General features: G+C 49.8%; 57 protein-coding genes, 2 pseudogenes and 1 riboswitch (2 of these 60 cut by a window edge). Of the genes and pseudogenes, 9 read left to right on the top strand and 50 right to left on the bottom strand.

The genetic code is table 11. The features are described 5' to 3' along the window. The 3 genes from JG50_RS0103395 to JG50_RS0103385 form a co-directional block, all read left to right on the top strand. A protein-coding gene (locus tag JG50_RS0103395) for a LysR family transcriptional regulator (protein WP_033099700.1) crosses the window boundary here: on the top strand, positions 1-478 show its 3' portion. The gene continues 410 nt to the left of window position 1, outside the view; the window shows 478 of its 888 coding nt (coding positions 411-888); the start codon falls outside the window, past its left edge; the stop codon is at positions 476-478. 124 nt (positions 479-602) lie between these two features. Beyond that, positions 603-971 (top strand): CidA/LrgA family protein, encoded by a 369-nt coding sequence (locus tag JG50_RS0103390; RefSeq protein WP_033099699.1) that lies wholly within the window; start codon positions 603-605, stop codon positions 969-971. Then, on the top strand, positions 971-1,666 hold the full coding sequence (locus JG50_RS0103385) for an LrgB family protein (RefSeq protein ID WP_033099698.1): 696 nt from the start codon (positions 971-973) through the stop codon (positions 1,664-1,666). The genes JG50_RS0103390 and JG50_RS0103385 overlap by 1 nt, the downstream gene beginning before the upstream one ends. Before the next feature lie 50 nt (positions 1,667-1,716). On the opposite strand, the gene JG50_RS0103380 is transcribed toward JG50_RS0103385, so the two are convergent. The 20 genes and pseudogenes from JG50_RS0103380 to miaB all read right to left on the bottom strand — a co-directional run bounded on the left by JG50_RS0103380 (position 1,717) and on the right by miaB (position 20,521). Continuing rightward, entirely contained in the window at positions 1,717-2,505 is a 789-nt protein-coding gene (locus JG50_RS0103380; RefSeq protein WP_033099697.1) for a class I SAM-dependent methyltransferase, read from the bottom strand. 128 nt (positions 2,506-2,633) lie between these two features. Further along, a complete protein-coding gene (glnA, locus tag JG50_RS0103375) occupies positions 2,634-3,968 on the bottom strand; it encodes a type I glutamate--ammonia ligase (protein WP_033099696.1) in 1,335 nt (444 codons plus the stop codon). Positions 3,969-4,022: 54 nt separating this feature from the next. Then, positions 4,023-4,427 (bottom strand): MerR family transcriptional regulator, encoded by a 405-nt coding sequence (locus JG50_RS0103370; protein ID WP_033099695.1) that lies wholly within the window; start codon positions 4,425-4,427, stop codon positions 4,023-4,025. Positions 4,428-4,606: 179 nt separating this feature from the next. Continuing rightward, entirely contained in the window at positions 4,607-5,089 is a 483-nt protein-coding gene (locus JG50_RS0103365; RefSeq protein ID WP_235281598.1) for a DUF456 domain-containing protein, read from the bottom strand. Positions 5,090-5,110: 21 nt separating this feature from the next. After that, a complete protein-coding gene (locus tag JG50_RS0103360; protein ID WP_033099732.1) occupies positions 5,111-6,394 on the bottom strand; it encodes a methionine gamma-lyase family protein in 1,284 nt (427 codons plus the stop codon). Positions 6,395-6,413: 19 nt separating this feature from the next. Next, positions 6,414-7,677 (bottom strand): annotated as a pseudogene (gene hflX, locus JG50_RS18050) (GTPase HflX). A gap of 24 nt (positions 7,678-7,701) precedes the next feature. Then, complete coding sequence (spoVK, locus tag JG50_RS0103350) at positions 7,702-8,709, bottom strand: stage V sporulation protein K (RefSeq protein ID WP_052153954.1); 1,008 nt, start codon at positions 8,707-8,709, stop codon at positions 7,702-7,704. A 131-nt stretch (positions 8,710-8,840) separates the two neighbouring features. After that, on the bottom strand, positions 8,841-9,083 hold the full coding sequence (gene hfq, locus JG50_RS0103345) for an RNA chaperone Hfq (protein WP_033099693.1): 243 nt from the start codon (positions 9,081-9,083) through the stop codon (positions 8,841-8,843). Between the two features lie 43 nt (positions 9,084-9,126). Next, the gene (miaA, locus tag JG50_RS0103340) at positions 9,127-10,056 is read right to left on the bottom strand and encodes a tRNA (adenosine(37)-N6)-dimethylallyltransferase MiaA (RefSeq protein WP_033099692.1); all 930 of its coding nucleotides are present in this window, start codon (positions 10,054-10,056) and stop codon (positions 9,127-9,129) included. Beyond that, positions 10,053-10,784 (bottom strand): class I SAM-dependent methyltransferase, encoded by a 732-nt coding sequence (locus JG50_RS0103335; RefSeq protein ID WP_052153953.1) that lies wholly within the window; start codon positions 10,782-10,784, stop codon positions 10,053-10,055. Before JG50_RS0103335 ends, miaA begins: the two co-directional genes overlap by 4 nt. Positions 10,785-10,839: 55 nt before the next feature. Further along, positions 10,840-12,765 carry a DNA mismatch repair endonuclease MutL gene (gene mutL / locus JG50_RS0103330; RefSeq protein WP_033099690.1) on the bottom strand — a complete coding sequence of 642 codons (1,926 nt, stop codon included), beginning with the start codon at positions 12,763-12,765 and terminating at the stop codon, positions 10,840-10,842. Between the two features lie 25 nt (positions 12,766-12,790). After that, positions 12,791-15,301: a DNA mismatch repair protein MutS gene (gene mutS / locus JG50_RS0103325; protein WP_052153952.1), complete on the bottom strand. Its 2,511-nt coding sequence runs from the start codon at positions 15,299-15,301 to the stop codon at positions 12,791-12,793. Beyond that, positions 15,286-15,468: a hypothetical protein gene (locus JG50_RS19655; protein WP_152568467.1), complete on the bottom strand. Its 183-nt coding sequence runs from the start codon at positions 15,466-15,468 to the stop codon at positions 15,286-15,288. The genes mutS and JG50_RS19655 overlap by 16 nt, the downstream gene beginning before the upstream one ends. A 68-nt stretch (positions 15,469-15,536) precedes the next feature. Continuing rightward, the gene (locus tag JG50_RS19935) at positions 15,537-15,707 is read right to left on the bottom strand and encodes a hypothetical protein (RefSeq protein WP_160173797.1); all 171 of its coding nucleotides are present in this window, start codon (positions 15,705-15,707) and stop codon (positions 15,537-15,539) included. A gap of 421 nt (positions 15,708-16,128) precedes the next feature. Next, positions 16,129-16,230, bottom strand: a pseudogene (locus tag JG50_RS19215) (MutS N-terminal domain-containing protein); the annotation flags it as partial. Positions 16,231-16,295: 65 nt separating this feature from the next. After that, complete coding sequence (locus JG50_RS0103315; RefSeq protein WP_052153951.1) at positions 16,296-17,690, bottom strand: putative amidoligase domain-containing protein; 1,395 nt, start codon at positions 17,688-17,690, stop codon at positions 16,296-16,298. Positions 17,691-17,789: 99 nt separating this feature from the next. Further along, positions 17,790-17,933: a hypothetical protein gene (locus JG50_RS19930; protein WP_160173796.1), complete on the bottom strand. Its 144-nt coding sequence runs from the start codon at positions 17,931-17,933 to the stop codon at positions 17,790-17,792. Between the two features lie 2 nt (positions 17,934-17,935). Next, positions 17,936-18,514: an outer spore coat protein CotE gene (cotE, locus tag JG50_RS0103310; RefSeq protein ID WP_033099688.1), complete on the bottom strand. Its 579-nt coding sequence runs from the start codon at positions 18,512-18,514 to the stop codon at positions 17,936-17,938. A gap of 104 nt (positions 18,515-18,618) precedes the next feature. Then, the gene (locus tag JG50_RS0103305; RefSeq protein ID WP_220184938.1) at positions 18,619-19,059 is read right to left on the bottom strand and encodes a RicAFT regulatory complex protein RicA family protein; all 441 of its coding nucleotides are present in this window, start codon (positions 19,057-19,059) and stop codon (positions 18,619-18,621) included. Further along, entirely contained in the window at positions 19,040-20,521 is a 1,482-nt protein-coding gene (gene miaB, locus JG50_RS0103300; RefSeq protein WP_033099687.1) for a tRNA (N6-isopentenyl adenosine(37)-C2)-methylthiotransferase MiaB, read from the bottom strand. The genes JG50_RS0103305 and miaB overlap by 20 nt, the downstream gene beginning before the upstream one ends. Positions 20,522-21,102: 581 nt before the next feature. Between miaB and JG50_RS0103295 the strand changes: the two genes are divergently transcribed. From JG50_RS0103295 to JG50_RS0103280, 4 genes are all read left to right on the top strand, one after another. Continuing rightward, entirely contained in the window at positions 21,103-21,783 is a 681-nt protein-coding gene (locus tag JG50_RS0103295; RefSeq protein ID WP_033099686.1) for an ABC transporter ATP-binding protein, read from the top strand. After that, a complete protein-coding gene (locus JG50_RS0103290; RefSeq protein WP_033099685.1) occupies positions 21,780-22,547 on the top strand; it encodes an ABC transporter permease in 768 nt (255 codons plus the stop codon). Before JG50_RS0103295 ends, JG50_RS0103290 begins: the two co-directional genes overlap by 4 nt. 167 nt (positions 22,548-22,714) lie before the next feature. Beyond that, positions 22,715-23,341, top strand: a complete 627-nt coding sequence (locus tag JG50_RS0103285; protein ID WP_033099684.1) for a PadR family transcriptional regulator — start codon at positions 22,715-22,717, stop codon at positions 23,339-23,341. A 41-nt stretch (positions 23,342-23,382) separates the two neighbouring features. After that, the gene (locus tag JG50_RS0103280; RefSeq protein WP_033099683.1) at positions 23,383-24,066 is read left to right on the top strand and encodes a class I SAM-dependent methyltransferase; all 684 of its coding nucleotides are present in this window, start codon (positions 23,383-23,385) and stop codon (positions 24,064-24,066) included. A 123-nt stretch (positions 24,067-24,189) separates the two neighbouring features. Here the strand turns inward: JG50_RS0103280 and JG50_RS0103275 are convergent, their stop codons facing one another. From JG50_RS0103275 to recA, 14 genes are all read right to left on the bottom strand, one after another. Beyond that, positions 24,190-24,774 (bottom strand): xanthine phosphoribosyltransferase, encoded by a 585-nt coding sequence (locus JG50_RS0103275; protein ID WP_033099682.1) that lies wholly within the window; start codon positions 24,772-24,774, stop codon positions 24,190-24,192. A gap of 246 nt (positions 24,775-25,020) precedes the next feature. Further along, positions 25,021-25,122: riboswitch (purine riboswitch) on the bottom strand. A gap of 141 nt (positions 25,123-25,263) precedes the next feature. Continuing rightward, positions 25,264-26,004 (bottom strand): MBL fold metallo-hydrolase, encoded by a 741-nt coding sequence (locus JG50_RS0103270; RefSeq protein ID WP_033099681.1) that lies wholly within the window; start codon positions 26,002-26,004, stop codon positions 25,264-25,266. A 68-nt stretch (positions 26,005-26,072) separates the two neighbouring features. After that, positions 26,073-26,939, bottom strand: a complete 867-nt coding sequence (locus tag JG50_RS0103265) for a 2-oxoacid:ferredoxin oxidoreductase subunit beta (RefSeq protein ID WP_033099680.1) — start codon at positions 26,937-26,939, stop codon at positions 26,073-26,075. Further along, positions 26,926-28,686 carry a 2-oxoacid:acceptor oxidoreductase subunit alpha gene (locus JG50_RS0103260; RefSeq protein WP_033099679.1) on the bottom strand — a complete coding sequence of 587 codons (1,761 nt, stop codon included), beginning with the start codon at positions 28,684-28,686 and terminating at the stop codon, positions 26,926-26,928. The genes JG50_RS0103265 and JG50_RS0103260 overlap by 14 nt, the downstream gene beginning before the upstream one ends. A gap of 254 nt (positions 28,687-28,940) precedes the next feature. Then, the gene (locus JG50_RS0103255) at positions 28,941-29,888 is read right to left on the bottom strand and encodes a dipeptidase (RefSeq protein ID WP_033099678.1); all 948 of its coding nucleotides are present in this window, start codon (positions 29,886-29,888) and stop codon (positions 28,941-28,943) included. Between the two features lie 77 nt (positions 29,889-29,965). Continuing rightward, positions 29,966-30,226, bottom strand: a complete 261-nt coding sequence (locus JG50_RS0103250; protein ID WP_022737614.1) for a stage V sporulation protein S — start codon at positions 30,224-30,226, stop codon at positions 29,966-29,968. A gap of 121 nt (positions 30,227-30,347) precedes the next feature. Then, positions 30,348-31,139, bottom strand: a complete 792-nt coding sequence (locus JG50_RS0103245) for a TIGR00282 family metallophosphoesterase (protein ID WP_033099677.1) — start codon at positions 31,137-31,139, stop codon at positions 30,348-30,350. A gap of 60 nt (positions 31,140-31,199) precedes the next feature. Continuing rightward, positions 31,200-32,744, bottom strand: coding sequence for a ribonuclease Y (gene rny / locus JG50_RS0103240; RefSeq protein WP_033099676.1), 1,545 nt, complete (start codon positions 32,742-32,744; stop codon positions 31,200-31,202). Positions 32,745-33,139: 395 nt separating this feature from the next. After that, complete coding sequence (locus tag JG50_RS0103235) at positions 33,140-33,808, bottom strand: ATPase (protein WP_033099675.1); 669 nt, start codon at positions 33,806-33,808, stop codon at positions 33,140-33,142. A 1-nt stretch (position 33,809) separates the two neighbouring features. Further along, positions 33,810-34,055: a hypothetical protein gene (locus tag JG50_RS0103230; protein WP_152568466.1), complete on the bottom strand. Its 246-nt coding sequence runs from the start codon at positions 34,053-34,055 to the stop codon at positions 33,810-33,812. After that, positions 33,994-35,508 (bottom strand): AAA family ATPase, encoded by a 1,515-nt coding sequence (locus tag JG50_RS18610; protein ID WP_052153950.1) that lies wholly within the window; start codon positions 35,506-35,508, stop codon positions 33,994-33,996. The genes JG50_RS0103230 and JG50_RS18610 overlap by 62 nt, the downstream gene beginning before the upstream one ends. Beyond that, positions 35,505-36,488 (bottom strand): metallophosphoesterase family protein, encoded by a 984-nt coding sequence (locus JG50_RS0103220; protein WP_033099673.1) that lies wholly within the window; start codon positions 36,486-36,488, stop codon positions 35,505-35,507. The genes JG50_RS18610 and JG50_RS0103220 overlap by 4 nt, the downstream gene beginning before the upstream one ends. Then, complete coding sequence (locus JG50_RS0103215; protein WP_160173795.1) at positions 36,488-37,138, bottom strand: RecX family transcriptional regulator; 651 nt, start codon at positions 37,136-37,138, stop codon at positions 36,488-36,490. Before JG50_RS0103215 ends, JG50_RS0103220 begins: the two co-directional genes overlap by 1 nt. 34 nt (positions 37,139-37,172) lie before the next feature. Then, positions 37,173-38,258, bottom strand: a complete 1,086-nt coding sequence (gene recA / locus JG50_RS0103210; protein WP_033099671.1) for a recombinase RecA — start codon at positions 38,256-38,258, stop codon at positions 37,173-37,175. Between the two features lie 210 nt (positions 38,259-38,468). Here recA and JG50_RS0103205 point away from each other — a divergent pair, with 210 nt between their 5' ends. Together JG50_RS0103205 and JG50_RS20420 are read left to right on the top strand one after the other, a co-directional pair. Continuing rightward, on the top strand, positions 38,469-38,783 hold the full coding sequence (locus JG50_RS0103205; RefSeq protein ID WP_033099670.1) for a metal-sulfur cluster assembly factor: 315 nt from the start codon (positions 38,469-38,471) through the stop codon (positions 38,781-38,783). Beyond that, positions 38,752-39,066, top strand: a complete 315-nt coding sequence (locus JG50_RS20420; RefSeq protein WP_181735402.1) for a hypothetical protein — start codon at positions 38,752-38,754, stop codon at positions 39,064-39,066. Before JG50_RS0103205 ends, JG50_RS20420 begins: the two co-directional genes overlap by 32 nt. 88 nt (positions 39,067-39,154) lie before the next feature. On the opposite strand, the gene JG50_RS0103195 is transcribed toward JG50_RS20420, so the two are convergent. From JG50_RS0103195 to JG50_RS0103120, 16 genes are all read right to left on the bottom strand, one after another. Continuing rightward, positions 39,155-40,732 (bottom strand): DEAD/DEAH box helicase, encoded by a 1,578-nt coding sequence (locus tag JG50_RS0103195; protein WP_033099668.1) that lies wholly within the window; start codon positions 40,730-40,732, stop codon positions 39,155-39,157. Next, positions 40,729-41,982, bottom strand: coding sequence for a competence/damage-inducible protein A (locus JG50_RS0103190; protein ID WP_033099667.1), 1,254 nt, complete (start codon positions 41,980-41,982; stop codon positions 40,729-40,731). Before JG50_RS0103190 ends, JG50_RS0103195 begins: the two co-directional genes overlap by 4 nt. A gap of 31 nt (positions 41,983-42,013) precedes the next feature. Further along, positions 42,014-42,598, bottom strand: coding sequence for a CDP-diacylglycerol--glycerol-3-phosphate 3-phosphatidyltransferase (pgsA, locus tag JG50_RS0103185; RefSeq protein WP_033099666.1), 585 nt, complete (start codon positions 42,596-42,598; stop codon positions 42,014-42,016). Between the two features lie 278 nt (positions 42,599-42,876). After that, positions 42,877-43,788, bottom strand: a complete 912-nt coding sequence (locus JG50_RS0103180; RefSeq protein ID WP_160173794.1) for a helix-turn-helix domain-containing protein — start codon at positions 43,786-43,788, stop codon at positions 42,877-42,879. A 127-nt stretch (positions 43,789-43,915) separates the two neighbouring features. Continuing rightward, positions 43,916-45,349: a helix-turn-helix domain-containing protein gene (locus JG50_RS0103175; RefSeq protein WP_033099664.1), complete on the bottom strand. Its 1,434-nt coding sequence runs from the start codon at positions 45,347-45,349 to the stop codon at positions 43,916-43,918. A gap of 379 nt (positions 45,350-45,728) precedes the next feature. After that, positions 45,729-46,853, bottom strand: a complete 1,125-nt coding sequence (locus tag JG50_RS0103170; protein WP_033099663.1) for a helix-turn-helix domain-containing protein — start codon at positions 46,851-46,853, stop codon at positions 45,729-45,731. A 34-nt stretch (positions 46,854-46,887) separates the two neighbouring features. Then, positions 46,888-47,943 (bottom strand): helix-turn-helix domain-containing protein, encoded by a 1,056-nt coding sequence (locus JG50_RS0103165; RefSeq protein WP_033099662.1) that lies wholly within the window; start codon positions 47,941-47,943, stop codon positions 46,888-46,890. Positions 47,944-47,988: 45 nt separating this feature from the next. After that, entirely contained in the window at positions 47,989-48,753 is a 765-nt protein-coding gene (locus JG50_RS0103160; protein WP_033099661.1) for a DUF3388 domain-containing protein, read from the bottom strand. Between the two features lie 158 nt (positions 48,754-48,911). Further along, complete coding sequence (locus JG50_RS0103155; protein WP_033099660.1) at positions 48,912-49,166, bottom strand: DUF3243 domain-containing protein; 255 nt, start codon at positions 49,164-49,166, stop codon at positions 48,912-48,914. Positions 49,167-49,252: 86 nt separating this feature from the next. Beyond that, entirely contained in the window at positions 49,253-50,002 is a 750-nt protein-coding gene (gene ymfI / locus JG50_RS0103150; protein ID WP_033099659.1) for an elongation factor P 5-aminopentanone reductase, read from the bottom strand. 107 nt (positions 50,003-50,109) lie between these two features. Beyond that, positions 50,110-51,402 carry an EF-P 5-aminopentanol modification-associated protein YfmH gene (yfmH, locus tag JG50_RS0103145; RefSeq protein WP_033099658.1) on the bottom strand — a complete coding sequence of 431 codons (1,293 nt, stop codon included), beginning with the start codon at positions 51,400-51,402 and terminating at the stop codon, positions 50,110-50,112. After that, complete coding sequence (gene yfmF / locus JG50_RS0103140; protein WP_033099657.1) at positions 51,389-52,693, bottom strand: EF-P 5-aminopentanol modification-associated protein YfmF; 1,305 nt, start codon at positions 52,691-52,693, stop codon at positions 51,389-51,391. Before yfmF ends, yfmH begins: the two co-directional genes overlap by 14 nt. A 149-nt stretch (positions 52,694-52,842) precedes the next feature. Further along, positions 52,843-54,240 carry a peptide MFS transporter gene (locus JG50_RS0103135; protein ID WP_033099656.1) on the bottom strand — a complete coding sequence of 466 codons (1,398 nt, stop codon included), beginning with the start codon at positions 54,238-54,240 and terminating at the stop codon, positions 52,843-52,845. Between the two features lie 509 nt (positions 54,241-54,749). Next, positions 54,750-55,685: an ABC transporter permease gene (locus JG50_RS0103130; protein ID WP_033099655.1), complete on the bottom strand. Its 936-nt coding sequence runs from the start codon at positions 55,683-55,685 to the stop codon at positions 54,750-54,752. After that, positions 55,678-56,727 carry an ABC transporter permease gene (locus JG50_RS0103125; RefSeq protein ID WP_033099726.1) on the bottom strand — a complete coding sequence of 350 codons (1,050 nt, stop codon included), beginning with the start codon at positions 56,725-56,727 and terminating at the stop codon, positions 55,678-55,680. The genes JG50_RS0103130 and JG50_RS0103125 overlap by 8 nt, the downstream gene beginning before the upstream one ends. 23 nt (positions 56,728-56,750) lie before the next feature. Next, positions 56,751-57,671, bottom strand: the 3' portion of a protein-coding gene (locus JG50_RS0103120) for an ABC transporter ATP-binding protein (protein WP_033099725.1). The gene runs 582 nt beyond the window's last position; only the last 921 of its 1,503 coding nucleotides appear in the window; its start codon lies beyond the right edge, outside the window; it ends in the stop codon at positions 56,751-56,753.

The following is a 57,671-nucleotide window of genomic DNA, read 5'->3' as shown; positions in this document are numbered from 1 at the left end:
AAGCGGAATCCTCGATGTGGGCATCGCCATGCTTCCGGTTGATTCCTGTAAATTCGATGTGATTCCTTTCGTCTCCGAGGAAATGAGGCTGATTACTCACCGCCGGCATCCTCTTGCCGGCAAGTCCGTCGTCTCTTTGTCCGAGCTCAAAGACGAATCCTTTATTTTTCTCAGCGAAGAATTCGCCCTGTACGAGCGGATCTGGCACGAATGCACCAAAGCCGGTTTCAAGCCAAAAATCACCTACAAGAGTTCGCAATGGGACTTCATCGCCGAACTGGTTGCCACCGGCCTGGGAATCGCGATTTTCCCGCAATCGCTGTGTGCCAAATTACCAACGGAACGGCTCCGCATCATCCCCATAAATCCGGCCATCCCGTGGAACCTGGGGATCATCGTCAAAAAACACCGCTATATCTCCTATGCGGCGCAAACCCTAATCAACCTGATCAAAAATCATCGTTTCAATCATAACTAAAAGGCATAGTTATAATAAAAGATGTATTCTTTACGAATAGATTTATTCTCGTTACCTTATAAGTATGATCTTTCCACAGGAGCTGACTCAGCTCCTTTTCTTATGCATCAGAAAGGTGAAGATTATGAGAATATGGATTGTCTTAGGCCAGATCTTGCTGATCAATCTCGTTTATCTGTGCGGGGAAGGCATTGCGCATTTGCTCAGACTGGAAAAACTGCCCGGCAGCATAATCGGTTTGGCTCTTCTGTTTCTCCTGCTCAAACTTCGCATCATTCGCCTGGAATGGGTCGAAGAAGGCGCAAAATGGCTGTTGGCCGAACTGCTGCTCTTTTTCATTCCTCCCACGGTCGGCATTATCCAGTTTCCGCAGATCATGGGTGTGGAAGGGCTCAGGATGGCCGGCGCGGTCTGGATCAGTTTAATCGCGGTCATGTGCATTACCGGCCTAGTCGCCGAATTTTTGCAAAAGCGGAAGAAGGGAAAAGCCTGATGAATGAAATTTTGCTGAAGATATTTTTACTCGTCCTCACCATCTCGATTTTCGTGGCAAGCCAAAAAATCAGCTCCAAGCTCACATTCGTCCTGTTTTCACCGGTGATTGTCACACCGCTCATCCTGATCATCATCCTGGAGACTTTCCATATTTCCTACTCCACCTACGCTTCGGGAACCTGGATCTTGACCTACATGCTCGGCCCCTCCACGGTCGCTTTCGCCGTTCCCATGTATAAATACCAGGATCTGCTCAGGAAATATTTAAAAGAGATTTTGATCAGCTTGAGCATTGGCTCATTTTTGGCTGTCATCACCTCAATCTTGTTCGCCATCCTGTTCCAGCTGAGCAAAGTGATGGTGATCAGTATCATCCCCCGTTCAGTAACGACACCGATCGCAATGGAATACGCCAAATCCTTGCACGGCAATCCTTCCCTGACTGCCGTCTTTGTCATGATCACCGGCTTGTCCGGGGTGGTTCTGGGCCCGCTGCTAATTCGTCTGCTCTCCTTAAAATCCCCGATTGCCAAGGGGTTGTTGATGGGAATGGGCGCACACGGCACCGGCACCTCCAAAGCATTTGAATTCGGAGAGCTGGAAGGAACTTTCTCCAGTTTGGGCATGATCATAGGGGCCTTCATCACCCTGGTGTGGGTGTTGTTATTGCCGAGTCTGACCCCGCTGCTCTGATACCCGGGAAAACAGGGGCCAAACCTCCGTTTTCCCTTTTTTATCCGGTGTTAAAGGTATTTTAAGACCGCCACCGAACAGACATGCGGAACGCTGATCGGTTCATCGGGATAACGGATCGCCAGCAATTCTTGCAACCTGTCTGAAATCTCCCGTTTTTGCGCTTCCGATAACAGCGTGTACCAAGAGAGAGTACGGATTCTCCCCAACCAGTATTCATGCGAAAAGGCGATGGAATATTCCCACTCCCAGCCCGCCGTCAGCCGGAGACCCGCTTTTTCCCATTCACTGAACCAACTGAGCGGAAACCCGAGAAGCCTTTTCTTCTCTTCTTTGCGGGATCCCGGTTTATCGACTGCATCTTTTGGCAAGAACGATTTTGCCATCACAAAAGTATCCCGGAGCAAGGGATTTTGCTTGGACAGATCAAAACGCGAATCCATCACGATGAAAAGTCCGCCTTCCTTTAATATGCGTTTCACCTCCTTGATCGCCTGCGGCCGGTTAAACCAATGCCATGCCCGCAATACTGTGACCATCTCATATTGAGCAGACGGAAGAGTGCTGTTTTCCGCGGTCGCGCAGATATAGCAGATCCGGCTTCCCTCCTCCCCCTTTCGCGCTTCAGCCAGCAGTTCAGGGGAAGGGTCAACACCGGTAACCTGCGCTCCTCTTTTCACCAGTTCCCGGCTGAGTACCCCGGTTCCGCATCCGAGATCCGCTATCTTTCTCCCCTCCCACCGCACGCCAAAACTTTCCAGCTGCTTAAATACTTCAACAGGAAAATCATTGCGCCATCTGGCATAATCCTTTGCCACTGAACCAAACTTGACCTCCATCATATCCCCCGAAAAAAATTTTTTATTAAGATTGTCCCCTTAATAATTATATATAATATTCTGATATATCCAACCAAAAATAAAGCAGAGATCGAATAAATTTCGACCTCTGCCGTACACTTTTCCGTTTAGTACAGGGACATATACTGCTCGCGTTCCCACGGATGAACAGTGGTGCGGAACAGATCCCACTCGATTTCTTTCGCTTCCACAAAATGAGCCAAGGCGTGTTCGCCGAGCGCTTCAACCATAACCGGGTCGTTTTGCAATTCCACCAAGGCTTCTTGCAAGTTGGCCGGCAGATTGTCAATTCCTGCATCGCGGCGCTCTTGCTCATCCATCACATAGATGTTGCGATCCGTTTGTTGCGGTAACGGAAGTTGTTGCTTAATGCCGTCCAAACCTGCTTTGAGCAGAACCGCCAAAGTCAGGTACGGGTTGGCTGATGGGTCGGGAGAACGAACTTCGATCCGGGTGCTGAGTCCGCGGGAAGCCGGAACCCGAACCAGCGGACTGCGGTTTTTCGGCGACCAGGCAACATAACAGGGTGCTTCATAGCCCGGCACCAGACGTTTGTACGAGTTAATCAGCGGATTGGTGATGGCCGTAAAAGCACGGGCATGTTTCAAAACACCGGCAAGGAAATGACGTGCGGTTTTGCTTAAACCGAGCTCGTCAGATTCATCGTAGAAGGCGTTCACTTTCCCTTGGAAAAGGGACATATGGCAGTGCATCCCTGACCCGTTTACCCCAAAGAGCGGTTTCGGCATAAAGGTCGCATGCAAACCGTAACGACGGGCAACGTTTTTCACCACCAACTTAAAGATTTGGATATTGTCGGCAGTCGTTACCGCATTGGCATATTTGAAATCGATTTCGTGCTGACCCGGTGCCACTTCGTGGTGAGACGCTTCCACTTCAAATCCCATTTTGTCCAAAGTAAGCACGATATCGCGACGGCAGTTTTCCCCGAGATCCAGCGGTGCAAGGTCAAAGTAACCGCCTTTATCGTTCAATTCAAGGGAAGGTTCACCTTTTTCATCGGTTTTGAAGAGGAAGAACTCCGGTTCGGTGCCCACGTTAAACGCGGTGAAGCCCATTTCTTCCGCTTCTTTCAAGGCGCGTTTCAAAATTCCGCGGGGATCGCCCTCAAACGGTGTGCCGTCCGGATTGTAAATATCACAAATGAGTCCGGCAACTTTTCCGTGTTCATTTCCCCAGGGATAAATCACCCAAGTATCGAGATCGGGATACAGATACATATCCGATTCTTCAATGCGCACAAATCCTTCGATGGAAGATCCGTCAAACATCATTTTATTATCAAGCGCTTTTTCCAACTGGCTGCGGGGAATTTCCACGTTTTTGATTGTTCCCAGCAAATCGGTGAATGTCAAACGAATATACGAAACCTTTTCCTGATCGGCAATCCCAAGAATATCTTCTTTGGTGTATTTTGCCATTGTGTCGTTCTCCCTTCACAATTTATTTATGACACCGGAAGCAGGAGGGAAGCATTAATGGCGGAAAAAGCGCGACATCTCTCCATGTGTAAGAGGAATTTGCCCCGGGCGGTTCGGATGGATGATCTGCTGCTTCAACATCCGGCGCAGTTCCCGCTCGGTAAGTTCTTTTTTCACCCGCTCCACTTCTCTCTTCGCTTCCAGGACTTGCTGATTTTGTTTAAACATCTCTCTCACTCCGGCCAGATTAAGCCCCTTTTCCAGATAGGACTTAATCTGCAATAGCCGATCCACGTCATTAAATGAAAACAACCGCTGATTCCCTTTGGTTCGTTCCGGGCGAATCAATCCCTGCTGTTCGTAATAGCGAATCTGACGCGGGGAAAGTTCGGTCAGCTTTGTTACAATTCCAATGGGAAACAAAGGCATATTCCGCCTCAGCTCATCGCGTACACTCATCGACGGCCGCCTCCTTTCCTCAGGCTGCTTTCCATACTTTAATTGTATTCATGTCAGGTTTATTAGTCAAGCGATGTAATAAAAATTGACATGATTAAGTGCGCATATTGATGTGCTCATTTTGCCTCCTGCCGGACTTTTTTATAATAAAAAGAGCCCGGTTTCCCAGGCTCTTCATGTTATGAAATGCCGATGCGGACGAAAAACCAGATCAGCATCCCCGTCATCACCAAAAATTTGATAAACACTCCGCCGACAAAGCCGACAAAGGTGCCAAAGGCCACTTTAAAGGCTTCTCCCCAAGATTTTTTCAGGATGAACTCAAGCAAAAGCACCAGCACAAACGGTCCGACAATAATTCCGACCGGACCGATGATGAAGGGGAAAACGATGATCCCCACAATCGCAGCGATAACGGACCAGACGGAGCCCCCGTACTTTTTCACGGCGATACTGGTAGAAAGATAATCGACCAAAAACAGAAGAAGGGTAAGAATGATCACCGTGACCCAAAACGAAACTCCCAGTGGAGCCGCCGCGGGGATAAAGAAACTGTAGACGGCAAAGCCCGCCAATAGCAGCGGCGCATCCGGCAGGGCAGGAATAAACAAACCCGCAAAAGCGAGCAGGAACAATACAGCCACCACAATCCACAGAAGCACTTCCAACCCCGGTTCCTCCTTTTATCCACTTTGCTTGAGAATAGCCAATTTTCCAGTTTCCATCATAAATTCCAACGCCTGAACGATCGCGATTTTCACGTGCGAATAGGTTAATCCGCCTTGCATAAAGGCAATATAAGGCTCGCGCAAAGGGCCGTCCGCCGACAATTCAATGCTCGCCCCCTGTACAAAGGTTCCCGCCGCCATTATGACCGGATCTTCATACCCGGGCATATGATCAGGCACCGGCTTGATATGGGCATCGATCGGCGAGGAAGATTGAATCCCCTGGCAAAAGGCTATGAGCAACTCAGGACTGCCCAGGGAAATCTGCTGAATGATATCGGCTCTGGTTTCATCCCATGCCGGGGTCGTCCGAAATCCCAATTCCTGCAACAAGGCCGACGTAAACACCGCTCCTTTCAATGCTTCGCCGACAACATGAGGAGCGAGAAACAATCCTTGATAATAATCGCGCAAGTATCCATAAGTGGCGCCCCCTTCCACGCCGATTCCGGGAGCAACCAGACGGGAGGCGGCTTTGGCAACCAAATTCGCCCTGCCGGCAATGTATCCCCCCGATTTGGCCAGGCCACCGCCCGGATTTTTGATCAGGGAACCGGCGATCAGATCGGCACCCATATGAGGAGGTTCTTGTCCCTCCACGAATTCGCCGTAACAATTATCGACAAAGATAACGAGATCAGGCCGGATGGAGCGGATTTTCCTCACCATCTCTCCGATTTGCCCGACGGTAAACGACGGGCGATCGGCATATCCCCGCGACCGCTGAATCCCGATCATTTTGGTCTTGTCCGTCAACGCGGCAGCAAATGCTTCCCAGTCGATATTTCCGGCAGGGGTGAGCGGAATTTCTTTATAAGCAATACCATAATCGGCCAATGAACCCGAGCCGTCTCTATCTGAACCGATCACTTGCTGCAACGTGTCATACGGGCGCCCCGTCAGGTAGATCAGTTCATCCCCCGGACGCAGGATTCCATAAAGGCACGCGGAAATGGCATGGGTGCCCGAGATGATGTTCGGGCGCACCAAAGCTTGCTCCGCCCCCATCAATTCAGCAAATGCCTTTTCAAAAATCTCCCTTCCCATATCGTCATATCCATAGCCGGTCGAAGAGTGCAGGTGGAACTCGCTTACCCCGAGTTTCCGAAACACCTGAAGCACTTTCCATTGCATCTCATCGACGTGATGCGAGATTTTGGCGATCATTGGAGCGATCTTTTCTTCCACTTGCAAAACGTTTCGTTCAATCCATTCACCATGTTTTAACTCATTAAACACCAATCCATCATTCCCACATTTAAAATTCCTCGCTTAAACGGGCAAATTGAAGCAAGGCGGGCGGCAGTTTCCCGAGTTGTTTGCGCGAGAGGCGAAACTCGAACCGGATCTTTGTATCCATTGCCTTGCTTGAACATACCTCTGCCGCCTCATACAGGGCAGCAATCAAATCTCCGCGGTGGATCGGGATTTCCGCCGTACCGGTCACCGTCTCCGCACTCAACATTGCCGCGATTTTCTCTTTGAGCCGCATCAAATCATCGTCGCAAAAAGCCGAGATCGAAATCGCCTCTTTGCCCTGGAGATTGACGTTCAGCTCCGGTTGGAGATCGGCTTTATTGAGGACGATCAGAGTCGGGAGATGGGCTGCATCCAGTTCCTCCAACACTTTCTCCACCGCCTTCATCTGTTCCTCCGCCTCTTTATGCGATGCATCGACGACATGTAACAACAAATCGGCCTCTTTCACCTGTTCCAGCGTCGAGCGAAACGCCGCCACCAGATGATGGGGCAATTGGCGGATAAATCCGACGGTATCCGTGAGAATCACCTGTTCCCCGCCCGGCAACTTCAAACTGCGGGAAAGGGGATCAAGTGTCGCAAACAGTTTGTTCTCCGCCAAACTGTCCGCTCCGGTCAGACGGTTGAGCAAAGTGGATTTCCCGGCATTTGTGTAACCGACCAAAGCGATTTGGGTCACCCCGGTCTTTTTACGGCGCTGCCCCAGCAAACGGCGATGTTTTTTTATCTCTTCAAGCTGAGCGGTGAGAGCGCGGATTTGGCGACGGATGTGACGCCGGTCCGTTTCCAGTTTCTTTTCACCGGGACCGCGCGTGCCGATGCCTCCCCCCCAGACGGGAAAGCTCTTTCCCTCTCCCCTGAAGGCGCGGCAACAGATAATTAAGCTGCGCCAATTCCACCTGAATCCGCCCCTCCCTGGTTTGGGCCCGACCGGCAAATATATCCAAAATCAGCTGGGTCCGGTCAATCACTTTGCAGGGAAACAGCAGTTCCAGATTGCAAATTTGCGCAGGGGAAAGCTCCTGATCAAAAATGACCAGATCCGCTTCCGCCTGCTCCGCCCATTCGGCGATCTCCTGTGCTTTGCCGTGTCCGATCAGCCATGCGGGGTCGGGGCGGTCACGAAACTGGATCACCTTTCCGGCAACCTCCGCTCCCGATGTCTCGGCAAGGCGGGCCAATTCTTCCAAAGTGGAAGTGATTTCCGCCTCGTTTCGTTTGGATCCCGTTCCCACCAAAATCGCTTTTTCTCGTTCAAGCATCGAAATCGTTACGTCATCCCTTTCTCAAAGAAAAACCTGGTTTTTGGCCCTTTCATTATACCATGAATAAACAGGCGGGTTTTTTTCCGCTTCCCGAAATTGGAAATCTTCCCCTCTCAGCATCATCAGATCATCCTTGCTGGCATAGCGCAGGTTTAACAGGCGAACAGCCTGATTGCGAATCGCCTGCTCCACCAGATTGCGAACATGCCTCGCATTGCCAAACTGCTCATCCCTTCGCTCCATTTGCTCCTTAAGGTGCTGGCGCAATTTCTCCTGCGCCGTTAACGACAACCGGTACTGGCGCTCCTGCACCATCTGTTCGGCAATTTCCATCAATTCATCCAAATGGAAATCGGGAAATTGCAGATGGATGGGAAAGCGGGACGGAAGACCCGGATTTAAGCGTAAGAATTGCTCCATTTCTTCGGAATAGCCGGCCAGAATGAGAATAAAGTCATTTTTATAGTCTTCCATTGATTTGACCATCGTATCAATCGCTTCTTTGCCGAAATCCTTTTCGCCGCCTCTGGCCAGTGAGTAGGCCTCATCAATAAACAAGATGCCCCCCAGCGCTTTTTTCACGTGTTCCCTCGTTTTTTGCGCCGTATGGCCAATATACTCCCCGACCAGATCCGCGCGCTCCACTTCAACAAGATGGCCTTTGGACAAAACCCCCATCTCTTTGAACAGACGGCTTAAAATACGCGCCACAGTGGTCTTTCCCGTTCCGGGATTTCCGGAAAAGATCATGTGCAGCACCTGTTGTTCTGCGGCCAAGCCTGCCGCGCGCCTTCTTTTGCCAATCTCCAGCCACGCGTAAATCTCTTTGACAAACTCTTTGATCTTGGACAATCCGACCAAATGCTTCAACTGTTCCATACAGTCGCGCAAAGGGCCGTGCTCTTCATGAACAAATGCCTCTTCCTTCAAAGCGGCGGGACAGGCGGAAATTTGCATCTCCTGCCTGGGGTGGTCAAAAACAACATGAATTTGGCTTTTATTTATCCCTTTAAGAACTCTCCGATTCATGGAGTTCACCTCTTGATCCGGGTTCGCTAAACCATGTATACGCGCCCGCCCAGATTTTGGTGAACAAAAGAAAACCAAGCAAGCTTAAAAGGAAAGCCTGCCTGGCTTCATCACAGTAAACAGGAAAGCTCTTATACCTCTTTTTGCTCTTCAGCCGGCATCAAAGAAACAGGCCTTGCAGGAGTAAAGGTGGAAATGGCATGTTTATACACCATTTGTTGTTTACCATCACTGTCGATCACGATGGTAAAATTGTCAAAACCACGAATTACTCCCCGAAGTTGGAAACCGTTGACCAAATAAATGGTCACCGGGACAGATTCTTTGCGAATCTGATTCAAAAATGTATCTTGAATATTGATCGATTGTTTCAAAATCCGAACCTCCTATGTATTTTGCATTTAACATTATTGTACTCTATTCTCTGGGCAAATGAAACTTTCCTGCAACAAGCTGCTGAATTTCTCTCAAACATTGCGGTTCTGTCACATCAAACCAATGAATCTCCTTGAGGCGGCGAAACCAGGATAATTGCCGTTTCGCATATTTTCTGGTTCCTTTTTTTATAGAATCGACTGCTTCGGCCAGCGTGATGTCCCCGTTTAAATAGCTGATGATTTCTTTATACCCGATCGCCTGCATCGAGGTCAAACCCAAATGGTAACCCCGCTCTTTCAACCGTTTGACCTCTTCGACCAAGCCCGCTTCGATCATTTGGTCCACCCGCCGGTTAATCCGCTCATAGAGAAGCTCCCGCGGCATCGTCAGCCCGATCCAGAGCGCATCGAACGGGGAAGTTCCTTTCCCTTTCAATGATGAGAAAGGTTTTCCGGTCACTTCATAAACTTCCAGCGCGCGGATGATGCGGCGGAGATCATTGGGATGCAATTTGGCGGCTGCATCCGGGTCCACTTCACCGAGGCGACTGTGCAGGTATTCATTGCCTTTTGATGCGGCCAAATTGCGCAGCTCCTCGCGAAGATCCGGGTTTTCCGGCACATGCGGCAGTTCGTAATCATGCGTCACCGCTTCAATGTACAATCCCGTTCCTCCCACCAGCATCGGCAAATGCCCGCGCGCATGGATCTCGGCAATTTTTTGCCGGGCGAGTTTCTGAAATTCCTGAACGGAAAAAGGAACATCAGGGTCGATTAAATCGATCATGTGGTGCGGCGCTGCCCTTTGCTCCTCCGGGGAGGCCTTGGCAGTACCAATATCCATCCCCTTGTATACCTGCATGGAATCTCCGGAAATAATCTCCCCGTCAAACATTTTTGCCAGGGTCAGGCTGAGATCCGTCTTGCCGACAGCCGTCGGTCCCACGATAACAAGCAATTCCTGCTTCACTGCTTCTCCCCTTTCCGGATCACACCCCAGGCAAACTGGGATGATTCTTTCGCAACGACAAAGCCGAGCCGCTCAAATTCCCCGCTTTTGACCCGTTCTTTCAGCAAAACCGCTTTTTTCGCCACCCTGACGGCTTCAGCGACCGATTCCTGATCAAGCGGAGCCGGATTGGCCAGCGGTTTTAATTGCTGCATGGCTGCGGAGGCCTTAACCGTCTCCCGAAACATGGGATCGAACATGACAATATCAAATGATTCATCTGCACACTGCTTTAAATAGGTCCGATAATCGGATTGAATCACTTCAACCCTCCGCATGGCCCGGTCCAGCTCCTTGCGCTGTGTCTGATAACTGTGCAGGCCGTGTTTGACGATGGCCGCGATCACCGGCTCGCTTTCCAGGGCCACAACCTTGCCGGAAGGGCCGACCGCAAAGGAAGCGACGATGGAATCCGCTCCCATGCCCAGGGTGCAATCCAATACGCGATCCCCTTCGCGCATCCCGGCAACGGAGACCATCGCATCCGTATCCCCGCCGATGAGCTGTTTGATGCGCAGGGCGGACATATTGGGGTGAAAGAAAAACTGATTCCCCTCTTTGTCCTCATAGCGCCACTCTTTCTTGGTCACAATCACCGCCCGCTCCAGTCCTGTTTGCTGAAACAGATCAGGCAGGGAAGCGCGTTCCCGGCTGATATACCGGACACCGAGGGAAGCGGCCAATTCCATCGCTTCTTTTTGCTGGCGATTCCCCGGATGAAATGAGGTTGTGACAAATAAAATGCTACATCACCCTTTTAAACATTTTTTCCAGTTCATAGGTAGAAAAATGAATGAGGATCGGCCGGCCGTGCGGACAGGTAAACGGGTTCTCACAGTCGTTCAACCGCCGGAGCAGCTCTTCCATTTCATCCTGGCGCAAATGGCGGTTGGCTTTGATCGCCGCTTTGCACGACATCATTTTCGCAGCTCCGTCCCGCAGCATCGCGGTATTCACTTCGCCATGTTCTTTCAGCCATTCGATGATTTCATGCACCAATTCCACCGGCTGACCGCTTGGAAACCAGGTTGGGTAAGCCCGCACGACAAAAGTGGTGCCACCGAACGGTTCAATCTCCAATCCCCACCTGCGCAAATAGTCAAGCCGGCTTTCCAGCACTTCCGCTTCTGCCGGGGAACATTCGATCGTGAGCGGAACCAGCAGGGGATATTGTTTATGATTCTCTTCTCCCAGTTTTTTTGAGTAGATTTCATAATAAATCCGCTCATGGGCCGCGTGCTGGTCCAGCAAATAAAATCCGTCTTCCGCCTGAGCCACAATATAGGTTCCGTGAATCTGCGCCAGAGGCAACAGGTGCGGGAGACGGGGTTCAGCCGGTTGCTCTCCGGGTTCTGTTTCCGCCGCATTGTCTGGCAAGCCGGTTCCCTTTTCCTCGGGTGCGGGCTCCGGTTCCTGTTTCTCCGCTTTCCGCGTTTCTTCTGCCTGTGTCAAGGAAGAAAGGGCCGACCGATAACGAGGCGAATTCTCATCTTTTGTCTGCTTGGGTTCCGGTTCCCAACCGGCCTGCTTAGGCGCCGTTTCCTTCACACGATCCGGTTCGGTTCTGCTCGCGGGAAGCGGGTACGCCTTTTTGGCCTCGCTCGCAGCCAAGTCCCAGCGGAGTGATTCCTGGATCGGCTTTTTCTCTTTGCTTCGCGGTGCCTCGGCCTGAGGAACAAACCGCTCACGTCCGAAGGCCTGTCTGATGGCCTCTTCAATCAGCTGGCAACATTCTTTTTCCTTGCTCAGTCGCACTTCCAGCTTGGAAGGATGAACGTTGACATCGACCAGTTTCGGGTCCATTTCAATATGCAAGGCACCGATGGGGTAGCGCCCGGATGGGAGCAACGTGCCGTATGCCCGTAACACCGCCTGGGTGATGGGGATGGAACGGACAAAACGGCCGTTGAGGATGATCGAGAGATAAGAACGGGTCGAACGGGTCACCTCCGGTTTGCTCATATATCCCTTGAGGCGGAAGTCCAAATTTTCACCGCTGACCTGGACAAACCGGCTGGCCACTTGTTTACCGTAAAGCGCATAGAGCGCGTGCAACAATTTTCCATCACCTGAAGTGCGAAACAACTCGCGGCCGTTATGTGTGAGGGAAAACGCGATCGAAGGATGGGAAATCGCCAGTCTGCCCACGACATCCGCCACATGGCTAACCTCAGTGTTGACGGTTTTTAAGTACTTCAAACGAGCCGGGGTATTATAGAACAAATCTTTCACTACGACATCCGTTCCACGGGATCGCGAAGTATCTTCCACATCAAGCACTTCACCGCCGGCAATCGTCACCCGGGTTGCCAGTTCGGAGGGGTCATGGGCTGTCGTCAAAGTCACCCTGGCCACAGAGGCGATGCTCGGCAACGCTTCACCGCGAAACCCGAGCGTCTGGATGGAGAAAAGGTCACGCTCTCGCTTGATCTTGCTCGTGGCATGCCGCGAAAAAGCCGTAACGGCATCTTCCCTGTCCATCCCGCTGCCGTTATCCGAAACCTGAATGAGCGAAATGCCGCCCTCTTCAATCTGCACGGCGATTTTGGTCGCTTCGGCGTCGATTGCATTCTCAACCAGCTCTTTCACCACGGAAGCCGGGCGTTCGACCACCTCACCGGCTGCGATCTGGTTGGCGAGGTGGTCGTCCATCACTTTAATTTTTCCCATGCTGCTCTCCCCTCCCCTTCATTTTCTATCGGTTCAATTTTTGTTTCAGCTCATGGAGAAATTGCATGCATTCAAACGGGGTTTTATTCATCAAATCCCATTCTTTAACGGCCTGAACAATTTCCGCACCGATCCCGTCCGCCTCTTTGACAGCCGGCGCCTGAACCGGATCGCTCTTTTGCACCCCTTGGTAATCAAACAAGCTCAACTGGCCGGACAAATCCTCAGCCGTCGTTTCTTTGGCCGTCGCCTCACTCTCCATCCGCCCCTCCAGCTCATGAAGCAGCTGCTTCGCCCGCTTGATCACAGTTGCCGGAAGGCCGGCCAATTCCGCTACATGGATGCCATAACTGCGATCGGCTCCCCCGGGAATGATCCGGTGCAAAAAAACGACCTTTCCGTTCTTTTCAATACACTGAGCGTGAACATTGACCAAACGCTGCAATGTTTCCTCCAGACCGGTCAATTCATGGTAGTGCGTCGAAAAAAGCGTTTTTGCTCCAATTTGGTCGTGAATATACTCCACGATCGCATGCGCGAGCGCCATTCCGTCGTAAGTGGAGGTTCCGCGTCCCACTTCATCCAGCAATATCAAACTGCGCGGTGTCGCTTCTTTCAGCGCGTGACACGTTTCGGCCATCTCGACCATAAAGGTACTGCGCCCGCCAATGAGATCGTCCGCCGCCCCGATCCGCGTGAAAATGCGGTCAACGATGGCGATCTCCGCCTCGTCGGCCGGAACGAAACTGCCGATCTGCGCCATGATCGTAATCAGCGCCACTTGCCGCATATAGGTGCTTTTGCCTGCCATGTTGGGGCCGGTGATCAGTAAAATCTGGCGATCCCTGGCATCCAGATCGGCATCGTTGGCGACAAATTCCCCGCCGGGGGTGACCGCCTCCACAACCGGATGGCGCCCCGCCCTGATCTTCAACCCGTCTTCCGCATGTACGCGCGGGCGGGTATATTGATATTTTTTGGCCACCAGAGCAAAAGCCTGCAACACATCCAATTCCGCGACAGATTCGGCCAGCCGCTGCAGACGGGCTGCTTGTTCCGCCACTTTGGCACGCACTTCCGCAAAGATCTCATACTCCATCTCCACCGATTTTTCTGACGCGTTTAAAATCATCTGCTCCCGCTCTTTTAATTCCGGAGTGATAAACCGTTCGGCGTTGGCCAGCGTTTGCTTCCGCTGGTAACGGTCTTCCGGCACCAGATGCAGGTTGCTTTTGGTCACTTCGATATAATAACCGAACACGCGGTTATATCCAATCTTCAACGATTTGATTCCTGTTTTTTCCTTTTCCCGCTGCTCCAGTCCGGCGATCCAGCTCTTTCCATCCTTTTGGATTGCCCGCAATTCGTCCAATTTTTCATGAAAGCCCTCACGGATCATTCCTCCCTCTTTGACCGATACCGGGGGCTCATCGACAATCGCAGAGGCAATCCATTCCCGCACATCCACACATTCGTCAAGACCTTCCCCCATTTCAACCAATTCACGAGAACCGGAATTGATTAAACGCTCGCGCAGCTGCGGGATCACGGACAGCGACCGCTTGACATTGACCAGTTCACGGGCATTGGTGGACCCGTAAGCAATCCTGGCCGCCAACCGTTCCAGATCATAAACCTGCTTCAGCAAATCGCGAACCTCGTCCAACAAAATAAAATCGGACAAAAAGGATTCGACCGTATTTTGTCGCCGCTTAATTTCACTTAAGCTCAACAGCGGCTTGTCCAGCCACCTTCTCAGCAGGCGGCTTCCCATGGCCGTTGCCGTCTGGTCAAGAAGCCACAGCAGGGATCCCTTCTTTTTCCCGTCGGCAAGTGTCACCGTCAGCTCCAGGTTGCGCCTTGCCGACTCATCAAGCATCATATACTGTTTCGCATCATAGCGGCGCAAACGCTGAACATGCCCCAATGTCCGTTTTTGCGTTTGTTGCAGATACGCAAACAACAGGCGGACAACGCGTTCCAGTCCCGGAGTTTTGCATACGTCCGCAGCATCGGGAAATTGCCGGGGCATCTCTTTCATCACTTCCGCCTCTTCCTGCGGCGTCAGGGTGAAAGACGTGATCAGGCATTTCAACCGCGTTTCCAGCTTTTCGCGAAGAGCCGTGTTTTGTGCCAGTTTTTCCTCAAGGACAATCTCTCTCGGACGATAGCTCGATGCTTCATCCAGCACAAACTCCAAACCATCGGTCATCTCGGTAACATGCCATTCCCCCGTGGACAGATCAACCGCGGCAAGGGCCATTTCCCCCTCAGAGCCTGACAGGGTGAGCAGGAAATTATTTTCTCTCTCATCCAGCATATTCTCTTCGATAATCGTGCCCGGGGTGATCACCCGGACCACTTCCCGCTTCACGACGCCTTTGGCCGTGGCAGGATTTTCGATCTGCTCGCAAATCGCAACTTTGTACCCTTTATCGATTAAACGTTCCACATACGTATGAGCGGAATGATAAGGCACTCCACACATGGGAATTCGTTCGTTGCCGCCATCGCGGCTTGTCAGCGTGATCTCCAATTCTTCCGCCGCTTTTTCGGCATCTTCAAAGTAGGGTAGGAACCGAGCGCCTGACCGCCTCGCGGCGATTGGTTTCTCCGCCCCTCCCTCCGAACCGTACGTACACCTCTCGGCGTATACGGCTCTCCACCTGCCGGAGCCGGTTTAGCCTCCATCTCCTGCGGCAACTGCTCATCCTGCCTGTTTTTGCTGAATATGTAATGTAAAAGTGCGATGACCTTCACGGCTAAACCGGTTAACGCAAGACGCCGGATTTTCCCGGAGCCTCCCGCTCCTTCCTTCGCCCTGCGTTAAACGCAGCAGGCTGTCTCCCTTCGCCATGTACCAGGCTTTCCCTGGCGCGGACTACTACGGAGACTCCGTCACCATAGCGGATATTCAGACACCTCATGTGCCATAGCTGCAAACAAGCCTTCCGCCTTAGGTGATCCCCATTTAGATTCTGAGGAACAGGCGCGCTGTGATGTCGGATGGGACGTTCGCCCTTTTGTCTCCGACGGAGATGCTTGGTCAAGGGACGCCCCGCCCGGCAATGTCTTTCTGCCGTGCGGCTTGACCATGTGACGTTCCGGTTGCCTTCCGTCACAGGCTATGATCGGCCAGCTCGGGCTATCCTTCAAGCAGTCCAGCCTTCTTCCTCATTCACAGCATTTCGTCTTGCCGTTCAGTCGTGCTGTGGCAACCCAGCAACTTACGGCTTTACCAGCATGCTACACTCCCCGTCGGGTTTCCCCTTCGGATCAGCTGGTTGACGATTGGCATCCGTGCGTCCGACCGCCAACTGCCTTGCCAGGGGCAGATTTCACTCAGAACCCTTATGGGCGCACAAACATTTCATAAAAATCGCCTAAACGAAAAAATAAAAAGGCATCAGGATATTGTGCCTTAATCGATAAGTATTGCTGAATCATCGGCGTATATTTTGCCAACGTTCTCTGCCTCCGTTTTTCTGTTTTTCATTACACCATTGTAACACGAATGACCATTCAACACATTATGTTTGCTCCGTTTTTTTCTTGCCGTATGGCGGCAAACGCCAAAATTTGCGAAAATCCTGCGATTCATCCCAAGTGATCCCGGAGGCGAGATAATGGTAAAAATCATCCAAATAGGCCTGGTACACTTTATAATCCGGGCATTGTTTCAGATCTTGCCACAAGATGGGGAGCCAGTCGGCAATCGCCTGTTTCCGCCCTTTGTAATAGGCTTCCTGCATCGATACATCGGCCAGCGGGTTATACCGAAGCTGTTTATAATTGGCGGCGATCAGCTTCGCTGTCACAAACACGCCTTTGGTCAGTGTAGGGGAGACAAGCCAGCTCGGCGGCGTCCGATACTCGAATCCGCCGTAGTCCTGATAGCGAAAATCCCCCAGAAAACCGTATTTGGGACGCCGTCTCTTCCCTTTTTCATCCTCTGCGATCACGAGCAACATTGCCAAATAGTTATCCAGTGCCCGGAGCAATTTAAAATCCGGCTGTATACCGCTGAAATGGATATGCCCTCCCAGCGGAAATCCCTCATACGGCATGGCACCTGCCAGCCACTTGGCCGGAACTTTTCCCATTTTTTTATTGGCAAAAATGAGTGACTGATAAATGCGCACAACGAGCTGTCGCGGATTTGGCGTCGGGTCGGGTCTGAGTTCGACAAGCGGTTTGTGCGAGCGATTTTGACCCAACCAGATCGCGTCACATCCCACCTTGCCGCGAACGGGAAAATAATTTGAAGCAATCAGCAATTTTCCTTGCGGTGATTCCATGACAAATTCAGGGTCTGCCCCCAAAACAATCTCCTCCAACGGTGTCCGGGAGCGTGCACACCCTTTCATGTATTGGGTGATCGCCTGCACATATGCCGTTTCCATTTCCTTATTTAAACGCGGGGACGGGTTCACTTGCTGAATCACCATTTTCCTTCCCGTGCCAATCCCCAGTTTGACAACGCCATAGTCCAATCCGAGTGCATAAACGGCGCGGATGGCCAATTCCTGCGCTTTGCGCGTTTCCCTCGTCCGTTCCGACAGGGGAACGCGCCGGTAAGTCACCCGTCTTTGTTTTTTGGCAGCCGGAAGAAAGGCGGAATTGTTTACTGAACGATAGATCAGCAAAACCCTTGTTTGGAAAACGGCCAAAATATACTCTCTCAATATGGTTGCATTCACTGCCACAGGCAGGCCATGCATCAGCAATATCCGATTTCGCTCCACCAAATTCCGGCACTTCGTCACCTGTTTCTCATCGTTCAATACAAGCATGTATTCCGATAGCCTGCTTGCTTCCGGCAGTTCCAAGCGGATGGTCGATGCCAAATTCTGCTTTTCCACAATGAAATCGCGAATCCCTTTTCCATGATCTACTGCCAGATAAGGAAGGGTAATGGTGCCCATAACCTTTCCCCTTTCTTCCCATCTCTCTTGCTCACTTCAAGGGCATGATGCTGATATAGTATGTGGAACGGGGAAAAATGGTTAGCAAAAGACAAAAGTCTAATCGGGCGGAGCATTGAAGCATATGATAGATGGTGACACAAAAAAAGGATCAGGAGCAACCACCCGACCCTCTGCAAACATAAGCTGCTGATTGATGCAAAACCAGCAGCCGGCAATCAATTTTTCATCTTTTACACTCAATCCTAGTCCTCCAAATCGTCGATGACCAGATCAGGATCCAAATCGTCAAAAGAGGACTCATCCATTTCACTGTACCCGCTCGCCACTTCTTTATCATCCAGCTCCGCATATTCCAACGGGTAGACGGGTACACAAATTTTGGTTTCTCCGATCATTTCGACGGCAAACTCCTTTTCGATTCGCACATCGACTCCATCATGATGTGAGGCGATCGACGCTTCCACGCAGTTTGGAGCCTGCGTCACAGCGGCACTAACTGAAACTGAGGCATCCCGGGTGTTTTGGTCATAATAGCTCAGCGGAACCTGCTCTGTATAAAAAACGGTTTCTTTGACAACATCGGTTTTGGTGTTTCCTTTTGTCGAATACCAGATATTAATATCATAGCTACCGCGAACTTCAACCGCTTCCCCGACTTTGCTGCATTCATATTGATGGTTGATCACCCACGCGCCCAGAATCGTGTGCAATTTTTCCGGCGGAGTAATGGTATGTGTCACTTGCGAAAATTTTCTTCCTTTTCCACATACCGCTTTGGTCACTATCTGACGGTACTCCACGGCTCTATCTGTATAGGACAATATGCTTCCCTCCTCCAAACATGTTCATTAACAAGTGTATGCAGGGCCATCGTCTAGAGTGCAAAAAAACCCCACGGAAAAAAACCGTGGGGACGTCCTTTTTTTTACGAGCAGTTGCAGGGGCCGCCGCTTCCGCAGCCGCTCCTTACCGGTCCGCCCGTTTCCACCTCTATTTTTTTGGAAATAGTATCCGCCAGCACTTGCTGAATGGTTTGCAGCAGGTCATTCACTTCGACCTGGCGCTGCCTGAACTCACAAACGATCGGCATCTCGTCCAGATATTGATTAAGCTGATCCAACTCTTTCTCCAGAAGCTTTGCATATTCCATTTTTTTATAATGTTTAGCGTGAACCCATTCTTTTTGCTTGCGCTTGATGGCGGCAATGCTGTTCTGCACAGACTCGCTTTTTTCGACTTGCTCTTCCGCCAGCCGAAAGCGGATCACTTCCTCGCTTCTGCTGAGCAACTCGGCAAATTTCCGCGCCTCGACCAGGATGGGATGGTTTTCGGGAATGGCATTCACCTCATCCACCCACTTTCGCAAGCGGTTTTTCTTCCACCCACACACCTTTTAGCGTCCATGTTTGCGGCTCGTCAATCCGCACATACGCAAATTTTCCGATCAGATGTTTAGGCCCGACAAAGTTAACCAATTTATTGGTTCGGGTTCGGCCGGACAGGACATTCGGATTTTTTTTGCTTTCCCCTTCAACGAGCACTTCGACCACTTGCCCGCGCAGTTCCTCATTTTTGCGCCGGCTGATCTCGTTTTGCAATTGATTGAGGCGGGCCAGCCGCTCTTTTTTCACTTCCATCGGCACGTCATCTTTCATCTTCGCGGCAGGCGTTCCTTCACGGGGCGAGTATATAAAGGTGAAAGCAGAATCGAATTCGACTTCTTTGACGAGAGATAAGGTTTCTTCAAACTGCTCATCTGTTTCCCCGGGGAAGCCGACGATAATATCCGTGGTCAGCACCACATCCGGAATTGCTTTCTTGATTTTGGAAACCAATTCCAGATAGCGTTCGCGCGTGTATTTACGTGCCATCAACTTAAGCACTTCCGAACTTCCCGACTGAACCGGCAAGTGGATGTGTTCCACCAGATTTCCGCGTTTGGCCAACACTTCGATCAAATGGTCATCAAAATCGCGCGGATGACTCGTAGTAAAGCGAACCCGTGGAATGCCGATCTTGCGCACATCGTCCATCAAATCGGCAAACGTATACTCCCGGTCGGTAAAATCTTTCCCGTAAGCATTCACGTTCTGCCCGAGCAGGGTGACTTCCTGATAACCTTTGCGCGCCAATTCGCGAATCTCGTCCAGCACATCTTCGGGCCGGCGGCTCCGCTCTTTCCCCCGGGTATACGGAACAATGCAGTACGTGCAGAATTTGTCGCATCCGTACATGATATTCACCCAAGCGCGCAAGCCATCTTCCCGCACTTTGGGCATGCTTTCAACAATATCGCCCTCTTTGGACCATACTTCCACCACCATTTCCTTGCTGAAAAGGGCGTTTTGCAGAAGTACCGGAAGGCGGTGAATATTGTGCGTTCCAAAAATCAGGTCAACGTGTTGGTAACTTTTTAAAATGCGTCCGACAACCACTTCTTCCTGGGACATGCATCCGCATACCCCGAGAATGAGATCGGGGTTCTCCAGCTTCAACTGTTTCAGGCGTCCCAACTCACCAAAAACCTTGTCCTCCGCATTTTCCCGGATCGCACAGGTATTAAGCAGGATGATGTCGGCATCCTCCTCGCGCTCAGTCCGGGAATACCCCATTCTCTCAAGAATCCCGGCAATCGTCTCACTATCGTGAACGTTCATCTGACAGCCGTACGTTTCGATCAAATAGTTTTTCCCCTTGCCGACCTCACGCATATTCTCGGGGATTTCCTCAAACTGAATCACTTGCACTTCTTCTTTTCCGCGTTTCTTTGCCGCTTTTAAGTCCGGAGCAACAAAGTATTGGCTGTAGTCCTTTACTTGTTTGCTCATGTTTATTCACCCTTTCTGGTGAGAGTATCCTTTCCATATATGAAAAAACAGTCGATTCACCGTGAAAATGAGATGGAGCAGGCATATTGAAAACGGTTGGGAGTTTTGAGTCACAGACTTCAGCCCCCCATTCCAAAAAATCCTCCATTCAAAACCATCATTTGGTGAAATCACATACTCGGCTTGTATTCAACAAGATGGAAATTACAGCTTTTAACTAAGTTATTATACATGATGTTTACCAATGGTTCAATGATCAGGGTTTCCAGCGGCGACAACAACTAACGAAAGGGACGTAAAACCCCGGATAAAGTCGAATAAGAAAACAGAAGAGGAAAAAACAAGCGAGCGTCACTTCATCCCAGAAAATCTGTTCCCTTTTCCTCTTCTTTTTTTATAATCATCCATTGCAACCGGGAGCCTGGGAGCATCCCCTCGCTCCCGATTGCTTTATTCTCACAGATTATGTTTGCCAAGAGTCCAAACCCTTATGGCAAATCGGATCCACTATTGATACACTGTGAATTAGGATCGGGACAGTTCTCATTGATAAACCATCCCATTTTGCAGGAGTGATCCATTTGCCCAAGAGTCAACCGCTGATCGAACTTCGCGAAGTCACCAAATCATACGACTCCCCGGAAGGAAGAACCACCCCTCTCAAAGAAGTAAGTGCAGTCATTCCGCCAGAATCGGTTATTGCCTTAATGGGACCTTCAGGCACCGGCAAAAGCACCCTGTTCCGTCTACTAAACCGCTTGGAGGACCCGGATCACGGTTCGATTACATATAAAGGAAAACCGCTTTCAGAATGGGACCCGATTTTACTGCGGAGAGAAGTCCACTATGTTTTTCAATCAGCTGTTTTATTTCCCAAAACCGTGGCCGATAACTTAAACTACCCCCTTAAATTACAAGGAAAATCGATGTCCGAAGAAGAAATGGCGCGATTGCTGGAGCGGGTTGGTCTGTCAAAATCGTATCTCACCCGTTCGATTGAAAAACTTTCCGGCGGAGAAAAACAACGCGTCCATTTGGCCCGTTCTCTCTCCTTAAATCCGCATGTACTGTTACTGGATGAACCAACAGCTTCGCTTGACCCTGAGAGCACGGAACGGATTGAACAGGAGATGCGGTGCTATCGGGAAAAAGGGCATACGGTGCTATGGATTACTCACCAACCGGAACAAGCCCGGCGCATCGCAGATCAAGTCTGGCATTTGGAAAGCGGGCATTTGCGACAGGAGGAAATGAAGCGATGACCTGGACAGCTACGGTCACCACCCTGGGATTTATATTGATTTCCATGTTTGTTTCCCTCTGGCTTCGTTTGAAACTGGAACGGGATCTGATCATCGGAACCATTCGGGCCACGATTCAGTTAATCAGCATCGGCTATGTCCTTCATTTTATTTTCACCAGTAACCATTGGTATTGGATCGGGCTGGTTTTATTGGTGATGATCACCGTCGCCTCCCAAAACGCGGCTGCTCGGGGAAAAGGAATTCCCTGGATTTTTTGCCGCATTTTTTTGACTATTTTCATCGTCGCCGGTTTTACCCTGCTCATGATGCTCTTTTTACACCTGATTCAAGCCAAACCGCAAGTTCTTATTCCCATCAGTGGAATGATCGTGGGTAATAGCATGGTTGTCTCCTCTCTCGTCCTGAATCAGATGAGACAACAGGCGGAACAGATGCGTGAGGATATTTTAGTTGCCTTATCGTTGGGAGCGACCAGCCGTCAGGCAAGCATGCGGCTGACCAGGGAAGCGATCCGCTCCGGGACGATTCCCATAGTCGATTCACTTAAAACAGTCGGACTGGTGCAACTGCCCGGAATGATGACCGGGTTGATCATTGCCGGCACGAATCCGATTGAAGCTGTGCGTTACCAGCTATTGATCATGTTTTCTTTTACTGCTTCGGCGACACTGACCAGTATTCTGATGGGCTTATTTGTTTATCCTACGCTTTTCAATCGGGCACATCAATTTATCGGTTGGAGAGGAAAAACCGACAAGTAATGCCCCCTTTCCAACTTTTATGAAAAACGCGATTCTTTTCTTTTTTAAAGGGAGAATCGCGTTTTTCGTTTTTGAGGACTCTTTTCAGCCGATCATGAAAAGGAATTGGCCCAAAAAGAAGATCCGCCTCTTTACTTAGTCATATTATTAATAGTAATATTATTACTATGAAACAGACAATCAAAAAATCCCCGATCGCCCTCGCAATCCTTTCGCTTCTCATCGAGGAACCGATGCACCCTTATCGCATGCAACAACTTTTAAAAGAAAGGGGGAAACACGAGGTCATCAACATTCGTCACCGAACGGGCATTTATCAGACGATTGACCGTTTGCTTCGTGACGGCGCCATTGCCGTTCGGGAAAAAAAACAGCATGAAGGGAAACCGGAACTGACCGTTTACGAAGTGACGGATAAAGGAAGAACAGCGGCATTGACTTGGCTGAGGGAAATACTGTCCACACCGAAACCGGAATTTCCGGAATTTCCCGCCGCCGTCTCTTTTATGATGCTTCTCCCGTCGGATGAGGTGGTACGGGAACTAAAAAAAAGAGAAAGGGCACTTGAATGCCGTTTGAACGCAACCCAAAACCAGTTGCAAACCGTGACATCTGAAGGGCTCCCCCGCTTGTTCCTGCTCGAGACCGAATATCAACACGCGATGTATGCAGCAGAATTGGCATGGGTCCGCTCCGTGATCCATGACATCGACACAGGAAAAATCCATTGGGATCAGAAGTGGCTGCGTGAGATTGCGAATAAGTTTTCCCCCTTGGACAACCGTCACAGCTGACGGGTTCCAGGGGAAGCAAAGGAAACAAGGAGGAACCGGATATGTCCGATAAAGCGCCAAAAGGTTACAAGGGGATTGGCATGGAAGGATTTATTGCTTCGTGGTATGCAAAAAACACCCAAAAAAATATGGAGCAATACAAAAGAGATGCGAAGAAGGTTGCCGCCATTGTTCCGGAAGGCGGATCCGTTTTGGAAGTTGCCCCGGGACCGGGATACTTGTCAATCGAACTGGCAAAACTGGGCAACTACCGAATCACCGGCTTGGACATAAGTAAAAAATTCGTGGAGATTGCACAGGCCAAAGCGAAAGAAGCAGGTGTAACCATCGATTTTCAGCATGGCAATGCCGCCCGGATGCCATTTGATGACGGAACGTTTGACTTTATCATCTGCCGGGCTGCCTTTAAAAACTTTGCCCAGCCGGTCAATGCCATTAATGAGATGAACCGGGTTTTAAAACCTGGCGGAAAAGCGGTGATTATGGATTTGCGCGGCGATGTTTCCACAGAAGTAATGGAAAGGCACGTCGAGGAGGATCTGGGTCTTACCGGATTGAACGCATTGCTGACAAAATGGGCCTTTAAATGGATGTTGATCAAACGCGCATATACAAAAAAACAGTTTACGGAGTTAATCGCAAAAAGCCGCTTTCAAACATGTAGAATTCAGGAAGATTCAATCGGACTGGAAGTATGGATGGAAAAAGGGCAAGAAGGCCGGTGATCCCCAAAAACCCCGGCTTCAGCCATGGGAATGAGAACGAATATCAGGCGAGGAGGGGGTGTTTTTCCCCTTCCCGCGCCATTCATTCGGCTGGCACAAAGCCATCATCAAGGGTCTTTTATCCTATACTTTTTCTTTTTTCACGAAGGAGATGGCCCCATCCTGAAGCGAAGCGATCCTGGCCAGCGATTCCACGCGAAAACCACTTTGCCGAAGCCTTGTTCCTCCATCTTGAAATGCCTTCTCAATCACAATTCCAATACCGACTACATGAGCCCCCGCCTGTTGAACCACATCAATCAATCCCTCTGCTGCTTGTCCGTTCGCCAGAAAATCGTCGATGATTAAGACGTGATCATCCGCATTTAAAAACGGTTTTCCGACGGCAATCAGAGTGGTTTCCCGCTTGGTAAAAGAGAAAACTTCCGCCTTGTAATACTGATCGGCCATGGTCAGGGATTTCTTTTTCCGGGCAAAGACGAGCGGAACCCCGAGTTGCAGTGCCGCCATCGTTGCCGGCGCAATTCCCGACGATTCAATCGTCAGAACCTTGGTAATGGCTTCATCTTTGAAACGACGGGCAAACTCTTCACCGATTTCCCGCATCAGAAACGGGTCAACCTGATGATTCAAAAAGGAATCCACTTTTAAGATCTCATCTGACAGCACTTGACCTTCCAACAGAATTTTATTTTCCAAACTTTGCATTTCGCACCCTCCCAAACAGGTGATAGTAAAAAGCACCCCGGCAGCCTGCCCACGCGGAGTGAGCGGGTTACCCGGGTGCAAACGAACACCGGCAAAGAGATCTATACGGGTCTCAGCTGATTAACGGATGTCCGTCGAGTTCAGATGCTTTTCCCTGCTCCCGGTTCCTTCGTCACAAAGGTCGTTGCAGAAAACACCCATCCCCTCCAATTGAATTTTGTCAACAGCCTCAGACCTTTCCAGGTCTCTTCATTTTTGCTCACTCATAGTCGGGCTGTTTACGGCAGCTCGGTAGAGACTCGCGGGCCTTATTCCCGCCATTATATGAGTGCATTCGTTTTTTATTTTTGATCAGGTGATGTTTTGCCTGATGATCCACATTCCTGACAATGAACAAGCCCAATTATCCATGTGTACCAGTTTAACACAAAGAACCCGGACTGGCGAGAGTTATTCTTTCCCCTTTCCGTGCGCAAACCCAATTGCGGCTCAGGCAAGGTGAATGATCAATCCCGGTTTTGCCGGATGACAAAGGCCTGGATATACCGATGCTGCTTCCCTGACCACCTCGCTCAGCTCAGCAAGGGGAGACAGATGAGTAATAAGGAGCTGTTTCGCTTGGATCTGTTTGGCTGCCATTGCCGTTTCCTTTACAGATAAATGGCTGACAGGGTTTTGAGGGCGTTCCGCTTCCAAAAATGAGCCTTCACAAACAAACAGGTCCGGCTTTGCCGCCATGCTGATCCAATCCGTTTTTGGACCTGAATCCGCCCCATACAGAATCGTTTGCCCGCCGGAGTCGATTCTCATCGCATAACAAGGGACAGGGTGATCCGTAGCAAAAAATTGAATCTTTACATCTCCCAACTTCAGCATGTCCCCTTCTTTTACCGCCTGCCTTTGAATATAACGCCCATAGCTCAATTGTCGAAACCATGAATCTGGCTGAGCAGGGGACCAGACCGGTAACGGGCGGTTCCTCATGCCTTGATTCATGGCAATCATGATCGCATACTGCAAAACAAAAAAGTCGGAAATATGATCATGATGCAAGTGGGAAAGAATGACGGCATCCACTTCATAGAGCGGAAGAAACTTGGCCAATTGCGATAACACTCCACTGCCGCAATCGATCAGAATCTTTTTCCCGCCAGCCTCCAGCAGATATCCCGGAGTCGCCCCGCCCGGTGCAGGAAAAGGGGATTGGCATCCCAATACCGTCCATTTCATCTTCACACCCCCCCCGGTAAATAAAGAAACAGCCACTTTCATTTGGCGAAGTGGCTGTTTGTCCATTATTATGCGAATTCGGCAACCAATTTATCAAACTGTTCGCGGGAAATCATGATGTCTTGTTTGGCCAGCGGCTCTTCTTTAAAGCCTTTGATTTTGCTTTCATATGATTGCTGCTCTTTGTTTTGGTAGATAACCCCCGTTACCAGACCATGATTTTCCATCAGCGTTTGCATGGCCAGCTGGCGATCGGACGGATCATAGTTTTCAACTTGATCCAGGTTGACCAGATTCTCTTTGAACCAATCATACGTGTTGATTTTGTTGTAGGTGACGCAAGGACTGTAAACGTTGATCAAAGAAAAACCTTTATGCTTGATTCCTTCTTCGATCACGCGGGTCAATTGTTTCAAATCGCTGGAAACCGATTGGGCGACAAAGCCGGCCCCCACGGTCAAAGCCATTTCCATGGGGTGAATGGCCGATTCGATTGAACCGTACGGCGTGCTTTTCGTTTTGAAGCCAACTTCGCTTCGCGGCGAGGTTTGGCCTTTGGTCAACCCGTAAACCTGGTTATCCATCACGATATAGGTAATATCGACATTACGGCGGATGGCGTGAATGGTATGGGCCATACCAATGGCAAAGCCGTCTCCGTCCCCGCCGGCAGCGATCACCGTCAAGTCACGATTGGCCAGTTTCAACCCCTGAGCAATCGGCAATGCGCGTCCGTGTACACCGTGAAAACCATAAGCATTTACATAACCGGAAATCCGTCCGGAACAACCGATCCCTGAGACAATGGCCACATCATGCGGTTCCAACCCTACATTGGCAAAAGCGCGCTGCATGGCGGCCAACACGGAGAAATCTCCACAACCTGGGCACCAATTGGGTTTAACTTTATTGCGGAAGTCTTTAAATGTGGCCATGAACCAACAGCTCCTTACATTGTTTGTAAATTTCGGAAGGCAAGAACGGATTGCCGTCATACTTACCGAAATGAACCAGTTTTTCTGCCATTCCGATATTCATTTTGATGAGATTGGTTAATTGCCCCGTAGCATTGTTTTCTACAACAAGTACTTTCTTCGCTTTTTTCATTTGCTCAAGCATAATGTCGCTCGGGAATGGCAACAATTGACGAATATGGGCGTGATTTACTTTCAGGCCTTCAGCCTCAAGACGCTCTTTGGCCTCATGAATCGTGCCGCGGGTAGAGCAGAAACCAACAATGAGAAGATCCGCATCCTCATGGGCAGCGTCCAGGTAGACCGGTGTATCGAAATCAATGCCGTTTTTCAGTTTGGACAAGCGTTTCTCCATCATTTTTTTACGATTAACCGGATTTTCGGATGGACGGCCTGTCTGGTCATGTTCAACCCCGGTCACATGGTGCAACCCGTTTTTCTTGCCCGGGAGCACACGGCGGGAAATGCCGTCTTCCGTAAACTCATAGCGCGGGAACAGCTCGGAATTTTCGAGTTTCGGCAACTCTTCATCCCAGCCCACCAGTTTTCCGCGGCGAATTTGAATCCGGTCGTAATCCAGCGGCTCAACCGTTTGTTTACCCAGCGCAAGAGCCAAATCGGTCAAAACGATTACCGGACATTGATACTCTTCGGCAAGATTGAATGCCTGGATTGTGTCGTAAAAACATTCTTCGGCCGTACTTGGAGCAATCACGATTTTCGGTATTTCACCATGGGTGCTGTACAGCATTGCCAGCAAGTCACTCTGCTCTTGTTTGGTCGGCAGACCCGTACTCGGACCCCCGCGCTGCGTATTGATGATCACCGCCGGAGTTTCGGTCATACCGGCCAAACCGATTGCTTCCGTCATGAGGGAAAGCCCCGGACCGGCAGAAGCGGTCAATGCGCGGACGCCGCCATAGTTCGCCCCGATCGTCATGGTGATGGCAGCGATTTCATCTTCGGTTTGTACAACGGTGCCACCGAATTCGGGCAGCTTTTTGATAAGATATTCCATGATTTCAGAAGATGGCGTAATCGGATAAGCTGCCATCAAGCGTGCACCAGCTGCAATGGCTCCCAAAGCGACGGCATCGTTTCCGATCATGTACAACCGTTTTTTGCCATCGGAGGATTCCAGACGGAATTGGGTAAAGCTGTTCCCAACCTCGCTTCTTACATATTCAGCCCCTCTTGTGATCGCTTCCATATTTCGGTCCACAACTTTTTGCCCTTTGCGCGCAAATCTCTCTTCAATGACTTCTTTAAACGAGTCCGCATCAATGCCCAAAAGTGCAGTCGAAGCTCCGACAGCCACCATGTTTTTCATTTGGGCCATACCGATTTCTTCAGCGATTTTCGTAAATGGAACAACGAGAAGGCGAGCGTTTACTCCTTCCGGAACGGTTGGATTAAACTTGGCATCGGCCAAGATGACTCCGTCTTGAATTAACTCGTGAGCATTCAAGTCAATCGTTTCCTGGTCAAATGCAACAAGAATATCCAGCTCGTCGGAAATGGAGCGGATTGGGTTTATGCTGATCCGAATCTTGGTGTTGGAATGACCACCCTTAATCCGTGAGGAAAAATGTCTGTACCCGTACAGATAATACCCTTTTCGATTGAGTGCCGAAGACAGGATTTCGCCGGCACTGTCAATACCTTCCCCTTGTTGTCCGCCCACTTTCCACGAAAGCTGCTTAACCAATGAACTCATCTCCTTTAATACAGCCACACACTACACAATATGAAATGAAAAAAAATTTATATCAACTCTTGCCCCGAGAGGATTCAAAACCCCCCCCTGTGGCGAGTGATAGCATTTTCATGTATTAATTCTAGTCCTCTGCCAGACAAAAAGCAACCTATTAAACTTTTCTCTCTTTGGAATTTATCTGTTAAAAATCCCAATAAACCCTCTGTGAGAAGATGAGATTCATTTTGCTCGCATTTTTTGCTGTTTTATAAAGATAATTGTTTTTCGTAAAATCGGTAGCCATTTTCCCAAGACCATTTTTTCACAGAAGACTCAGGGAATGCCTTTAAAAGGGCCTCTGTTAGGTAATGTATGTAACGATAACTCTCCAGATGCTTGATTTTGTAGCTGATTCCGTCAAAATCCGAGCCGAAGAAAATATAATCCTCCCCTCCCAGCCCGCATAGGTGATCAATATGTTTCAGCACATGGGAAATCGACGCATCCGGATAAGAAACATGGACAAAAGACGGGACAAAAGTAACCCCGATTCTTCCATCCCGTTCGATCAGGGCCCGGATCTGGTCGTCTTCGAGATTTCGCTTATGCGGACAGATGGCCCGGCAATTCGAATGTGACGCGAGAATCGGCAGTTCTTCCTCCCCGATGACCTCCCAGAATCCCTTCACCGACAGATGGGAAACATCGAGGATCATGCGCAGTCGTTTCATCTCCTCAATCACTTGCCGTCCGAACCGGGTCAATCCTCCTCCACGTTCCTCCTCAATTCCGTCGGCCACTTCGTTGGCATAATTCCAGGTAAGACCCATTTGCCGGATTCCCAGACGCCACAAGAGCCGCAGATTGGCCAGTTCCCCTTGCAGGGCATCCGCTCCCTCAAGCAGCAGAAGCGCCCCGATCCGTTCCGGCGAACATTCTCTCAAACGCTTGCGATCGGCAATCAAGATGACATTTTGCTCGTCCTGGATGATCTCTTCATAAAAGAGGTCGATCTGCTTCAAAGCAACTTGGAGCCGCTGCGCTTTGGCTACCGTCTCCGGTACCCAAACAGCAAAAACTTGCAGAGCGACCGTCGCTTCCCGCAAATTAAAATACGAACTGTCCAGCTTCGATTGAGGGTCGTAGAACTTATGCTTCACCGGATCTTTCCACATTTTGCTCAGTACATCACAATGTCCATCCAGCCATTGCATATTTTTCACCTCATATTTATAAAAAAAACCTGTCTATAAAAATAAACAGGTTTTTTTGAATATATCGATTAGATAAATTAGCGCGGTTCCACGATTAATTTAATCGCGGTTCGCTCTTCACCATCGATCACAATATCCGTAAAAGCAGGAATACAAATCAGATCAATCCCGCTCGGCGCCACAAATCCTCGTGCGATCGCAACCGCTTTAACAGCTTGATTCAGCGCCCCTGCGCCAATTGCTTGCATCTCTGCTTGACCACGTTCACGCAAGACCCCGGCGAGTGCACCAGCAACAGAATTCGGGTTAGATTTTGCTGAAACCTTTAATACTTCCATGAAGGTACCTCCTCGATGGTTGGAGTGAATCCACTACTTCTATCCTATTCGACTTCTTCGTAAAAATTCCTTCTAATTTACATTGATACAGCTAAAAAATCACAAATAAATTTATTTAAAATCAACCGATCAAGGGGTGATCTTCATCGATCTGAATGCGCTTCATCTGTTTCGCTTTTTTACTCTGTTTGTCCAGATCAATCAGAACAGCATTAAATTTTGCCTTTCCTTTGGCCACTTCAAAGCGAACCGGCATCTGCGTTAAAAATCGTTTGATCACTGCGCTTTTTTCCATGCCGATCACACCGTCTGCGGGCCCGACCATCCCGACATCCGTAAGGTAACCCGTGCCCTTGGGCAAAATCCGTTCATCCGCCGTTTGCACATGGGTATGAGTACCGATCAGCGCAGAGATTCGTCCGTCCAAATACCAAGCAAGCGCCTGTTTTTCAGAGGTGGTTTCGGCATGAAAATCGACCAGGACCATGGAAGAAGGAATTTGCTTCAAGATCTCATCCGCTGTCCGAAACGGGCAATCAAGCGCCCCCATATAGGCTCTTCCCATCAAATTTATCACCGTTAAGCGGCCCGCTTGTGTCGAAAAAACGGAAAACCCCTTCCCGGGAGTATCTTTGGGATAGTTTGCCGGACGTATGATATTCGGTTCATCGTCGATAAAATCGAAGATTTCCGGTTGAGACCAGGTATGATTTCCCAAGGTGATGCAATTGACTCCCGCATCCAGCAATTCTCTTATCGCATGGCGCTGAATGCCTCTGCCGTTGCCGGCCGCATTCTCCCCATTGGCCACAATGAAATCCGGTTCGTAGATCTGAATCAGCTTTGGCAAATAATTCACAACGGTTTGTCTTCCCAATGCGCCTACAATATCACCGATCATTAAGATTCTCATAAAATATTTTAGCCTCCACAACCAGATGCTGAGAAAAAATAAAGCGGCCAAAAGGCCACTTTATTTCGCGTACTCCACCGATCTTGTCTCCCGGATGACCGTTACCTTAATATGGCCGGGATAATCCAACTGATTTTCAATTTGTTTCGTGATCTCGCGGGCCAAACGAGCAGCTTCGGCATCATCCACTTCCTCCGGTTTTACAATGATGCGGCATTCACGCCCTGCTTGAATGGCATACGATTTTTCCACACCGTCGAACGAATCACAGATCTCTTCAAGCTTTTCCAGTCGCTTGATATAAGCTTCCAACGTTTCACGGCGCGCTCCCGGTCTGGCTGCAGACAATGCATCGGCGGCCCGAACCAGTACGGCGATAACGCTCGTCGCTTCACAGTCCCCGTGATGGGATGCAATGCTGTTGATTACAACGGGGTGCTCTTTATATTTTTTCGCCAATTCCACCCCGATATCCACATGGGAACCTTCAATTTCATGGTCAATTGCCTTTCCGATGTCGTGCAACAGGCCCGCTCTTTTCGCCAAATGAATATCTTCACCCAGTTCAGCGGCGAGCAAGCCGGCCAAATGAGCCACTTCCATCGAATGTTTAAGCACATTTTGACCATAGCTCGTACGAAATTTCAAGCGCCCGATAATTTTGATCAGATCAGGATGCAATCCGTGAACCCCTGTTTCAAAAGTGGCTTGCTCTCCGTATTCACGAATTCGCTCATCCACGTCACGGCGCGATTTTTCCACCATCTCTTCAATGCGCGCCGGGTGAATCCGCCCGTCGGCAACCAGTTTCTCCAGTGCCACCCGGGCCACTTCCCGCCTGATCGGATCAAATCCGGAAAGAATCACAGCTTCCGGCGTATCATCAATAATGAGATCGATTCCGGTCAGGGTTTCCAAGGTTCGGATATTCCGCCCTTCCCGTCCGATAATACGCCCTTTCATCTCATCATTTGGCAAGGTGACCACAGAAACGGTCGTTTCGGCCACATGATCCGCAGCGCAGCGCTGAATGGCCAATGACAGGATTTTGCGCGCGCGGCGATCTCCTTCTTCCAACGCCTCCTGCTCCATCTCTTTGATGATCTGGGCCGTTTCATGGCGCATTTCGTTCTCCACTTTGGCCAGGATCAGTTGGCGCGCTTCCTCTGTGGTCAAACCGGATATTCTTTCCATTTCTTTTGTCTGTTCCTGGTATAGCTCATCGATTTGTCGCTGTTTCTTTTCAATTTCCCGTTCGCGCTGATTCAGATCTTCTTCACGCTTTTCCAAAACATGTTGCTTTCGTTCCAGCGTTTCTTCTTTCTGATTCAGCCGCCGTTCAATGCGGTGCAATTCATTGCGTTGTTCGCGAATTTCCTTTTCCGCTTCACTTCGCAAGCGATGCGCCTCATCGCGAGCTTCAAATATCTTTTCTTTCTTGAGGGCTTCCGCTTCCTTGTTCGCTTTATCCAAGATTTCAGCAGCCTCTTTTTCCGCACTTCCGATCCGAGCTTCTGCTGCTGTCTTTCGAATCCAATAACCGATTCCGATTCCGATTCCGAGAGAGGCAAACAGCAGAATGACGTCAGCTACGTCCAAAACCATCGTCCTTCGCTCACCCCCTCTGTCTCTATTTACAAAACAAGACCGATGAACTCGGTCTTCTCTCGTCCGCCGTCATGTTTTGCTATACCAGGTGAAGGCTGGGAAACCAGCTAACATTTTCAAACTTCACTTTTAGTCAACAACCATACACGGAACCAGAAGAGATATCCTTACCTCTAAAAAAAGGCAAAGATACATTACAATTGTATAATTTATACATTCTCATTGTCAAGGCAGAAGGCAAGCCGCCTCTTCGTTCCACCGGATAAAATGACAGCGCTTTCACGACTTCTTTTTATTTTTTCATTAATTCTGAATGCAGTCAAGTCCATTTGAAAAAATAAGAGAGCCCCGCGAAAGGGGCTTCCGGCCGGGCAAAAGATACAGACCGGCTTTTACAGGCTGGCTGCTTTGCTTTTTTCCACCTCCGATTTTCCACCTGATAGTTTGACATAATAGGCAGTATCGGCCGATTCCGTCAAGTGAACGTTATGAGTGACCAGGATGATCTGCCGGCCAAACGTTTCCGCCACCGATTTGAGAAATTCGATCATCGGAATGATAAAATCTTCACTCACATGCTTACCGGGTTCATCGAGAATAATCGGCCCTTCCAAACGGGGTTTTACCGTCTCGATCAGGGCGATGCGCAAAGCTAAAGAGACGACATCGACAATACCGCCGCCCCGTGCATCCTGCGGTTTGTTTTTAAATGTCTGGCCCTCCCATTCGGAAACAACATAAAAGTCTGCCGTAGGATTCCCTCCGTGCTCGGATAATTCAATTTCAAAACGAAATGAGGGGCCAAACACGTATTTGAGCGCATTGGTCACCAATGTTTCCAACTGCTGTTTCGCCTGCATGCGGGCATGTTCCGCAGAGAGTTGGAATAAAACCCTCACCTTGTCCAGAAGGTCGCGTTCCCGAATGCAAACATTCCATCGCTCTTCTGTTTCCCGCAAGCTTTCCAGGTGCAAATCGCGCTCCGCTTTGCGGCTGACCAGCTCCGTTCTCGCCGCCCTGAGCGCTTCCTCCAGCTGATGCAGTGAAGCGTCCGCACCCATTTTACTTATTCAACTCCTGAGGCAGGTAGCTCCATGCTTTCTCCAGATCCTCTTTGATTTCCTTTTCCAGCCGCTCAATCTCTTCCTGCAGCTGATCCGGCTCTACTCCCAGCTCCTTGGTCTCCCTCAGTATCTCTTCTTCCTGCCGCTCCAGATTTTCCAGACGCGCTTCCGCTTTTACCAGGTCACTTTTGGCCTTCTCCAGTTGCATGCGAATCTGCTTGATTTTCTCTTCCAGCTGCTGCACGCGCATAACCTCCTTGGTATTCATTCATGATATGTTCAATGATCGAACCGCTGATCGGCGACCCGCAAGTAGGACAGGTTCCCTGCTGTTTTAAAAGCTCTGCCCATTCATTTGTCAGCCGGATAATGGTTTGCTCCTGATCATGGATATACTGTTTGCCCCTGGAGATTCTGTCCCGGACGTCAGTAAGGTTCCGATGGAACGTTTTCAATTTTCGGAGAAGTTCACTCTTGGACTCAAGCGGCGGCAACACAGTCCCCAATCCCCGGGCCCGGCGTTGCTGTTCACTCACTCTCCCCCGCAGAAAGCCGATCTCCTTTTGCAGGCTTTTCACTTTCGCGCCAAGCTGCATCAGCGTTTTCAAACGGCTCATTTTCTCGCGGGCAGCCTCATACGACCGGCCGGCCTCCGGAACCTGTTCCAAACGCTTCTGCTCCTTCTCCCAATGGCTGCGCTGCTCGCGAAGGTTGTCCCATTTACTCTTTAACTGGATCAATCTCATCCCTGTCTGCTTTTTGGCTTCGGAAGATCGCAAAGCCTCCTCCGCCAGGGGAAGCCGGTCCGCAGCCTGAATCAGCTGCCGGTTCTCCCCTATTTCCCTCTGCACACGCAGCCATTTTTCCTGCTGCCTTGTCCATTGCCGGGCGAGGATGATTTTTTGTTCCAAGCGGGCGACCGCAGCTTCGGCGAGAGAGAGGTTTTTCAGTTTCGCAATCGTCTCTTTTTCTTTTTGTTTGCTGCTTTCAATCGTTTGCAGCGCATGCACATGCTTGCGCAACGTTTCCAGAAGTTCCTGCTTGCGGCGCGCCTGATAAAAGGCTTCTTCCGCCGTCTCCAGGTCGCTTTCCAACTGATCCAGGTTTCCGTAAGGTTTCAGCTTCTCCTCCAGCTTCTCCCGCTCTTCTTCCAGTCGCCTGATCTCGCTGTTCAGCGCCAACCGGTCCCCGTTCGTTTTTTTCAGCGCGTTATCAATCAGGTGGGCTCCGCTGATACGCCCGATCGTCTTCGCCTTTGTCTGGCTCGATTCAAACAGGAGAAACGGGCTTTCCAACTGCGTTCCAAAGTGAACCAACATCTCCTTTTGATCCAGCTTGACCGGTTGGATTCGATGGACATCGGTCACCTCCTGGGGAACGGTGTTGCCGAATCCCTCAAATATCTGCTCCGTCCCGTCCGGTTTCCTCAGGATATAGCGATTTACCGACGAACTGCGCAGTCTGATCACTTCCGTTCCATCGGCAAAGATGAGGGAAACGCGGCATTCTTTTGCTCCGGTACGGATAAATTCACTTCCGCGAGGGATATTGAACAATACCCAGCGAAGCGCCCTCAAGATCGCACTTTTTCCGCTGTCCGAAGGGCCGACAAAGACGTTCAGCCCATCCGAAAAATCGATTTCGGTATAGTGGTGGGACTGAAAATTCTCGATGATCAGCTTTTGAAAACAATTCAATGGCCGCTCTCTCCTCCCGCTTCCTGTTCAATGGCGATCCGCCGCTGGGCCTCAAATTTCACTTCATCCTCCACGTCGTTCATGCGGGAAATCTCATCGATGATATCCAGGACGTCGATCGCCTGAAAATCAGCCGCAGACCGAACCTGCTGCACAAAAGAGGTTAATTGCTCCTGACGGTAAGCCGCTTTTTCCAAATAAGAGCGGTCAAGCACCTCATCTCCCCTTTTTGCGCAGGTAAGGGGAATGAACCGCACGTCAACGTCCCGCCCGAGCTCAAGCAAAACCACTTGCGGCATCCGCCTGATTTCGGACGGGTGATTGTTGATTCGCGCCAAGGCCCCCGGATTGACAATATATTTGCCATCACGGTGCTGCACGGGAAATCCTGCGTGATAATGCCCCGTCAATAAGATATCCACATCATCAGACCAAGCATCGTGAATCATCGTATGGGGGACTCCGTCGGGCAATGCCCGGTCAACCAACATGCCGTGAACCATGTGAATGCAGTAGTCCGCCTCCATTTCATTTTGCACGTGGTAATCCGCTTTGGGATCCCTTTTATCCAGGTCATAGTGAAAAGGTTGCCCGCTCAGCTGGATGACCAGTCCGTCTTTTTCCAGTTTCACCTTTTCATCCCCGCTGATCAGGCGGATCACCCCAAAGGCATCCAACAATCCCAGCATGGTCCGCGGAGTGGTAGCGGGATTGTGCCCATAGATATCATGATTGCCGGCAATGGCATAAACAGGGGCGGGAAACTGCCGGAAAAGACGGGCAAACTCACGAACGACTGCCGGCGAGAGATTGGGCCGGTCAAATACATCGCCACCGTGCAAAATGAAATCCACTTGCTCCCGTTCGGCTATTTGAATGACCTCTTCCAGCTTAAGCCTGATGGTTTGCTCAAACTGATCGGTTCGGCTGCGCGGTGAAGTCCCGCGAATGTGGGTATCCGTCATATATAAAATCCGCATCACCAATGCTCCTTTTCCTCTTCGTACCGCGTGCGTAACTGGTTCAGCACCGACCGAACCACTCCCATCGAATAACCTTGACGCAGCAGGTACTGCCCCAGGCGCCGCTCGACGGTGGGCCAGGGTTCACGGCCAATACGAAGATAGCGCCTTTCGGCAACCTGCATTGCCAACTGGCGCTCTTTGTCCTGGTCCACCTCTGTCAGGGCTTCATCGATCAAAGATAAATCGATTCCTTTTCTCATCAATTCCTGTTTCAATCTGCGGCTGCCATATCCCTTGCCATGCATCCGCTCATTCACCCATTGCCGCGCAAATTGGCGATCGTCGAGATAGCCCGATTTTTCCATCTCGGCGATCACCTGACAGATCATCTTTGCGGAAAAATCTTTTCGTTCCAACTGCTGCCTTAATTCACAGGCTGTTCGCGGCTTATACGAAAGAAAGCGCAAAGCTGCCATCCTGACCTTGTTATATTCCTCCGCAGCCAGAATTTCTTCCAACTGATGCCGATCCATTTCCATCCCTTTATGTAACCGGAAACGAACCAAAACATCCTCATGGATGGAGCAAAAGGGTTCCCCATCCACTTCGATCTGGTAGCGTTTGGAACGAGCCGATTGTTTTTCAATACGGGTGATTCTGTTCATCGTTCCCTTCATCCATTCTGCTCCGGCTTAAAGATCAAGCCAAATCGAGAGATTCTTCCGGTTTGCTTTTGTCTTTTGCCTTTTTCCCTTTTTTCTCTTCTTTGGTTTCGGTTTCTGCGACCGGCTCTTTGATCAGAGGCAAATCAAAGTGGGTGCGAATGCGGTTTTCGATTTTCAGACAGAGTTCCGGATGTTCTTTCAGGAACTGCTTGGCGTTCTCCCGCCCCTGACCGAGACGGTCCCCTTCAAACGAATACCAAGCGCCGCTCTTGTTGATAATATCCAGTTCCGCGCCGATGTCGAGCACGCTTCCCTCTTTGGAAATGCCTTCGCCAAACATAATATCGACATCCGCTTGTTTAAAAGGCGGTGCGACCTTGTTTTTCACCACTTTGATCTTCGTGCGGTTTCCAACCATGTCATTTCCTTGTTTGATCGACTCCTGACGGCGAACTTCCAGACGCACGCTGGAATAAAACTTCAGTGCGCGCCCACCCGGAGTCGTTTCCGGATTTCCAAACATGACGCCGACTTTCTCGCGAATTTGGTTAATAAAGATGGCGACCGTTTTCGATTTGTTGATCGCTCCGGACAACTTCCGCAGCGCCTGGGACATGAGACGCGCCTGCAGCCCTACGTGTGAATCGCCCATCTCCCCTTCGATCTCCGCTTTTGGAACCAATGCCGCAACCGAATCGATGACGATAATGTCAACCGCTCCGCTGCGCACCAACGCTTCTGCGATCTCCAGCGCCTGTTCTCCCGTATCCGGCTGGGACAACAGGAGCTCGGAAATATCGACGCCAAGTTTTTGCGCATAAATCGGGTCCAGCGCATGCTCGGCATCGATAAAAGCTGCCGTCCCGCCCAATTTTTGCACCTCGGCAATCGCATGCAATGCGACCGTCGTTTTCCCCGAGGATTCAGGACCGTACACTTCAATAATGCGTCCTCGCGGAAAGCCGCCGATCCCCAGCGCGATATCCAAAGCCAATGCTCCGGAAGAAACGGTTTCCACCTGCGGGGTGACTTCTTCTCCCATCCGCATGATCGAACCTTTGCCGAATTGCTTCTCTATCTGCCTCAATGCCATTTCCAACGCCTGACGACGATCTGACATTCATGTTCCCCCTCTATCCCATTAATCACATATCAACATCATACCCTGTTTTTTCTCTCCTGCCAAGATCATTTACGAACATTTATTCGATTTTCGGTGAAAGATGCAGGCCGGACCAGCAATGGGAAGGCATAAACGTTTTCTGTAGTGTGAGATCGGAAATATTGTGGTACATTACTACTTGAAGAAGAGAAAAAGGAGGAGCGCCCAATGGACAAAGAAGCTCTCAAAGAGCAGATAATGGAAAAATTGGAAGAAGTAAATGACCCTGAGTTAAATATCGACATCGTTAACTTAGGTCTTGTCTATAATGTGGAGATTGATGATGAAGGGAATGTCAAGATCACGATGACCCTGACGGCAATCGGTTGCCCGCTGGCAGGAACCATCAACGAGCAGGTAACTGAAGCAGTGAAACAGGTGGACGGCGTGAAAGAGGTGGAAGTGGACATCGTCTGGAATCCGCCCTGGGATAAAAGCCGCATGTCCCGCTATGCCAAAATCGCGCTGGGCATTCCCGATTGAGTTGCCGCAAAAAACAAACGAGCCGGAAGAAATCCTCCGGCTCCATTTTATGTTTTCCGTTCTTCCGGTTCGCTTCCTTTCCCCGCGGCATCGCGTCATTGGCGAACCGCCCCATTTCCTCCGATTGCGGCCTAACCCGGGCAGCAAATCAACCCCCGTTTCCTCATGGCGCCTGGCAATCTGCTCGGATGCAGTTCAGCTGCGGGCGCAAGCCGCGATTGCTGGCGGAAACGTCCTGCAGAGGCTCCATTTTGTCTTCAGCCGGGATTCTCTTGTAAAATGAGCCCTTGGCATCTCCGCACTCATCAGTGCCGCCGGTTATCCATAAAAAGCCAGGCATCCGTTTTCGATACCTGGCCTCTTAAAAAACTTTATTTTCGCGGGCGAGCAGGCTCCATGTTCACCCGGGCACCATTGATTTTGGACTGTCTGAGCGCTTCGTATACAAATGGCGCGACATCTTCCGGTACCTCGACAAAAGAGAAACGGTCATAAATATTGATTTTGCCCACTTGGCGCAAAGCGATCCCGGCGTGTTCCGAGATGGCCTTGGCCAATTCCTGCGGGCGCAGATTCGCATTGCGACCGACATTGATGAAAAAGCGGACCATGCCCGGCGCAGCTCCCGTTTCTCCAAAGTTATAGGTGGTGTCGATATTTTTGACAAAACGATCGGAGAAAGCCAAATATAATGCAGCCTCTGCCACCTTTTCCGCCGAAAACTTGCCGCTGAGCTGATCCACCAATTCATCGAACAGCGTAAGATCGGCATCGGATTGGATAATCTCTTCGATTTGGGCGATCCACGAGGCTTGCTGTTTGGCGGCTACTTCTTCCAATGTCGGCAGTTCGCGCGCTTTGAGCCGGGCACCTGTTTCCTCTTCAATCGTTCTGAGTTGCTTCATTTCCCTCGGTGTCACCAGCGTGAGGGCCACCCCGTTTCTCCCCGCACGGCCGGTTCGCCCGATCCGATGGACATAACTTTCCACATCTTGCGGAATATCATAGTTGATGACATGGGAGACGCTTCCCACATCAATTCCCCGAGCCGCGACATCAGTCGCCACCAAAAGTTCGATCTCTCCGCCGCGAAAAGCATTCATCACACGATCCCGCTGCTGTTGCGCCAAATCCCCGTGCAGGCCGCCGGCGAGGTAACCTCTGGCTTGCAGCGACTCCGTCAATTCGTCCACACCCTTTTTGGTGCGGCAGAAAATGATCGACAAGTCGACTTCTTCGCTGTCCAAAATCCGGCACAGCGCCTCAACCTTGGTATTTTCCAAAACGCGATAATAATATTGCTTAATGACCGGAACCGTCACCTCACCCCGGTTGACCGTGATGTAGCGCGGCTTACGCATGTATTTGTTGGCCAGTTGCCGGATCGTCGGCGGCATTGTGGCCGAGAAGAGCAGAAGCTGACGGTTTTTCGGCAAAAAGCGGAACACATTTTCGATATCATCGATAAAGCCCATGTCGAGCATTTCATCCGCTTCGTCCAGGACAACCATCTCCACTTGTTCCGTATTGATGGTGCCACGGCGCAAATGATCCAATAAACGCCCGGGCGTACCGATGACCACATGGACTCCTTGTTGCAAAGCCTTAATCTGCCGACCGATCGACTGTCCTCCATAAATCGGCAGCGTCTTCACCCGTTTGGGACGGCCGATTCTTCTCAATTCTTCCGATACCTGGATCGCCAACTCACGGGTTGGAGCCAGAATCACACTCTGAATCACCCGTTCAGCAGGATTGATGCGCTCCAAAACCGGAATCCCGAATGCGGCCGTTTTTCCAGTGCCGGTTTGTGCCTGACCGATGACATCTTCCCCCCGCAAAACGGCGGGAATGCACTCCGCTTGAATCGGAGAGGGCTCTTCAAAGCCCAAATCTTGGATTCCGCGTAAAATTTCTTGGCTTAATTGAAACTGATCAAAACGATTCATCTTGTTGTTTCACCTTTCTTTAAACGTTGCTGAAGGATGAAGCAGGCATGTTTGGCAGCCAACAGCCGAATGCGCCGGCGCGTACCCCGAAGCCTGTAACAGTACACGCGGGCAGGCGATCCTGCCTCCTTCAATCCAATATAAACGAGGCCCACCGGTTTGTTTTCAACTGAGGCCGGACCGGCTACACCGGTAATCGATAACGCAAAATCGGTTCCGAACTGCCGGCGGGTATTTTCCGCCAGAATTTCGGCGACCTGAAAACTGACCGTCCCGTGCTTTTCCAACACATCCGCCGGGACTTGCACAATCTGGTTTTTACTTTCGGCAGAATAGGAGACAAAACCGCCGCGGAACACCTCGCTGCTGCCGGGAACAGAGGTGAGCAGTTCAGAAAGCAATCCGCCTGTGCAGCTTTCCGCCACGGAAACCGTCCTGCCTTGCGCAGCGAGAGAGGAAACCAGAACTTCCTCAAGCGACCGGTCTTCCTCGCTGAAGCAAAAATCGCCGACTCTCGCCAAAATTTCTTTTTTTACCGGCTCAATCAACGCCCTGGCTGATCGTTCATCCTTTGCCTTGCTCGTTAACCTCAACACAACTCCGGCCTCTTTGGCGTAAGTGGCTATGACCGGATTTCCGTATTGCTGGATCAAATCCTTTATTTTTTCTTCCAATAAGGATTCACCGATGCCGAAAAACGAGAGAGGTTGCGAAACAATCGCCTGTTTTCCATAAAATTGCTGAAGCAAGAAGGGGCGCACGCTCTTTTCAAACATGGGGATGAGTTCATTTGGAGGGCCAGGAAGCAAAACATAGGTAACATCGTGATGGGAAACAGCCAGCCCTGGAGCGGTGCCATGATCATTTTGAAAGACGGTTCCACCCGGAAAAACAAACGTTTGTTTATAATTGTTTGCGGGCATCGACCGGCCCCGGTTCGAGAAATAACGCTCTAACCGCCCGGTTACTTCAGGGTCCTGCACCAGGTTGACCCCGATGAACTCTGCCAGCGTCTCTTTGGTCAAATCATCCATTGTCGGCCCGAGTCCGCCGCAGAGAAAGACAAGCTTGGAACGGGCATGAGCGGAACGGAGAACCTCCAGAAGCCTATTCGCATCATCACCGACTGACGTATGCAAGATCACCTCGATTCCAAGCGACACGCATTCGCGGGATAAAAACGAGGAGTGTAAATCGACTGTTTCGCCGAGAAGAAGCTCTGTTCCAACCGTAATAATCTCCGCTTGCATCAAATCGATCCTTTCCCTGTAAACCGTCCCTTTACTGTGTCTTAGTAAGGGTAACAATTTTTCTATTTTTATAGAAGTAATCAAGCCCGGAAATAATCGTAATCAGCACTGCCAGCCAGGTAGCCACGAGTGAAAACGGAAATGAAATCGTTGAAAAAGGAACGTTATTCAACATCAAGGAAACAATGGCCACGATTTGAATGATCGTTTTCAGCTTGCCAAGCGGGCTGGCCGCAATGATATATCCTTCAGCCGCTGCGATCAACCGAAGAGCTGTTACGGCGAATTCACGGCCGATAATGACGATGGCAATCCAAGCATCCAGGCGCTGCATCTCGACCAAGGAAACGAGTGCCGCCGTAATCAACAATTTATCCGCCAGCGGATCCAAAAACTTCCCCAAATTGGTCACCATTTTGTTTTTTCGGGCGATGTAACCATCCAGTCCATCGGTGACCGCCGCCAATATGAAGATCAGTGTCGCAATCATTTCATTCATTTTTAGAACGACTGAACCCATTTGAATTTGCCCGATATCAAACCGCACGAGCAAAAAAATCATCACAACCGGCACGAGGAAAATGCGGGCTAATGTAATTTTGTTGGCCAGGTTCACTACAACCAACCCTCCTGGCATGAACTGATTTCTCCTTGGCAGTTTCTTCCCCTGCCATGATCATTTGGAAGTGAACCATACTTGTTGGCTCGTAAGACCATCTTACAAGATTTAAGCTGTTTTGGTTAGAACTCATTTGCTTATTTTTTGTCAACGTACTTCCTCCAAGGCAGGAAAGACCCAGTCTAATTCTTCCGTAAGTATAAACCATGCACTTCTCGCATGTCAAAAAAGAACAGAGAGGTGATCATTTCCTCTCTGTTCCATTTTCTCCTTTTTTATTCATTTTGAGACTGTTGGCCGTCAGACTCAACCCGTTTAAATTGGAACAAAGAGACTGCCTTTTGAGCCGAAGTATCGATCAAGACGCCATTGGCATGGAGCTGGACCCGGTCCGGATGATCAATCCTGAGCGATATCCATTCCTTGTCTGTAAACGTCACCGTTTGTCCGGCAGCCAATTCTTTGTCGGCGATCAAATCTCCGTTCGGTCCGCCGGATCGGGCTCGAATATCCGTCGGCTCTTGGGCAGCAATGGTTAATTCAACCTGATCGGCATTGGAAATTCCGTATACGTCACCGTATTTTGATCCAGTTTCCGCCGACTCCAAAATAGTCACTACCGGCCTTTTCGCGGAAACGGGAGCGACCGTGCCATCGCTTTCCTCGGAGGATTGAGCAGGGGTTATGCTTTTCACAGCGTTCACCTGCGGCTTATTCATTCCGAAAATCAACCAAACGATCACGCCGGCCGCCACGAGCAAGACGGCAATCGAACTGATTAAGATCCATTTCAATTTTTTATTCAATACTTCAATTTCGTTCAGCAAAACAATTTTGACCCGTTCCCAATCCGCTTTTTTTCGGCGTTTGACTTTTCTGCTTTTCGCTCTGGAAAGAGAAGCGTTTTCCTCCTCAGAAGCTGGCACCGGCAAAGACTCATTCACCGCCGCATCCTCGACCACTGTCGTCCGATAGTAGCGTAAAAGGGGATTAGGGTCGATTCCCAGCACTTTGGCGTAGGATCGGATAAATCCTCTGACATACAAAGGGTCAGGCAAAGCTGAAAAGTCCGCCCTTTCTAAGGCTTCGATGTAATCAGGCTCCAGACCGGCCCGGTCGGCCGCTTCCGAGACACTCATCTCTAGCTGTTCTCTTGTTTCTTTTAATTGTTCAAAGGGATTGGCCATCGCAATCATGTACCTCCCGTGATTGTGTTCAGTGGCCCAACTTCTTCAGTATAGCCCACAAACAAAAGATCCGTCAAAAAAGCAAGCCCTAAACGAAACAGGGCTTGCTTTCTCAAGAGGATAATGGTTATTGCACATATTTAATGTGAACATATCTTGACGAATTGACCGCTTTTCCATTTACGGTCACAACTACACCATCTGACGGTTTCAAGCCGATATACAAATCCGGCCCGTGGCTGAAATCGTAGTTATACGTCCAGGACTCCCCTTGCTTGATCGTCACGTCGGCAAATTTATTCACACTGCCGGTCGCGCTTGGCAGATTGTCTGTCAACTGGATCAAGCATTTCCCCGAAACGGCTTTGATCACGAGATTCACTTTTTCTTCGCCGCTCCAGCGATAGTTATTCACATTGTTTCCTTGTTGCATCAACATCAATTTCCCTGTCGGAGATGCCATTGGTTCAGGATTTGCCGGCAGGGTTCCCTGATTTGATGATACGGTTTGAGTCTTTGGCGCCGATTCATCCGGCGCTTCATTCCCATTATTCATATAGGAAACAACGGCCCATGCCACCGGAATGCACAGCACTAATCCGGCGATCGCAATGGCCACCGAGCGCTTGATCGGCCAATTAAAAGCAAATTTCTTCGCCGATTTTCGATTTTTGACGGCGCTTCTGCTTAAACGTTGCAACTGTGTCGCTTGTTGTTCGGGTGCCGCTTCCATACTGGCACTGATTTCTTTTGCCGGAACAGGTGGAAGGGACACGGAGGTCAAGCCCGTTTTCGTTTTTGAAACCCGGGATAACGGTCCCGAACCGGTACGCCCTGTGGGTTGCGGTCCGGTGATTCCCCGTTTCGGGATATTCGATTGTACCGGCAATTCCCGTGTTCGCTTTGCGGGTACAGGAAAAGGCATTTCTTTATTCAGCTGTTCCTGATTTGATTGTTGAGCTGCCGCGGCCGTTTGATTCGGTCTTGTATCAGACTGCTGTTGCTGGTTGGGCAAGACCGCCCGCATCATGGTGGTATTGGAACGCATATATCCAACATCGCGCCTCGCCAGTTCCCGATTGCGCCGCGCACTGTCATTATCCGTTTTCGGAGCCGTCAATGCCGTCTTTGTATCGATCCGCTGCCCGGATTTTTGGTTTAAAGGTTTGCGAAGCATCGTCTCTTGAGACACAACGCCTTGAGGGCCTGTCCCGCCTGACACAACCGGTATTTTCCCCGTTTGCCCGAGCGGGGGAAACGGAAAGGTTTGTGTCTGGGACAAATCCTTTTCAGTTACTGCCTTATGTACACCGGTAAAACGCTCTGCCTGTTCTATTTTCCGGTAATGGCGCAAGATATGATGTGGCTCTACTTTGACGCAGTTGGCATAAGAGCGAAGATAGGTTCGAACGTAAAATGGACTCGGTAATTTATCAAACTCTCCATTCTCAATCGCAATCAGAAATGATTTTTGAATTTTCGTTTTTTCTTGTAGTTGGTCGAGGGACAGTCCAATCGCTTCTCGGGCTTGTCGAAGATACGAACCAATTTCGACAGACACCCCAGCCACCTCCTGAAAGGTTGTTGAACCATCGCTTTTTTGCACCTGGCTGTTGGTTCGGCAACCTTATAAAATTGTAAATCTCCATTTATTTGCTATTCGTTTTTTTACAATTGGCTGGCATAATCCTTTTTTCTCACATGATTTACCAGCAAAAAAACATGCACCGTCTTCGCAACAATTTATGATATTATGGGGAATCCATATTTTTCAGACTAACAGAGGTACCTTGACAAAAGCAAGAACCAATCCAGCATTCTCTCGCAACTCAGCATAAAAACACGAACTATTTCGACGGCGCACTTCTATAAACACAATTCGATTCAAGCATACCACGCTGATTCTTCTGTGTCAAAAAAAGCTCTCCAAAAAGAGAGCTTTACTGAACAAAAGAAATATAAATATCCTTTTCATCAGTGTAAACATCGGTTTTTACAGGGAAATTGTTAATGGTAACAGAAATATTATTAGGTTTAAATAATTTCAGCCAAATCCCAGTCGAAAAAGACTGGGAAAAATCCGGTCTGTCAGGGTTTACCTCTCCCGCAGCAACCGGTGAGCCTATCTCCTGTTGTCTGACCTCATAGCCGCTTCCGCTCCCTTTTAACCATTTGATCTTTAATTGGAGCTTGTCGGCATTTACAAGTTCATAACGATCGGTGCCATATGTGGAGGAATTGAGAGGCGACAAAATCGGTTGACGATCCCCGGCCTCATGTTTCCCCTCGATTTTCGCTTGCACCGTTTCCATGTCAGGCTTGGCATCAGAAGCATTTTCCATGCGAAACCACATGAATGCTACGGCGGCAATCACGAGCAGGATCGCCCCGATGATCAGCAGAATGGTGTAAAGCTTCCCAAAGGTGAATCCTTTTTTCTTATCCGAATTTCTATGCTCACTCCGTGAACTGCGGCGGGTAAGTACAGGCGGGTCATTTTTGGCAGGAATACCAAGTTCCCCGGAATCCGGAAGAGCAGACTTTCTCGAAGAAGGACTCCTCCTTTTCGGGCCAAGGTCAGCTGTTTCATCCGGCTCCGTCATGCCGGTTTCGTATTCTTCCGCCGCCCGATAGGCATTCGTCTGTCTGAATCGCTCTGACCGCGAACGATAGGCACGCTCCTCCGTCTCACGGACACGGCTTCCGGATAACCCCCTTTCCTCTTGGGGCGCGTAAGTCATCTCCGGCTCATCGTTCCCGTACCCTGTCGGCCCGGCGGAGGGAAGAGAAAGGCGACTGCGGCTGGCATTGTTTGCAGTCAGGGCGTTCCGGTTCGCCTGATTCTGGAGTAAAGCAAGCAAGGCTCCGGGATTTTCTCCCACCGCGATCGCATAACTGCGAACATATGAACGAACATAGATCTGCCCCGGCAAAAGATCAAATCGCCCGGTCTCGATCGCGGCTAAATACTTTTTTTGGATTCGAGTGCGCGCTTCAATATCGTCCAAGGTAAGCCTCAACGATTCGCGTGCATATCTCAACCTCTTTCCAATCTCAACGGACAACCAAAACCCTCCTCATCCAACACAAAAACGCCGTTTACTTGCTGATTTTAACACGATAGCTTTTGACTGTATCCTGTGCATCTGTATTAATTTCTTGACCATTTACCGAAATTTGCACATTGGAAGGGGTGCCGAGGCGAAACCAAATTTCATCTTTCCCCTTTGTATCCAACACCACTTCTTGTCCGACTTTCAATGTGAATTCTTCCGGTCTGTCATTGTAGGAAGGAGCGTAAATAACCCGCGATTCACCGTTTTCCCCTTTCAAAACGACTTCCAGCTTGTCCACATTCGAAATCGTGTATAATTGTCCTTCATACGGGTTATCCGATATTTCTCCTTCTTGCAGGATCGGGTTGTTCGCAGCCAAAGCATTGGCATTCCCAATTGGGGCCGGTTGACTTTGCTGCGTTCTGGGTGAAGTATAACCGGCGTGCGAGGATGGATGGCTGTTTCCCCAGTAGTAGTACGCTCCCGCCCCGATCAAAAGAAGCGCACCAATTGCCACCGCCACAGTAAGCTTAGATGATTTTTTTCCATTTTTCAATGCTTCTTTGCTTTTTTGTTTGCTTTCCAAAGCAATGCGTCGCGGAACAAACGTCGTTTGCTCAACCGCTTTCGCCTGAAACGGCAGCAGCGACAAATTTTGGGGCACCGGATAGTTCGCTCCTCCTTCTCCTTGCAATCCGGAGGATGCCCTGTTCGTCACCGGCTGCGGCAATCTCAGCTGCTGTTCGGCTGGCAAGGCGACTCTTCCGGTTTGACCGTTAAATGAAGGCTCGGGCAAATAATCCGAAACACCGGGAGTCAAATGCTGAGATGGTCCGGCAGATCTGGCTGTTTCCGAAATCCCAGGCGATTGCACCTGCCGCTCAAACCTTTCCAACAAAGGCCGCGCGTCCACACCCAAACTCTTGGCATATGTCCGCAAAAAAGCTTTGGCATAAAACGGACTGGGCAGAAGTTCAAATTGTTCATTTTCGATCGCTTGCAGGTATTCCAGGTGAATATTGGTCACCTGCTTCATTTGTTCAAGCGTATACCCGTTTTGTTCTCTCACACGTCTTAAATAAACTCCGATCCCCGCCATTTCCCTATCCCCTCCCAAGCAAAAAACTAAAAAACTGCAAAAAACTCAAAACTCGTTAAAGCCGGTTTCCAGCATATCGTATGTGATTTCCTCATCAGGAAAATTCCTGAGCTCGATAATATAATCGAAATCATCCATTGTATATTCTGTCTCTTTCACAAACACATCAGGATGTTCGATCACTTTGGTCGCCGGCATGCGCAGGATTTCCCGCACCAGCATGTCGTGCCGCTCAGTCGCCCGCAACGTGGAAACAATCCCGTCGATAATGTAAACATGCTGCTCCGATAACTCATCCTGTGCCAATTGGCTGCGAATCGTCTGTTTTAACAACGTGGATGAAACAAACGTCCAGCGTTTATTCGCACAAACACTGGCGGCCACGACCGATTCCGTTTTTCCGACGCGAGGCATTCCCCGGACACCGATCAACTGATGTCCTTCTTTTTTGAATAATTCAGCCATAAAATCGACCAATAACCCCAATTCTTCTCTTGTAAAGCGGTATGTACGCTTGTCTTCCAGACAGCGATCGAGGTAACGTCCATGTCGTACCGCCATCCGGTCCATTAATTTCGGTGGTCTCAGAGCAGTGATGGTGATATTGTCAACGCGTTTCAATATTTGAGCCAGTGCATCAATTTTTTGATGATCTTCCGTCTTCAGCAGCATTCCGCGACGGTTATTTTCAACACCATTAATTGTCAATATATTAATGGAAAGTATCCCCAGTAATGAGGCGATATCACCAAGTAAACCCGGACGATTTTTGTGAATTTCATACTCCAGATACCACTCGTGGTTTTTCACATAACCACACCCTTTACCCGATATATAGGGGTTTATTATGTTTTTTAGTATAGCACATCAGCAAAGTCGGGAGAAAGATGCAAATCAAATAAAACAATTTAAGAACAAATTAAAACACCCAAAAATATCGGGTGTTTTAATTCGCGAACTACATACCGTTATTTTTTTCCATCGTCAACTAATTTCACCATCAAACCTGCCATCACGCGCTGTTCATTTTCGTCCGCGACGCTCCAGAGGTCTTTTAACAAGCGTTCCTGGTCATTTTGCGGATCAATATCCTTGGCCAGGTAATCACCGAGCTGATAGGCCAGGTCAGAGATGGTGTTGGCATTCATGCCCATTCCTTTCGCTTGGTCCACGCGCTCGGCAAGAAAGTTTTTCCACTCCTGAAAATTATCCAACACAGACATTTTGCATTTCCTCCTTAGATGCTGTTCAACGTTCCTAGGAGGTAATATGAGTTTATTTCCCTTATTTTATGTATTGGAAGTTCATTTCAGGTATACCAGCCACCGTTGACCGCCAGAACTTGACCTGTGACGTAGGCCGCCTCCGGCAAACAAACATAACGGATCAAGGAGGCCACCTCTTCCGGCAGCCCCAGCCTCCCAGCCGGTATCTCTTCCGCAAGGCTGCTTCGTTCTTCCCTGGTCAGCTGCCTCTCCAACATCGCGGTCTGTATTGCTCCCGGGGCGATTGCATTTACTGTAATTCCGGAAGGGGCCAACTCTTTCGCCAGCGCTTTGGCCATGCTGATCTGTGCCCCTTTTGCCGCCGAATAAAGCACTTCACACGCCCCACCTGTTTGCCCCCAAATGGAAGAAACCAGCACAATCCGCCCTTTTTGCTGTTGAATCATGGCCGGGAGAACGGCTTGAACCAAGGAAAATGCGCCGCGTACATGTGTATCCATCACCTGGTCGTAATCCTTTTCCGTCATGTCTTGAATCAACCCCGCCACGCTGTTTCCCGCAGCATGGATTAAAATCGTCGGATTGCCAAAATGATGGGTGATTTCCCGGTAAGCCGCAGATACGGACTCCCTGTTTCTCACATCGACCGGCACAGCCAGCGCCCGCACTCCGAACCGGCGACAAATCTGCTCTGTCTGCCTGGCGACCGTTTCCGCTGAATGATACCCAATTATCACATCTGCTCCGGCTGCGGCCAATTCGACTGCCGCCGCTTTTCCGATTCCGCCGCTCCCCCCTGTGATCCAGGCGATTTCACCATGCAATGGTTTCACTCGATCTCCCTCCAACAAAAATGCGCCCAATCGGACGCATTTTTCAGTCAATGTTTATGTCGGGGCTCTCATCCCCGCATGTACGATCAATTGCATCTTTTCAGCCATCATGAATGAGGGCGCACAATCGAAACAGCAAAACGATTCCAATCAATATGCTGTTGCATGCGCCGGTTTATATCGTCTACGCTGAGACTTTCCAGCACGGGTATGATTTTGAACAAATCCGCATCGTTAAAGCGATAGTTGGTAAACTGATTGGCAATCCACTCCGGCGAGTTGAGGAAACGCAAATTGGCCCCGATCTTTTTTTTGCGAATCCGTTCAAAGGTTTCGGGAGATATCCCCTGTTCCGCCCGTTTCGGCAGTTCATCGCGAATTCTTTGCAACAGCTGATCCGGATCAAAAGTATCCCCGCCGATCATGGAAAATCCGTAACCGCGATCCAGCGAATAATCACAGCCAAAGCTGTCATCGATCAAGCCGTCATCATACAGGGACTGGTAAAGCTCGGAAGAGGAGCCGATGAGCGCCTCCAGGACGATCTGGGTGGCCAGCTCCTGTTTCATCAGGGCTTCCCCCGTCAGGTTGACAGCATCTTTCCCTTCCTTAAAGCCAAACAAACATTTGGATATCCCTACACTCAGTTCCACTTCCTTCACTTTTTCCGCCACCTGATCAGGTTCATCCGGGAAAAAGCGGTGAATCTCCTTGATCTCATCAAACGTTTTGGCCGACTGATTTTCGCGGATCAGTTCTATCGTCGCCTCAGGGTCGACCGGCCCAACCAGGAACAGAAGCATATTGCTCGGATGATAAAATGTTTGGTAACAGGTGTAAAGCAACTCTTTTGTAATTTTGGAAATCGACTCGATGGTGCCGGCGATATCAATTTTAACCGGATGTTGTTGATACATCGCTTCAATCAAGCCAAAATAGGAGCGCCAGTCGGGATTGTCGTCATACATTCGGATTTCCTGGCCGATAATCCCTTTTTCCTTTTCCACATTTTGATCCGTAAAGTAGGGACTTTGCACAAAATCGAGCAGGGTCGTCAAGTTCTTTTGCACCTGGTCCGTGCAGGAAAACAGGTATGCCGTACGGGTAAAACTCGTAAACGCATTGGCTGAAGCTCCCTGGCGGGAAAACTCCTGAAACACATCTTCCCCTGAAGGCTGCTCAAACATCTTGTGTTCCAAGAAGTGAGCGATTCCGTCCGGGACAGACATCTTTTCTTGCCCCTGAACCTGAAAGGTGTTGTCAATCGAGCCGTATCGGGTGGTAAAGGTCGCATAGGTCTTGTTAAAGCCGGGCTTTGGCAACAGATATACCTGCAGCCCGTTGGGCAGTTTTTCGTAATACAAGGTTTCTTCAATCTGCCGGTGCTCAATTTTTTGCATTCGCGTTTCCCTCCTGGTCGCGCAAGAAGTAAATGGTTTCAAGCTGAATTTTTTCGGCAACCCGCGTAATATCCTCTTTGCGCACCTGCTCAAGATCATGAAGCAACGCTTCCAGCGTTCTTTCCCTTCCGCTCAATACCGACTGATTAAAATGGAAATGAATCAGTTCAAACGAACGATCCTGCTGTTCTTTCAGCTGATTGGAAAGCGTCGCCTTGGTCTGATCCAATTCCTTGTCACTGATATCTCCCTGCTGCATGGCCGCCAACTGTTTCTTGATGATATCCACCGCTTTTTCAAAGTTGGAAATTTCGATCCCCGACTGGATGATGAGCAACCCTTTGTGGCTTTCCAGCCTGGATGAACAGTAATAAGCGAGACTTGCTTTTTCGCGCACGTTCAAAAACAATTTCGAGTGGGGAAACCCGCCGAAAATGCCGTTGTACATCATCAAAGCGGGATAATCATCATCCTGGATGGTCACGTTGGTTCGGCATCCCAGATTGAGTTTTCCCTGCTTCACATTGAGGCGGTCAATGACTGTTTTTTCCTTGCGCGCTGCGGAGTGAACCGCTGAAGGCACAGCAAGCGTTTTCCGCCTCTGCCGAAGTGAATCGCCAATATTTCTCTCCAAACGTTTTACCACATCGTCCGCAGAGACATTGCCGACGCAATAAATATCGATTGGGCAGGTTTGAATCACTTCCTGGTAATATGTATAGAGATTCTGCGCGTCAATCTGCGGCAAATCCTCGATCCGGCCATGGTTGAACAGCGCGTATGGCTCACCTTTGCACATCTCTTCCACCATGCGCTGGGAGGCATATCGGATCTTGTCATCTTGAAGGCTTTCAATTTTCTGTTTCAAATTTTTCTTTTCCGCCTCCACATAGGAAGCTTTAAAGCCTCCCTGTTCCAAGTGCGGTGAAAACAAGGCTTCACTAAAAAGATTAATTCCTTCATCCAACAGGGATTTTTTCTCGCTGAGATACCGTTCGTTGGCAATTTCCATCCCGATCTGGATGAGATGGCGCTCCCCCCGTTTGAACACATCACCAAACAGTGTCGCACCGTAAAAAGAATCCAGTTTTCTCCTCAATTCGATCGTCGTGGGGTAAGAAGCTGTTCCCCGCTGAAGCACACTCGGCAAAAGTGCTGTTTTCGTCACATATTCCGGCTTTAATTCCTGAGCGATAAACGCCAGCAACGCCGTCGTCTTAAATTTTTCGCTCGAGCAGACGTGAACGCGCACGTCGCCGATTGAAACGGTTTCAAATTGGATTGTCGACACGTTGACACCTCTCCTTTTTAAATGGGCCGATGTATAAACATTATAGTCTAATTAGCCGCGGTTGGAAACGATAACCACTTATAGTATGACCGAAAAGCAGAAAAAAACCTCTACCCATTTTTTTTGGATAGAGGCCAAAAATGTTTTCGTCAGGCCATCAGTTTGGCAATTTTTTTCGAAAGCGCCAAAAGGATAATCCCGAAGATAATCGAGAGGGCACCGATCGCACCGAATATCTGGAAGTAACCCATCGTCTCGGTGAAGGCAGCCAACTGTCCGGCAAGAATGTCCGCAATACCGGTGCTGGCCAGCCATACTCCCATCAACAGGGATGCGTATTTGATCGGTGCAATTTCACTCACCATCGACAAGCCGATCGGCGACAGGAACAATTCCCCGACCGTGTGGAAGAAGTAAGTGAAAATGATAAAGAGAATATTGGCTTTCACGGTGACATGATGCGCATCACCGCCGGTTTGCATCACTGCTGTCAACAACACCATATATCCGATTCCGAGCAGGATCATTCCCAATCCCATTTTGACCGGGGTTGGCCAGTCACCTTTTTCCCGCTTGGACAAGGCAGACCACAGCTTGGCAATCAGAGGGGCAAGGATGATGATAAAAGCGGGATTAATCGACTGGAACATTTCCGTCGGAACTTCCCAGCCGAAAACATTCCGGTTCACAAAAGTCTGGGTATAGAAAGTTAACGATGTACCCGCTTGCTCAAATCCGGCCCAGAAGAAAACAACGAAGCAAGTTAAAATAATAATCGCTAGGGTTCGCCGTTTTTCCTGTTTCGTCAGCGGCGTTTTTTTATCCACCGCCGGCATCTGCTTGGACGGCGCCATTTTGCCAACCGGTTTTTTTCCAATCTCACCGAGGAAACGGTTGGACAGCGCATTAAACAGCACTTGCCCGATAATCATCCCGATGGAAGAAGCCAGGAACCCATAACGATAGCCGTGTTGAATGACTCCATTCACATTCGTGCTGAAGTAGTCGCCGACCAGCCCGACGACCAGCGGAGCCAGAAAGGCACCGAGGTTGATCCCCATATAAAAGATCGTAAACGCAGCATCTCTCCGTTTATCATCTTTTTCATAGAGCTCGCCGACCAAAGTTGACACGTTCGGCTTGAAAAATCCGTTACCGAACACCAAAAGGGCAAGCCCCAAATACAATCCCCACCGACTGTGTTCGGCAAATAAAATGAAGTTTCCCAGCGCCATGGTGACCCCGCCGAGAGTAATCGCCCACCGCCGTCCGAGAAAGCGGTCGGTCAGATAACCACCGGCCAACGGTGTAAAGTAACAAGCACCGGTATAAAAACCGAAAATCAGAGAAGCCGTCCCCTGATCATAACCCAGGCCTCCGCTCAGGTAAGAGGCGGCCAGATAAAGGGCGAGAATCCCCCTCATGCCATAGTAACTGAACCGCTCCCACATCTCTGTGAAAAAGAGCAGATAAAGGCCGCGCGGGTGTTTCTTTTTCGGCTCTGGTACAGGCACGTTACTTTTTTCTATTTTTACTGCAGCTTCCATGACAGACCTCCTTAGAGCATGTCGTCGGAACATCCATTGGAAAGATACGAATTTCCGTTATCCGAAAAAAAGTTTTACTAAGTAAATGCTTTATAAAGTAAAACAATTGTATAAAAAAATATCCGTGATGTTTTCCCCGATTACAATATGATTTAAATTTAAAGAAAATAACCACGAAAAAAATGATTACCAGAGCAGAGACGGCGCCGAATTTTCTGGCTTTTACACCATTTTTATAAAATTGCCGTAGGAATATTTTAGTATAAACCAAAAGATAAATCAAAGGAAAAAATTAGAAAAAGAGAGAGTAAGCCTGTATTTATCACAATCCAAATGATCGTAGCACTTCTTGAATCCAAGAGAATAAAAGAAATCATTGTTAAAATTTCAATATAGATATGTAAATCGAGATAATAGTATCAATTGTGTAAAATAAACAAAATTTTATAAGAAAGATTGAATTACGCAAAAAAGACCCCAGCTGGTTGCTGAGGTCTCTTCACGACCGTTTATCGGGCCCCTTTTTCATATGGCTTTCCGTTTGCCGCGGGCGGTTCTGCCTTGCCGACAAATCCGGCCAAGGCCAAGATGGTCAGGATATACGGAAGCATGCTCAGCACTTCACTCGGCACGTAATTCGTCAAATGATACAGCTGACCGGTAAGTGCCAAAGCCACAGCCAATCCGAAGAACAGACCGGCCCACAAAACGCCGAAAGGACGCCATTTGCCAAAAATCAGTGCAGCCAGGGCGATAAATCCTTGTCCGGCCACCGTCACCTGCGTAAACTGGCTGCCAATGGCAATCGAAAGGCCCGCACCGCCGATTGCTGCCAGCGCACCGCTGATCATGACAGCGATATAGCGCATCACAATCACGTTGATTCCGGCCGTTTCCGCCGCGTGCGGATGTTCCCCGACCGCTCTTAACCGCATGCCAAATGACGTCTGGTAAAAGAGAAAATAAGTGATAATGACCAAGGCGATCGCGATATAGGTCGTCGGAAGCGCCTGAAAAATCGAAGGACCCAATACCGGGATCTTATTCAGGAGGGGAATCGAAATCACACTCAGCTTATCCGGGACAACCGGCGTTTGCGAAGAGCCGTTATACATATGCTTGGTTAGATAGACAGCCAGTCCAAGCGCCAAAAAGTTAATCGCAACCCCACTGACCACCTGATCCGCTTTAAACGTAATCGAAGCAATCGCATGCGGCAAAGCTAACAAAATGCCGGCAACAATCGCGCACAAGAGTCCGATCCAGGCGTTGCCGAAGAAGATCGTCGTTACCGCTCCGGTAAAAGCGCCGATCGTCATCAGGCCTTCCAGCCCGATGTTCACCACCCCGGAACGCTCCGAGTACAATCCGCCAAGTCCGGCCAAAATCAGTGGTGTTGAGTAAAGCACGGTCATCGATAAAATGTTTGTCAGGGTTTCAAGCATTGGTTTTCACCCCTTTTTTGCGCCGGGAATGAAAGATCTTTTCCACAATGTTGGCGGCCACAAACAAAATGATCGCCGCAAATACAACGCGAATGACCTCAAACGGCACTCCTGCTTCAAACTGCATGTTTCCGCCGCCATATTCCAGAACCCCGAAAAGGATGGAGGCCAAAATCACTCCGACAGGTGTATTGGCTCCCAGCAAAGCGACGGCGATCCCGTCAAAGCCAATGCCGGTGAAATCGTTCATAATCGGCAAATAACCATTCGTACCGAGCGCTTCGACCGCTCCGGCCAAACCGGCAAATGCCCCGCTGATCATCATTGACAAAATGACGCTTTTCTTCACATTCATCCCGGCATATTCAGCCGCGAGCGGATTGAAACCGACAGCCCTCAGTTCGTAACCCAGCCGGGTGCGCCAAACGAGGACATACATGACGAAAGCAGCGGCCAAGGCGATCAGAATGCCCAAATGAACGCGCGCTCCTCCAAACAGATCGGATAACCACTGAACCCTCAGTGAAGCGGAATCGGGAATTTTCTCCGTGGAATCAGCTCCGGGGGCCAGCAAATGAAAAACAACGGCATTGGAAAGATAAAGGGCGATATAGTTCATCATAATCGTGATAATTACCTCATGAACCCCGCGCACTGCTTTTAAGAGGCCGGGAAGATAAGCCCAGATCGCTCCGGCCAGCCCGCCGGCGATCACGGCTGCAACGGCATGCAAACCGGAAGGGAGCGGTAATTTTAAACCGACGATGATAGCGGCCATCTGTCCGACGATAAACTGCCCTTCAACCCCGATATTAAAGAGACCGGTGCGAAAGGCAATGGCTACGGCCAAACCCGTCAATAACAAAGGGGTGACGGTCCGGATCGTCTCTCCCAGATCATAAGGCTGAAACAAAGCACTGACAAAGAGGGCATTATAGGCTTCGAGCGGGTTATACCCGGCCGCGACCATCATAATGGCCCCAATCAACATTCCCAGCACAATCGAAATGAGGGAAGCCAGAAATGTTGACATCTTGTTCATCCGCGAGAACAGTTGCTGCACAGCTATTTCACCTCCTGTTTTTTGCCGCCCGCCATCAGGAGACCCAATTCTTCTTCCGTCGTCGTTTCCGGATCAACCCAGCCGACGATTTTCCCTTCGTAGATCACGGCAACGCGGTCACTCAGTTTCAGGACTTCATCCAGTTCCAGGGAGACCAGCAGAACCGCTTTGCCTTTATCCCGTTGTTCGACAAGACGGCGATGGATCGACTCAATCGCACCAACATCCAGGCCTCGGGTTGGCTGTGCAGCAATCAGAAAGTCGGGATCGCGGTCCACTTCCCGCGCGATGATCGCCTTTTGCTGGTTACCGCCCGACAGTCCCCGAATCGGAACGTGTTCATTTGGGGTGCGCACATCAAACTCTTTGATCAAGCGCTTGGCATATTGATCAATCTCGCCATTTTGAATAATTCCCCTCTTGGTAAACGGGGCTTGATAATATGATTGCAAAACCATGTTTTCACTGACGGTAAAATCGAGCACAAGCCCGCGTTTATGCCGGTCTTCCGGAATATGGCCGACACCAGCTTCGATCACCTTTCGCGGTTTGAACCGGGTCATGTCTTTTCCATTGATGTGAATGGAACCGGACTCGATGTCGCGCAATCCGGTAATCGCCTCGATCAATTCCGTCTGTCCGTTTCCGTCAACACCGGCGAGTCCGACGATTTCACCGGCTCTCACTTCCAGATCAAGGCCATTTACCGCACGGACACCGCGATGATCCAGAGCGACCAGTTGTGAGATCTTGACAATCGGTTCACCGGGTTGCTTTTTCTCTTTTTCCACGGTGAAGGAAACCTCGCGTCCGACCATCAAGGCGGCCAATTCATTTTCATTCGTTTCGGCCACATCGACCGTTTGAATCACTTTTCCGCGGCGAATCACCGTCACCCGGTCACAGGTGCTCATGATCTCCTT

This window comes from Thermoactinomyces daqus (genome assembly GCF_000763315.1).
In the GTDB taxonomy this organism is placed as follows: Bacteria; Bacillota; Bacilli; order Thermoactinomycetales; family Thermoactinomycetaceae; genus Thermoactinomyces_A; species Thermoactinomyces_A daqus.
Note: the sequence above shows the minus strand (reverse complement) of the source record. Positions and strands in the feature narration are given on the sequence as shown.

Excerpts from the sequence above, each read along its gene's own strand:
- spoVK (WP_052153954.1), bottom strand. The coding sequence starts at position 8,709 with ATGAATCGGAGAGTTCTTAAAGGGATAAATAAAAGCCAAATTCATGTT.
- JG50_RS0103195 (WP_033099668.1), bottom strand. The coding sequence starts at position 40,732 with ATGAATCGTTTTGATCAGTTTCAATTAAGCCAAGAAATTTTACGCGGA.
- JG50_RS0103390 (WP_033099699.1), top strand. The coding sequence starts at position 603 with ATGAGAATATGGATTGTCTTAGGCCAGATCTTGCTGATCAATCTCGTT.
- JG50_RS0103205 (WP_033099670.1), top strand. The coding sequence starts at position 38,469 with ATGGACAAAGAAGCTCTCAAAGAGCAGATAATGGAAAAATTGGAAGAA.
- JG50_RS0103125 (WP_033099726.1), bottom strand. The coding sequence starts at position 56,727 with ATGAACAAGATGTCAACATTTCTGGCTTCCCTCATTTCGATTGTGCTG.
- JG50_RS0103235 (WP_033099675.1), bottom strand. The coding sequence starts at position 33,808 with ATGGGTGCGGACGCTTCACTGCATCAGCTGGAGGAAGCGCTCAGGGCG.
- JG50_RS0103220 (WP_033099673.1), bottom strand. The coding sequence starts at position 36,488 with ATGCGGATTTTATATATGACGGATACCCACATTCGCGGGACTTCACCG.
- JG50_RS0103265 (WP_033099680.1), bottom strand. The coding sequence starts at position 26,939 with ATGGCCACATTTAAAGACTTCCGCAATAAAGTTAAACCCAATTGGTGC.
- JG50_RS0103165 (WP_033099662.1), bottom strand. The coding sequence starts at position 47,943 with ATGGCGGGGATCGGAGTTTATTTAAGACGTGTGAGAGAACAAAACGGG.
- rny (WP_033099676.1), bottom strand. The coding sequence starts at position 32,744 with ATGGTTTTGGACGTAGCTGACGTCATTCTGCTGTTTGCCTCTCTCGGA.
- JG50_RS20420 (WP_181735402.1), top strand. The coding sequence starts at position 38,752 with ATGCCAAAATCGCGCTGGGCATTCCCGATTGAGTTGCCGCAAAAAACA.
- glnA (WP_033099696.1), bottom strand. The coding sequence starts at position 3,968 with ATGGCAAAATACACCAAAGAAGATATTCTTGGGATTGCCGATCAGGAA.
- JG50_RS0103215 (WP_160173795.1), bottom strand. The coding sequence starts at position 37,138 with ATGAACAGAATCACCCGTATTGAAAAACAATCGGCTCGTTCCAAACGC.
- JG50_RS0103275 (WP_033099682.1), bottom strand. The coding sequence starts at position 24,774 with ATGCAAAGTTTGGAAAATAAAATTCTGTTGGAAGGTCAAGTGCTGTCA.
- JG50_RS0103315 (WP_052153951.1), bottom strand. The coding sequence starts at position 17,690 with ATGGGCACCATTACCCTTCCTTATCTGGCAGTAGATCATGGAAAAGGG.
- JG50_RS0103380 (WP_033099697.1), bottom strand. The coding sequence starts at position 2,505 with ATGGAGGTCAAGTTTGGTTCAGTGGCAAAGGATTATGCCAGATGGCGC.
- miaB (WP_033099687.1), bottom strand. The coding sequence starts at position 20,521 with ATGAGCAAACAAGTAAAGGACTACAGCCAATACTTTGTTGCTCCGGAC.
- JG50_RS0103250 (WP_022737614.1), bottom strand. The coding sequence starts at position 30,226 with ATGGAAGTATTAAAGGTTTCAGCAAAATCTAACCCGAATTCTGTTGCT.
- JG50_RS0103245 (WP_033099677.1), bottom strand. The coding sequence starts at position 31,139 with ATGAGAATCTTAATGATCGGTGATATTGTAGGCGCATTGGGAAGACAA.
- JG50_RS0103155 (WP_033099660.1), bottom strand. The coding sequence starts at position 49,166 with ATGTCTGTGTTGGATAATTTTCAGGAGTGGAAAAACTTTCTTGCCGAG.
- yfmH (WP_033099658.1), bottom strand. The coding sequence starts at position 51,402 with ATGCAAAAAATTGAGCACCGGCAGATTGAAGAAACCTTGTATTACGAA.
- mutL (WP_033099690.1), bottom strand. The coding sequence starts at position 12,765 with ATGGGAAAAATTAAAGTGATGGACGACCACCTCGCCAACCAGATCGCA.
- JG50_RS0103335 (WP_052153953.1), bottom strand. The coding sequence starts at position 10,784 with ATGGAATTGGCCGCTTCCCTCGGTGTCCGGTATATCAGCCGGGAACGC.
- JG50_RS0103270 (WP_033099681.1), bottom strand. The coding sequence starts at position 26,004 with ATGAAATGGACGGTATTGGGATGCCAATCCCCTTTTCCTGCACCGGGC.
- JG50_RS0103280 (WP_033099683.1), top strand. The coding sequence starts at position 23,383 with ATGTCCGATAAAGCGCCAAAAGGTTACAAGGGGATTGGCATGGAAGGA.
- JG50_RS0103130 (WP_033099655.1), bottom strand. The coding sequence starts at position 55,685 with ATGCTTGAAACCCTGACAAACATTTTATCGATGACCGTGCTTTACTCA.
- JG50_RS0103385 (WP_033099698.1), top strand. The coding sequence starts at position 971 with ATGAATGAAATTTTGCTGAAGATATTTTTACTCGTCCTCACCATCTCG.
- recA (WP_033099671.1), bottom strand. The coding sequence starts at position 38,258 with ATGTCAGATCGTCGTCAGGCGTTGGAAATGGCATTGAGGCAGATAGAG.
- JG50_RS0103135 (WP_033099656.1), bottom strand. The coding sequence starts at position 54,240 with ATGGAAGCTGCAGTAAAAATAGAAAAAAGTAACGTGCCTGTACCAGAG.
- JG50_RS0103180 (WP_160173794.1), bottom strand. The coding sequence starts at position 43,788 with ATGGCCAATCCCTTTGAACAATTAAAAGAAACAAGAGAACAGCTAGAG.
- JG50_RS0103190 (WP_033099667.1), bottom strand. The coding sequence starts at position 41,982 with ATGCAAGCGGAGATTATTACGGTTGGAACAGAGCTTCTTCTCGGCGAA.
- JG50_RS0103290 (WP_033099685.1), top strand. The coding sequence starts at position 21,780 with ATGACCTGGACAGCTACGGTCACCACCCTGGGATTTATATTGATTTCC.
- JG50_RS0103255 (WP_033099678.1), bottom strand. The coding sequence starts at position 29,888 with ATGCAATGGCTGGATGGACATTGTGATGTACTGAGCAAAATGTGGAAA.
- JG50_RS0103285 (WP_033099684.1), top strand. The coding sequence starts at position 22,715 with ATGAAACAGACAATCAAAAAATCCCCGATCGCCCTCGCAATCCTTTCG.
- JG50_RS0103370 (WP_033099695.1), bottom strand. The coding sequence starts at position 4,427 with ATGAGTGTACGCGATGAGCTGAGGCGGAATATGCCTTTGTTTCCCATT.